This window comes from Vibrio sp. Y58_MX_L22 (assembly GCF_024181865.1).
Taxonomy (GTDB): Bacteria; Pseudomonadota; Gammaproteobacteria; order Enterobacterales; family Vibrionaceae; genus Vibrio; species Vibrio alginolyticus.
In genome coordinates this window covers 787,414-845,084 of record NZ_JAMZAN010000001.1, presented here as the reverse complement: position 1 = coordinate 845,084, position 57,671 = coordinate 787,414, and the positions used below count along the sequence as shown (strand labels likewise).

Here is a 57,671-nt window from a genome sequence, read left to right as displayed (position 1 = left end):
GTCATTGCATTAAAGAGGTGTGTAGCAAAAGTAATGCCTGCTTCAAAGCTTTTACGTGCTTCGGCGTAGGTTGCATTTGTGTGGCCAATTGAAACTACGATGCCAGCAGCCTTTAATCGCGCAATATGCTCTGGGTCGTTATGCTCAGGTGCTAGTGTTACTTTCGCTACGATATCGGCGTTTGTGCAGATAAGGTCGATCATGCTTTCGTCTGATGGGCGAATAAAATCTACGTTATGGATGCCTTTTTTCGCGACGTTAAGGTAAGGACCTTCGAGGTGTAAACCAAGCGATTGATTTTGATACTTGTTGTGGTACTCACGAGCTGCGGCAATTGCAGTTCGCATATCTTCATCAGATGACGTAATGAGTGTTGGCAGGAAGCTAGTACAGCCAGATTTGAGGTTTGCCTGGTGCATGATTTGCATGGTTTCAGGGGTAATTGCATCGTTTAGCATTACACCGCCACAACCGTTCAACTGCAGATCGATAAAGCCTGGACTTAGATTAGCGCCTGCAAGGTCTTTTACTTCGATGCTTTGAGGTAGCTCAGAAACCGGCACAATAGATTGAATAAGATCGTTTTCGATGATGACCGCATGATCGGTAAGAACATCACTACCGGTATAAATTTTACAGTTACTTAGCGCGTACATAGTCAGCTAGTCCTTATAGATGAGAATTCAATTTCTATATCGTTATCTAAGTAGAGACTGCTTCAGTCATATGGGTACTTAGTTTGTATCACTGAATTAGATAACGAGTCACATACAGCAAGTCGCGTTTTATCGATGTTATTGTCATAGTAACTAACTGAAAAGTAATAATTGTATGGTTTTTTATGATTCTTTTTCAGAGCAAAGTTACAGTGATTTACCCGCCTAGATACCAAAATAACACTGATTCTGCCTTGCATAAAGTGCGAGAATATTATCTTTAAAACGCCATTTTTTCGTATAATAAAATAAGTTTTATGATCTCGCTAGCAAAAACCTTCCGAAAGGGCAAATTGTGGTGATTATGATCACAAACGGTGAGCTTTTAATTTGCGGAGCAAAATTAATATCATAAACTTAGGATGACTAAATTGGACGGCTGAAATAAGTCATTCAACATAACATCTAATCCTATAGGGGGAACTTAAGGTGAACATTCTCGGATACTTCCAGAAGGTGGGTAAGGCGCTTATGGTGCCGGTTGCCACACTTCCTGCAGCAGCAATACTCATGGGTATTGGCTACTGGATCGACCCAAATGGCTGGGGCGCAAACAGTGCACTTGCTGCATTTCTTATTAAAGCTGGTGCAGCGATCATTGACAATATGTCAGTATTGTTCGCTGTTGGTGTTGCTTACGGAATGTCTAAAGACAAAGATGGCGCCGCTGCACTTTCAGGTTTCGTGGGCTTCTTAGTTGTCACAACGCTTTTGGCCCCTGGTGCAGTATCACAAATTCAAGGCATTGACCCAAGTGAAGTACCTGCTGCATTTGGTAAAATCAATAACCAGTTCGTCGGTATCTTGGTTGGTATTGTTTCTGCTGAGTTGTACAACCGTTTTTCTCACGTAGAGCTGCACAAAGCACTGGCGTTTTTCTCTGGCAAGCGTCTTGTACCGATCCTAACGTCTTTTGCTGGTATCGTTATTGCGTTCATCCTGATGTACGTTTGGCCATCAGTTTACGGCGGTCTGGTAAGTTTTGGTGAAAGCATTCAAGGTATGGGTGAAGCAGGTGCAGGTGTTTACGCATTCTTCAACCGTCTTCTAATTCCTGTTGGTCTGCACCATGCACTAAACTCAGTGTTCTGGTTTGATGTTGCTGGTATTAATGACATTCCAAACTTCCTTGGCGGTGCGAAATCATTAGCTGAAGGCACGGCAACGGTAGGTGTTACGGGGATGTACCAAGCGGGCTTCTTCCCAATCATGATGTTTGGTTTACCAGGCGCTGCTCTAGCGATGTACCATACTGCGAAATCAAAGAATAAAGAGAAAGTGGCATCTATCATGATTGCAGCTGCGTTTGCTTCATTCTTTACAGGTGTAACAGAACCACTTGAATTTGCATTCATGTTCCTTGCTCCAGGACTGTACGTTCTTCACGCAGCGCTGACTGGTCTATCAGTTTATATCGCGGCATCAATGCAGTGGATTGCAGGTTTCGGTTTCTCTGCTGGTTTAGTCGACTTAGTATTGTCGACTCGTAACCCGCTAGCGGTAAACTGGTACATGCTCATTGTACAAGGTCTTGGTTTCTTTGCGGTTTACTACTTCGTGTTCCGTACCGTGATTGTTAAGTTTGGCCTTAAAACACCGGGACGTGAAGATGATGAAGAAGCTTCATCTAACGTGGCTGGATCAAGCAATTCTTCAGAGCTTGCTCGTCAGTACTTGAAAGCACTTGGCGGTCATGACAACCTAAGTTCTATCGATGCCTGTATTACTCGTTTGCGCCTTTCTGTGAAAGATATGAGCGTTATCAATGAGAAAACTCTGAAAGATCTTGGAGCTATGGGAGTTGTGAAGCTAGGTACAAACAACCTACAAGTTATCCTTGGTCCACTAGCAGAGATTGTTGCTGGTGAGATGAAGAATGTATCTAAAGATGAAGACTTAAGTGGTGTTCAGCTACCAGCTTAACTGTTTAATAGTGGTGTGATTGTTTGTTATTGGTATTGCAAACAATTGATACTACAACATCGCAAAAGGCCTCCGCAGGAGGCCTTTTTTCGTTTAGGCCCTTTGAATCTGCTTTGCTTTCACGCTAACTCGATAAATATTGTCGTTTTAGAGCGAGTTCTTGTTGTCTAATTGCTTAGAATTGTGGATCATTAGGAACAATGTACTCTGTGAAACCATACTTGGATACAGGGTTCCGTTTTCTCTGACAATACTAATATTTTTGAGGTGCTATAGATGAGTGAAGCTGATGCTCGTCCATCAAACTTTATTCGCCAGATCATTGATAAAGATCTAGCGGATGGTAAACACACTAGCGTGCATACTCGATTCCCGCCGGAGCCAAATGGCTACCTGCATATCGGTCATGCTAAGTCTATCTGTTTGAACTTCGGTATTGCTCAGGACTACCAGGGTCAATGTAATCTGCGTTTCGACGATACAAACCCTGAAAAAGAAGACATCGAATACGTTGAGTCTATCAAGAAAGATGTAAACTGGTTGGGCTTTGAGTGGAGTGGTGAAGTATGTTACTCATCAAACTACTTCGATAAGCTTTACGAATATGCAATTGAATTGATTAACAAAGGCTTAGCGTACGTAGATGAGCTAAGTCCAGAGCAAATTCGTGAATACCGCGGCACACTAAAGGCGCCAGGTAAACCAAGTCCATACCGTGACCGTTCTGTTGAAGAGAACTTGGCGTTGTTTGAAAAAATGCGCGCTGGTGAATTTGAAGAAGGTAAAGCGTGTCTTCGTGCTAAAATCGACATGGGTTCTTCATTCATGGTCATGCGCGATCCAGTTTTATACCGAGTGCGTTTTGCTACGCACCACCAAACTGGTGATAAGTGGTGCATTTACCCAATGTACGACTTTACGCACTGTATTTCTGATGCATTAGAAGGCATTACGCACTCTATTTGTACGCTTGAATTCATGGATAACCGTCGTCTGTACGATTGGGTTCTAGACAACATCACGATCGAAAGCCGTCCACATCAATACGAGTTCAGTCGTTTAAACCTTGAATACACAGTGATGTCTAAGCGTAAGCTTAACCAGCTAGTTACTGAAAAACTGGTTAATGGTTGGGATGATCCACGTATGCCGACTGTCTCAGGTCTGCGTCGTCGTGGCTTCACACCTGCATCTATTCGTGAGTTTTGTAAGCGTATTGGTGTAACGAAGCAAGAAAATATGATCGAGTTTAGTTCATTAGAATCTTGTATTCGTGATGACCTAAACGAGAACGCTCCGCGTGCAATGGCTGTACTGGATCCTGTTAAAGTTGTTATCGAAAACTTTGAAGCAGGCGCAGTAGAAAACTTGACAGTTGCCAACCACCCAAATAAACCTGAAATGGGCGTGCGTGAAGTGCCATTCACGCGTGAATTGTGGATTGAGCGTGAAGACTTCCGTGAAGAAGCGAACAAAAAGTACAAGCGTTTAGTGCTAGGTAAAGAAGTTCGTTTACGTGGTGCTTACGTGATCAAAGCTGAGCGCGTTGAAAAAGATGCCGAAGGCAACATCACAACGATCTTCTGTTCTTACGATGCAGATACGCTAGGTAAAAACCCAGCAGATGGTCGTAAAGTGAAAGGCGTTATTCATTGGGTGTCAGCTGATAAAGCTCTTCCAGCGGAAATTCGTCTGTACGATCGTTTATTTACGGTGCCAAACCCAGGCGCAGCGGAAGATTTTGCTTCTACTATCAACCCTGAATCATTAGTTGTGATCAATGGCTTCGTCGAGCCTAGCCTAGCTTCCGCAGAAGCAGAAAAAGGTTACCAGTTTGAACGTATGGGTTACTTCTGTGCAGACTCGAAAGACTCTTCAGCAGATAATCTAGTATTCAACCGCACGGTTGGTCTACGTGATACCTGGGCAAAAATTGAGAATCAATAATCTCAATTAATGCTGAGAACGATGAAAAAATGCCAGCAAACGCTGGCATTTTTTATACCTAATCCCACAGAGTGCTATATAGATGTGCAAAACTGTGGAGAAAAAAGATGGGTGTTTAGTAGCTTTTGTTCTGTAACCAAAGTACTGACGTCTAAGGTTCTGACTTCTAGAAACAAAAAACGCCAGCATGTGCTGACGTTTACTTTTTAAATTAACAAACCCTTATTTTTTCGGTTTGTGTGCATCTGGATTGTCTTTACAACCACCATCGCTACACTTGCCGTACAAGTATAAGCTGTGGTTTGTTAGTGTGACATTGTACTTAGCTGCAATCTCTTTTTGACGTTCTTCAATAAGATCGTCAGAAAATTCAATTACCTCACCACAGTCTAGGCACACTAGGTGGTCGTGGTGATGTTGAGTCGATAATTCGAAGACTGACTTTCCACCTTCAAAGTGGTGACGAGTTACAATACCAGCATCGTCGAACTGGTTTAGAACTCGGTAAACAGTTGCTAGGCCAATTTCTTCACCTAGATCAATCAACTTTTTGTACAAATCTTCAGCACTGATGTGCTGGCAGTCTGGCTGCTGAAGTACTTCTAGAATTTTTAGCCTCGGAAGGGTTACTTTTAAACCCGCATCCTTCAGCGCCTGATTATTATCTGACATATACTTTCCCGTTGGATCATCTGCAGCGATTTAACAGAATTCAATCTTCCTACCATTATAGGATAAGCGTTCGGAACATTAAACCACGAACTTCAAAGGGTTAATAGAATCTTTTTGTAAATTAGAAATAGGTCTATTATATTACAGCTCTGACCAGTTACAATTATGTAACATTAAGCTTGGAGAGGGCAGAGATAGCGATGAATAGGCGACTAGCGAAGATATACAAACCAGGAATTGTAAAGTTCGCACTCAATATTTGGCCTCCTTTTTGGGGGGCGGGTATTAAAATCTTACATATTTCTCAAGACTTCCGTACTGTAAAGGTACGTTTAAAGCTTCGCTGGTGGAATAAAAATGCCAATCGCACCCAATATGGCGGCAGTATTTTCTCTTTAACTGATCCTATTTACTCGTTGATGCTGATGGGGATTCTACGAGAGGAATATTATGTGTGGGATAAAGAGGCAAGCATTAACTTTATTAAGCCGGGGCAAAGTGATTTGTTTGCAGAATTTGAGGTCACTGAAGGGATGCTGGAAAACATTTATCAAATGACACGGAATGGAGAAAAGTGTTTTCCTGAGTTTATTACTCATGTAAAAGATAAACAGGGGAATGTGGTTTCAGAGGTTCAACGCAAGCTTTATGTAAGAAAGAAACCTCAGTATCGCGAAGAGGAAGTACTTACCGATGCTGTGTGACAATACATACAAAAAGACCTCCAAGTGGAGGTCTTTGCATCATTCAATTTGATTAGCCTTCTAGCTCAGCTAAACACATCTCTTCATAGATCTGTTTAACCCAGCTTTCAACACGCTCGTCAGTCAATTCTGGTTGGCGGTCTTCATCAATACATAGACCTACGAATTGGCTTTCGTCACCTTCAACAAGTGCTTTAGACGCTTCAAATTCGTAGCCTTCTGTCGAGGTATGGCCAAGAATTGTGCCGCCTTTAGACTCAACGATATCACGGACTGTGCCCATCGCGTCACAGAAGTATTCTGCGTAGTCTTCTTGGTCGCCACAGCCAAAGATAGCCACTAGCTTAGTAGAGAAGTCGATTTGCTCAAGTTCAGGGAAGAAGTCATCCCAATCACATTGTGCTTCGCCGTAGTACCAAGTTGGGATACCTAGAAGAAGAAGATCGAAGTTATCAATGTCTTCTTTGCTGCTTTTCGCGATGTCTTGAACGTGAACTAGATGTTTACCTAGTTGCTTTTGAATCATCTTTGCAACGGCTTCAGTATTACCTGTGTCGCTACCGAAGAAGATACCTACACTTGCCATAGAGTCTATACCTTTACATTGTTTGTTATTGGCGATGCTACTAAGGGTTTAACCTAACCCTGAGCCTTCCCAAGTTAGCTGAATTACACCTTTTGCAATAAAGCCAGCACAGCCTAGGAAAAGGACTAACCACACAATACGACGACCAAAAACAGGTACATTGCCTTGCTTTAGCACATCTTTTATCGCCATCCCGATGAAAAAAAAGATAGCAGCAAAAAGAAGATCGAGTCCAATAGACTCGAGCATATCCATATAGTCGTAAAGCATTTTAGCCCTTCATGCCGAAAAATCTTGGGCGCACTATACCACTGTTAAACGGTAAAGTTAATGCACTACAAGAAGGGTTATTTCAATAATCTAGTGTTGCTTTTCGAATTTGTTAACTCGAAATGTATTTTCGAATGACTCTCATTACTTCTGTCGGTTTCTCGGCGTGTAACCAGTGACCAGTGCCAGCGATAATGTGTGCTTTAGCATGGTTAAATTGTCGCTTCACTGCCGGCTGATGTTCTGGCATTAAGTAGTCAGAGTCGCCGCCTTTGATAAATAAAGTTGGGATATCTGTTGGTGTGATTTCTTGCCAGCCAATAATTTGGTCATAATTCTCAAAAAGGCTCGGTACGTTAAACCGCCAATCCATCTTATCGCCATTTTTGTACAGTGATTTAGAGAGAAATTGTCTTACACCATCGAGTTCAATATGTTGAGCTAGGATATCCATGGCTTGCTGTCGATTTGCTGGTTTTTCATTAATAACAGCATGTAAGCCGTTAAAAACATTATCGTGACGGTTCGTAGTGTAGGCAACAGGCGCCATGTCGAGAACGACTAACTGCTTGACTACATTTGGAGCAATGTCCACAAGAGCCATCGCGACTTTTCCGCCCATGGAGTGACCAATAACAATAGATGGCTCAACGTTTAAGTGCTGAAGGAGCTGAGCCACATCTTTTGCCATATCGGTATAGTTATGGACTTCGGAGTGGAAAGAGAGGCCGTGATTTCTCAGATCAATACTGATCACCGTGTGATCTTTAATAAGATCGCGGGCGAGTAGACCCAGATTACTTAAACTACCAAACAATCCGTGAATCAAAACAACTGTTTGGCCTTGGCCTTCCTGCTTATAGTTGAGTAATGCTGACATTTTATCTTATTCGTGATGGGTTTAACGTGGAGTATCCGCGTGGATCTCGTTATAATCCCCCAGAGTTTAAACATTGAGAATGTGAAAAGCGAATGAAAACAATTGAGGTTGATGAGGATCTATACCGTTATATAGCTAGTCAAACTAAGCATATCGGTGAAAGCGCCTCGGAAATTTTGCGACGCCTTTTAAACCTTGATGGTCAGTTGCAGGAAGCTAAAGCCGCGCCTGTAGTAGAGAAGCCACAAGGGATTGTAGTAAGTAAAGATGCGGGTAAAACGGAATCTGTTGATGTAGTGAAAGAAATGCGTTCGCTGCTTATTTCTGATGAGTTTGCCGGTCTAAAAAAAGCGATTGATCGCTTTATGTTGGTATTATCGACCTTACATAAATTGAATCCAGAAGGTTTCGCCCAGGCTACGAATGTAAAAGGACGCAAACGCGTGTACTTTGCAGATAATGAAGAAACCTTGCTAGCAAACGGTAATACGACCAAGCCAAAAGCCATTCCTGGCACACCGTTTTGGGTTATCACGAATAACAATACAAGTCGTAAAAGACAGATGGTTGAACAAGTGATGGCACACATGGGGTTCCAACCTGACTTAATAGAAAAAGTAACAGGTTCAATCTAAGAAACCTGATAGAAGCCTCATAATGCGTCGCAGTGAGCGGATATTATGAGGCTTTTTTAATTTTATTTGTATTGAAAGAAAGGATGTCAAACATGGCTATGCACCCTCGTGCTGGGCAAAAAGCGCAGCAGGAAGATCTTCACAATATCCCAGCACTCGTTGCTAACTACTTCTTACTTCAACCAGACGCGGCAAACGCAGAACACAAAGTTCAATTTGGTACTTCTGGCCACCGCGGTACTGCAGACAAGCACACTTTTAACGAAAACCACATTTTAGCGATCGCTCAAGCGGTAGCAGAAGTTCGTGCTGAGCAAGGCACAACTGGCCCGTTGTTTGTGGGTAAAGACACGCATGCGCTATCTGAACCAGCTTTTTCAAGTGTGATTGAAGTATTGATCGCAAATGGTGTGAAAGTGATTGTCCAACAAGACAACGGTTACACGCCAACACCGGGTATTTCACACGCGATTCTGACTTACAACATCAAACACGATGAAAAAGCAGACGGTATCGTTATTACCCCATCACATAACCCACCACAAGACGGCGGTATCAAATACAATCCGACACATGGTGGTCCTGCAGAAGCAGAGTTGACTCAAGCTATCGAAGATCGTGCGAACGAACTGATTGCTGAAGGTTTACAAGGTGTGAAACGCCTACCACTAGCAGAAGCAAAAGCATCGGATCTGTTTGTAGAGATGGACTTGGTGAAGCCATACATCGATGACCTGGTGAACGTTATCGATATGGAAGCAATCCAAAAAGCAAACCTGAAGATTGGTGTAGATCCATTGGGTGGCAGCGGCATCGATTACTGGCGTCAAATAGGTCAGGCATACAACCTAGACCTAACGCTAGTAAGTGAATCGATCGATCCTTCTTTCCAATTCATGTCGCTAGATAAAGACGGCGTTGTGCGTATGGACTGTTCTTCTCCTTACGCAATGGCGGGTCTATTGGCACTGAAAGACGAATACGATTTAGCATTTGGTAACGATCCTGACTACGACCGTCACGGTATCGTTACGCCAAAAGGTTTGATGAACCCGAACCACTTCTTAGCCGTTTGTATCGACTACTTGTACCGTCATCGTGACGCGTGGGGTAAAGATGTAGCTGTTGGTAAAACACTAGTATCAAGTGCACTGATTGACCGTGTTGTTGCGGATCTAGGTCGTGAGCTATGTGAAGTACCAGTAGGCTTTAAATGGTTTGTTGATGGTCTGTACACTGGTAAATTCGGCTTCGGTGGCGAAGAAAGTGCCGGGGCATCTTTTCTTCGTAAAGATGGTACGCCTTGGTCAACAGACAAAGACGGCATCTTGTTATGTCTTCTAGCGGCAGAGATCACTGCGGTAACGGGTAAGAACCCACAAGACTACTATGAAGAGCTAGCGGCGAAACACGGTGAGTCGAAATACAACCGTATTCAAGCTGTAGCGAATGGCCCTCAAAAAGACGTACTGAAGAAGTTGTCACCAGAAATTGTCGCGGCTGAAACACTAGCGGGTGATCCAATTACGGCTCGTCTCACGCATGCACCAGGCAATGGTGCTGCGATTGGTGGCCTTAAAGTAACGACAGCTAACGGTTGGTTCGCTGCTCGTCCATCAGGCACAGAGGACATCTACAAGATTTACTGTGAAAGCTTCAAAGGTGAAGAACATCTGAAACAAATCGAAGCTGAAGCACAAGAAATAGTTAATCAAGTATTTGCAGCCGCTGGTTTGTAAAACATCCAATGGTCAATGTATCTAGCAAAGGGTTGATGTGAAAACATCAACCCTTTCATGTTTAAGTGCCCCGAACAGCTTTATCTCCGGGCCATGAATCTGGTACCACAAACCAGAATTGACCGTCTTCCGTTTGTGCGTGTATGAATCGATCTAAAGGCTTTTCAATAGGTTGAGAGAAATCGTCTGTTCCGATCGCCCAGCATGGTTTATGTAAATGATAAAGGGGTTTACCAATTAAATCCCATTGACTTTGATAGCACCAGTAACCACTAATCTGACTTGGATTTAATTCATAACCCAAGCACTCCTTAGGAGTTGGCTCTGGAGTAAACGGATTAATATAGAGTCGTCCTTGCATCATTAGGCGCTCTTCTGGAGAGTCGTTTAAAGGAATTATTTTTTGAAATTCCGGGCGATCGCTCATTTTCAGCTGATGCATGAGCATTCTATCCAATTTTGCATGTAACTGGTCGTGAGCATTCGGGCCATACCAAATGCCGTTGCAAAGAAGATAAAACTTAATCGCCACTTCCCAATGTTCTATCTGATTTGATTCTGTATTCCTCAACACCAAATCGACAGCACCAATGGTCTTACCTTTAGCGTCGTTTAACTGAATCTCTTCGGCAATAATCTGATATCGTCCTGAATTAGAAAGAGCCGCAGTGCATAGGTGCTGATATAAAAAACCCAGTCTCGGATTACCATTGTATTGTTCTGAGCTATTCAAAGGTTTGACCGAGACATCTTCTAAGGTTGCAAACGGAGGGCGTAACTTGAAAAGCGGAGGTGAAGTGGCGATCCATTGGTAAAAGCGTTGCAGTTGGTTCATCCGTATCCCTAAATTTATGGTGAGGCGACAAGCTTTGTTATTGTAACTAAATTTGCTTTTGAGGGTAGGGTGGCTAGCATCGATATTAGGGTTCGAGATACACTTTAAAGACCTAAATGATATCAAGGTGCCAGATGTCAAAAACGTTGTTGTATCAACTAGGTTGCACTCTTTCGTCTGATTCCATCGAGAGGTTATTTAGGTTTACATGCGCTAGAAATTGGAAGTAATAATGAATAACTTAAAGCTAGAACAGATTCTTAATGACAAACTGTCACCGCAGTTAATTAAAGATTACGCGCCAAATGGGTTACAGGTAGAAGGGAAATCAGCGGTAAAGCGTGTTATCACTGGCGTAACCGCCTCTCAAGCCTTAATCGATAAAGCGATTGAGCTTAATGCAGACGCATTGCTTGTTCATCATGGCTATTTTTGGAAAGGTGAGCCTGAGCCAATTCGTGGTATGAAAGGTAAACGAATTCGTAGCCTGATCAAAAATGGTATCAACTTATATGGTTATCACCTTCCTCTAGATATTCATCCAGAGCTAGGCAACAACGCTGAATTAGCTCGCTTACTTGAAATCGAAGTAGAAGGTGGGCTTGAAGGGCACCCTCAGTCAGTTGCTATGTTTGGGCGCTTGAAAAAGCCGATGTCTGGTGTTGAATTTGCGAGTAAGATCAACCAAGTTCTTGATAGAGAGCCTCTGCATATCGCCCCAGAGAATACCGATAAGATGATTGAGGCAGTCGGCTGGTGCACCGGTGGAGGACAGGACTTCATTGAACTTGCTGTACAGCACGGGCTGGATGCATTTATCTCTGGAGAAATTTCAGAGCGCACCACTTATACCGCTCGTGAAATGGACATTCATTACTTTGCTGCAGGTCATCATGCTACTGAGCGTTATGGTGTTCAGGCCTTAGGCAAATGGCTAGCGGATGAATATGGCCTACATGTGGAGTTTATCGATATAGATAATCCGGTTTGACGTTCGCTATTCGTAACGTTAAGTGCTGAAAAGAAAAAGGGTTGAGACGAAAATCTCAACCCTTTTGTTTGTCTATCTTCGTACTAAAAGATCATTCACGTTCGTGAAGTGGAGAAAACTCACGTTGTGTTTCGCCAGTGTATAGCTGACGAGGACGACCAATGCGGTTCAGTGGATCGCTATGCATTTCGTTCCAGTGAGCAATCCAGCCGATGGTACGAGAAATCGCGAAGATAACCGTAAACATAGAAACTGGAATACCAATCGCTTTAAGAATGATACCTGAGTAGAAGTCTACGTTCGGGTACAGCTTCTTAGACACGAAGTACTCATCAGAAAGCGCAATGCGCTCAAGTTCCATTGCAACGTCTAGCAGAGGGTCTTGAATGTTTAGCTCTTTGAGAACTTCATGACACGTTTCGCGCATTACTGTCGCACGTGGGTCGTAGTTCTTGTAAACGCGGTGACCAAAGCCCATTAAGCGGAATGGGTCATCTTTGTCTTTCGCGCGGTCTACATATTCAGGGATGTTATCGACGCTGCCAATCTCTTCTAGCATTCTCAAGCAGGCTTCGTTTGCACCACCGTGAGCAGGCCCCCAAAGGGATGCAATACCAGCGGCAATACATGCAAATGGGTTCGCACCAGAAGAGCCAGCTAGGCGTACAGTTGATGTCGACGCATTCTGTTCGTGATCCGCGTGTAGAGTGAAAATCTTATCCATCGCACGGGCAACCACAGGATTTACTTCATACTCTTCGCAAGGGTTTGCGAACATCATATGCAAGAAGTTCTCAGCGTAGCTAAGGTCGTTACGAGGGTAAATAAATGGCTGACCGATAGAGTATTTGTAACACATCGCCGCCAGCGTTGGCATTTTTGACAGCAGACGGTACGCTGCAATTTCGCGGTGTTCGTCGTTGTTAATGTCAAGAGAGTCGTGATAGAAGGCTGCAAGTGCTCCAACTACACCACACATTACCGCCATTGGATGAGCATCGCGTCGGAAGCCATGGAAAAAGCTTGCGATTTGCTCGTGTACCATTGTGTGACGAGTAACGGTCGTTTTGAATTGCTCGTATTGTTCTCGGGTAGGGGCTTCACCATAAAGAAGGATGTAACATACTTCTAAGTAATCTGCGTTATTGGCTAATTGATCAATCGGGAAACCGCGGTGCAAAAGAATACCTTTGCCGCCATCGATGTACGTGATTGATGATTCACAAGATGCAGTGGCAAGAAAACCTGGGTCAAAAGTAAAGTAACCATTGGCTCCCAGCTTACGAACGTCAATTACAGGTGTACCTAGCGTACCGTCCATAATTGGCAGTTCGATTGGCGCTTGACCTTCAACATGAAGGGTCGCTTTCTTATCCGCCATAACAATCTCCTTTGTTTATTATTTAATCCGTCCAGGATGTTTATGTGCCATTTTTGTACTGTTGTTAAAGCTTAAAGTCAATTTTTCTCCATCTTTGTGTGCACTTGTTATGATTTTTCTCATGAAAATCGTTAAAAATCTGTTCTATGTAGCATAATTTGTTACACCAATTGTATTAGAATGTTGCTCGCCGTATATTGGCAAAGAAAATTTTAGTTAAATCCTTATAAATTCGGGGGCTAGAAACAAAGAGTGAGGTTTGTTGCTGGATTCCGTTTGTTAACAAATTGTTTACAATTATCTGGGTGGTTACTCGCGATATTTGTTAAATAGATGTTAACTTTTGTACGTTTGGAAGCTGAAATTGGTTATAACAATAAATGCTCAATGGAGCTGAGTGAGCAAGCCCGTGAAAGAAAGAAAGTCAAGACCTGTTAATTTAGATTTACAGACCATCCACTTTCCTATCACAGCAATCGCATCCATCCTACACCGTGTGTCTGGGGTAATTACGTTTGTTGCGGTGGGTATATTACTGTGGTTACTATCCATTTCTCTGTCATCCCCAATGGGTTTTATGGAAGCCGCTGACATCGTCGATAGCTTCTTCGTAAAATTCATCCTGTGGGGAATTCTTACTGCACTTGCCTACCACATCGCAGGTGGTATCCGTCACTTATTGATGGATCTAGGTCACTTTGAAGAACTAGATTCAGGCACGATGAGCGCTAAAGTCGCGTTTGGTGCAACAGCAGTATTATCATTATTGGCGGGGATCTTGGTATGGTAAAACACGTATCTTCATTTGGTCGTAATGGTGTACACGATTTCCTACTAATTCGTGCAACTGCAATCATTATGACGTTATACACGATTTATCTGATTAGCTTCTGTGCATTTTCAGATATCTCTTACGCATCTTGGACCCAATTCTTTGGTGGTACCTTCACTAAAGTATTCACCATGTTGGCACTTGTCTCGATCCTGATTCACGCATGGGTTGGTTTGTGGCAGGTATTAACTGATTACATTAAGTGCGCGAAACTACGTGGCGCACTACAACTTGGTGTTATTGCCGTGCTATTCGGCTATGTCTTCTCTGGTCTATTTATTCTGTGGGGTGCGTAAGTGTCTATTCCAGTTCGTGAGTTTGATGCCGTAGTAATCGGCGCTGGTGGTGCAGGTATGCGCGCTGCACTACAAATTTCAGAACAAGGCCTATCATGTGCTTTGTTGTCAAAAGTATTTCCAACACGTTCTCATACTGTGTCTGCACAGGGTGGCATTACTGTTGCTCTGGGTAACTCGCACAAAGACGATTGGCAATGGCACATGTACGATACCGTTAAAGGTTCCGACTACATCGGTGACCAGAACGCGATTGAATACATGTGTAAAAATGGTCCTGAGTCAGTTATCGAGCTTGAAAAAATGGGTCTTCCATTCTCTCGTTTCGATAACGGTACCATCTACCAACGTCCATTCGGTGGTCAATCTAAAGAGTTTGGTGGTGAGCAGGCTGCTCGTACAGCCGCTGCTGCAGACCGTACTGGTCACGCACTTCTTCACACGCTTTACCAGCAAAACGTAAAACACAAAACAACCATCTTCTCGGAGTGGTACGCTTTGGATCTTGTGAAAAACCAAGACGGCGCAATCATGGGTTGTACTGCGATTTGTATGGAAACGGGTGAAATCTGTTACTTCAAATCGAAAGCGACCATTCTAGCTACAGGTGGTGCAGGTCGTATTTACGCATCGACCACTAACGCGCACATCAACACGGGTGATGGCGTTGGTATGGCGCTTCGCGCAGGCGTTCCAATGCAAGATATGGAAATGTGGCAGTTCCACCCAACAGGTATTGCTGGCGCGGGTGTTCTAGTGACGGAAGGTTGTCGTGGTGAAGGTGGTTACCTTCTAAATAAAGATGGTGAACGCTTCATGGAGCGCTACGCACCAAACGCGAAAGACCTTGCTGGTCGTGACGTGGTTGCTCGTTCAATGATGATTGAAATTCGTGAAGGCCGCGGCTGTGATGGTCCTTGGGGTCCACATATCAAGTTGAAACTTGATCACCTTGGTAAAGAAGTACTTGAATCACGTCTACCAGGTATCTGTGAACTGTCTCGTACATTTGCACACGTTGACCCAGTGAAAGAGCCAATTCCAGTAATTCCAACTTGTCACTACATGATGGGTGGTGTACCTACTCAAGTCTCTGGCCAAGCAATTAAGCAGAAGGCCGACGGTAGCGAGATGGAAGTACAAGGCCTTTACGCATGTGGTGAGATTGCTTCTGTATCGGTACACGGTGCTAACCGTCTGGGCGGCAACTCATTACTAGACTTGGTCGTCTTTGGTCGTGCTACTGGCTTGCACCTTGGCGAAACGCTAGCAGCGCAAGCGGAAGCTCGTCCTGCAACAGAATCTGATATTGAAGCGTCTCTAGCGCGTACTATGCGTTGGGAAAACAGCACTGGTGGTGAAGATCCAGTTCAGATTCGTAAAGACCTACAAGCATGCATGCAAAACAGCTTCTCGGTATTCCGTGAAGGCGATGCGATGGCAACCGGTCTAGAAGAGTTGAAAGTGATTCGCGAACGTTTGAAAGACGCGCATCTAGCGGACAAGTCTTCAGAGTTCAACACGCAGCGTATCGAGTGTCTAGAACTTGATAACCTGATGGAAACCGCGTTTTCAACTGCCGTTGCAGCGAACTACCGTACAGAGAGTCGTGGCGCACATGCTCGTTTCGATTTCCCTGAGCGTGATGATGAGAACTGGCTATGCCACTCTATCTACAATCCGGAAACAGAAGCGATGACTAAGCGTGATGTGAACATGACGCCAACGCATCGTGAAGCTTTCCCGCCGAAAGTACGTACATACTAAAGGGAGGATACGACTATGAAATTAAACTTCTCTTTATACCGTTACAATCCGGATGTGGATACTAAGCCTTACATGAAAGAGTATACCCTTGAGGTAGACGAAGGCTCAGACATGATGGTGCTTGATGCATTGATTCTGCTAAAAGAGCAAGATCCAAGCATCGCGTTCCGTCGCTCATGCCGTGAAGGGGTATGTGGTTCTGATGGTTTGAATATGAATGGTAAAAACGGCCTAGCGTGTATCACACCGTTATCTGCTCTACAAGGCGATAAGATAGTTATTCGTCCACTACCAGGGTTACCTGTCGTGCGCGATCTTATCGTTGACATGACGCAGTTCTATGATAACTATGCGAAAGTTAAACCATTCTTGATTGATGATGGTGCATTACCACCATCACGTGAGAATCTACAATCGCCTGATGACCGTGCGCATTTAGATGGATTGTACGAATGTATCATGTGTGCATGTTGTACAACGTCTTGCCCATCATTCTGGTGGAACCCTGATAAATTCATCGGCCCAGCTGGTCTTCTCGCAGCGTACCGTTGGCTAATTGATAGCCGCGATACGGCAACAGATGAACGTTTGTCTGATCTTGATGATGCATTTAGCGTTTTTCGTTGCCATGGCATCATGAATTGTGTAAGTGTTTGTCCTAAGGGATTAAATCCGACGAAAGCCATCGGTCACATTAAGTCGATGTTGGTTAATCGTTCGGTTTAATTTACTCGCTCTTAGGAATGTCGCAGTGTTGCGGATCACCCGATATGACCGCTTCACTGCTTCAGTAATATTCGAGTAAAGAATACAAAAATTGCCGACCGTATTTTTAGTCGGCTCTTATAGCTCGGCAAAGACCGAAGCAAACGTGAAAACTACTGGTTAAGGGAAAATATGCACAACGGCGTGATGAAGGCATGGCTCGAGTCTTCACACTTGGCTGGCGCCAATGCAACGTATGTAGAGGACCTCTACGAACTGTATCTAAGTGATCCCGATCTGGTAAGTGAGGAGTGGAAACGTGTTTTTGAAGGCTTGCCTAAGCCATCAGAAGAAGTGGCAGAACAACCACATTCACGTGTCCGTGACTACTTCCGACGACTCGCTAGAGAAACAAAGCATTACAATGTCCAAGTTAGTGACCCAGATGTCGATGCAAAACAAGTAAAAGTTCTACAGCTAATCAACGCATACCGTTTCCGCGGGCATGAAGCTGCAGAATTAGACCCACTAGGTCTATGGCAACGCCCAACCGTGGCGGAGTTAGACCCTGCTTTTCATAATCTTACCGAAGATGACTTCGAAGAAACTTTCAACGTAGGTTCTTTTGCTGTTGGGCAAGAAACCATGAAGTTGAAAGATATCTATGAAGCCCTCAACAAAACTTATTGCGGTTCCATCGGTGCTGAATACATGCACATGACTGACACAGAGCAAAAGCGTTGGATTCAGCAACGCCTTGAGTCTGTCGTAGGCCAGCCATCATTCAACAAAGATGAGAAGCGCACATTCCTAGAAGAGCTAACAGCCGCTGAAGGTTTGGAGCGTTACCTCGGAGCGAAATTCCCAGGTGCAAAACGTTTCTCTTTAGAAGGTGGTGATGCGTTGATTCCGATGACGAAAGAGTTGATCCGTCATGCGGGTACAAGTGGAATGCGTGAAGTGGTTATCGGTATGGCTCACCGCGGTCGTTTGAACATGCTGGTGAACGTACTTGGTAAGAAACCTCAAGACCTGTTTGATGAGTTCGCCGGTAAACACGACGAAACTTGGGGTACGGGTGATGTGAAATATCACCAAGGTTTCTCTGCTGATTTTGCGACTCCTGGCGGTGATGTTCACTTAGCACTTGCATTTAACCCGTCGCACCTAGAAATCGTAAACCCAGTAGTCATGGGCTCAGTTCGAGCACGTCAAGATCGCTTGGGTGATAATCAAGGTAGCAAAGTGCTTCCTATCACCATCCACGGTGATTCTGCAATCGCTGGTCAGGGTGTGGTTGCCGAAACGTTCAACATGTCTCTTGCTCGTGGGTTCCAAGTTGGTGGTACGGTACGTATCGTCATCAACAACCAAGTAGGCTTTACGACGTCTAATCCTCGTGACACGCGTTCTACGATGTACTGTACCGATATCGCGAAGATGGTGCAGGCGCCAATTTTCCATGTAAATGCCGATGACCCAGAAGCAGTTGCTTTTGTTACTCGCATTGCATTGGATTACCGTAACGAGTTCAAGCGCGATGTCGTAATCGATCTTGTGTGTTACCGTCGCCACGGTCACAATGAGGCAGATGAGCCAAATGCGACTCAGCCTTTGATGTACCAGAAAATCAAAAAGCATCCTACACCACGCAAATTGTATGCAGATGTTCTGATCGATAAAAATGAGTCAGATATCGAGACGGCGACTCAGTTAGTCAATGAGTATCGCGATGCATTAGATCGCGGTGAAGTGGTTGTTAAAGAATGGCGTCCAATGGCATTGCACTCTGTAGACTGGTCCCCTTACTTAGGGCATGAATGGGATATGGAGTGGGATTCAAAATACGACAAGACACGCCTTGTTGAGCTAGGCAATCGTCTGTGTCAGTACCCAGAAAGCCATAAACTGCAAAGCCGTGTTAATAAGCTATACAACGATCGTCTAGCAATGATGACCGGTGAAAAAGCCATTGACTGGGGTATGGCTGAAACATTGGCGTATGCTACATTGGTTGACGATGGCAAGCGTATTCGTCTTTCTGGTCAGGACTCGGGTCGTGGTACTTTCTTCCACCGTCACTCGGTTCTTCATAACCAAACCGATGCAAGCACTTACATTCCATTAGCGAATATTCATGACAACCAAGGGCCATTCCAAGTCTTTGACTCAGTATTGTCAGAAGAAGCTGTGTTGGCGTTTGAATACGGTTACGCAACAGCCGAACCAGGTGGTTTAACTATCTGGGAAGCACAGTTTGGTGATTTTGCCAACGGTGCACAAGTTGTTATCGACCAGTTTATCTCGTCAGGCGAGCAAAAGTGGGCGCGTTTGTGCGGTCTTACTATGCTTCTACCTCATGGTTATGAAGGTCAAGGTCCTGAGCACTCATCTGCACGTTTAGAGCGTTACCTTCAGCTTTGTGCTGAGCAAAATATGCAGGTTGTGGTTCCTTCAACACCGGCTCAGGTGTACCACATGATTCGTCGTCAGGTTGTACGCCCAATGCGTCGACCTCTCATTGTTATGTCGCCGAAATCTTTGCTGCGCCACCCTCTATGTACTTCAACGATTGAAGACTTGGCGGATGGTACATTCCAATCTGCAATTCCAGAAGTAGATGATTTAGAACCAAGCAAAGTGAAACGTGTCGTGTTCTGTGCTGGTAAGGTTTACTTTGACCTACTAGAGCAGCGCCGTAACAACGAGCAAGACGATGTTGCTATCGTGCGTATTGAACAGCTTTACCCATTCCCAATGGAAGAAGTACAAGCAGCAATTGCTCAATACACTAACGTTGAAGACTTCGTGTGGTGTCAGGAAGAACCTCAGAACCAAGGTGCTTGGTACTGTAGCCAACATAACTTCCGTGCCGCTATTCCTGCAGGTGCAAATCTTAAATACGCAGGTCGCCCAGCTTCTGCTTCGCCAGCAGTTGGCTACATGTCGGTGCACTTGAAACAACAAAAAGCGTTGGTTGAAGACGCTCTGAACGTGAACTCAAAAACTTCGAATTAAGAACTAGAAGTTAAAGGAAGAAACAGATATGACAATTGAAATTCTGGTTCCAGATTTACCTGAATCAGTTGCTGATGCAACCGTAGCGACATGGCACAAACAACCAGGCGACGCAGTAGAGCGTGACGAGGTTTTGGTTGACATCGAAACAGACAAAGTTGTGCTAGAAGTTCCAGCTCCGGAAGCTGGCGTTTTAGAAGCTATTGTTGAAGCAGAAGGTGCGACAGTACTTTCTAAACAAATCATTGCTAAATTGAAGCCAGGCGCAGTTGCAGGTGAACCAACTGCAGACAAAACAGAAGGTACTGAAGCATCTCCTGATAAGCGTCACAAAGCTGCGCTTAGCGAAGAAAGTAATGACGCATTAAGCCCAGCAGTGCGCCGTTTATTGGCTGAACATGGCTTAGAAGCAAGCCAAGTGAAAGGCACTGGTGTTGGTGGTCGTATTACGCGCGAAGATATTGAAGCGCATCTTGCGAACGCTAAATCTGCGTCAAAAGAAGACTCGCCAGCAGTGGTTGACGTGCCGGCAGCGGCTCGCAGTCAGAAACGTGTTCCAATGACTCGCCTTCGTAAGACAGTTGCTAACCGTTTGCTAGAAGCGAAGAACAACACGGCAATGCTAACGACGTTTAACGAAGTGAACATGAAACCAATCATGGACCTTCGTAAGCAGTACAAAGATCAGTTCGAAGAGCGTCACGGTATTCGTTTGGGCTTCATGTCTTTCTACGTGAAAGCAGTGACAGAAGCGCTTAAGCGTTACCCAGAAGTAAATGCTTCGATTGATGGCGATGACATTGTTTACCACAACTACTTCGACATTAGCATGGCGGTATCAACGCCACGTGGTCTAGTTACACCTGTCCTAAAAGACTGTGACAAGCTTGGTTTCGCTGATGTTGAAAAAGGCATCAAAGAGCTGGCTATCAAAGGTCGTGATGGCAAGCTAACGGTAGACGAGCTAATGGGCGGTAACTTCACTATCACAAACGGTGGTGTGTTTGGTTCACTAATGTCTACACCAATCATCAACCCACCTCAATCAGCGATTCTTGGTATGCATAAGATCCAAGAGCGTCCGATGGCAGTGGATGGCAAAGTTGAAATCTTGCCGATGATGTACCTAGCGTTATCTTACGATCACCGCCTAATTGACGGTCGTGAATCAGTTGGTTTCCTAGTAACGATTAAAGAGTTACTAGAGGACCCAGCACGTCTCCTATTAGACGTTTAATATCGCTAAAACGTCTAGTTATCGTAGGTAGCTAGACGTTAAAAATTTCAATGGCTAGACTAGCTCAACGTTTGGCCTTCATTTGAATCCTTCAGTATGAGAACTCATGATGAAGGATTGATTTGAGAAGACCCTACAGACGTACAAGCAGCCAAGACTGCAGCGTTATGGAAATAATAAATCCCTTAAGGGAAAAACAAACGGAATATCGAAATGAATTTGCATGAATACCAAGCCAAACAGCTGTTTGCAGAATTCGGTTTGCCTGTGCCAGAAGGCTACGCATGTGATACACCACAAGAAGCTTTTGAAGCCGCAGGCCGTATTAGTACAGCCAAGAAAGTAGTTAAATGTCAGGTTCACGCTGGTGGCCGTGGTAAAGCGGGTGGCGTAGAGCTACACGATACAAAAGAAGGCGTTAAAGAGTTTGCACAGAAGTGGTTAGGTAAAAACCTAGTGACTTACCAAACTGACGCTAACGGTCAGCCAGTAACAAAAATCCTTGTTGAAGAAGCTTCAAATATTGCGAACGAACTATACCTAGGTGCGGTAGTTGACCGTGCTAGCCGTAAGATCGTTTTCATGGCTTCTACCGAAGGTGGTGTGGAAATTGAAAAAGTTGCGGAAGAAACGCCGGAACTCATCCACAAAGCAGCAATTGACCCACTAGTAGGTCCACAAGCTTACCAAGGTCGTGAGCTAGCGTTCAAACTTGGTCTTGAAGGCGACCAAATCAAACAATTCGTTAAGATCTTTATGGGTCTTGGCACTATGTTCTCTCAGTACGACCTTGCTCTGCTAGAGATCAACCCACTTGTGATTACTGGCGAAGGCAACTTGCTATGTCTTGACGGTAAGATCAACATCGACTCAAACGCACTGTACCGTCAGCCTAAGCTTCGTGAAATGCACGATCCTTCACAAGAAGATGAGCGTGAAGCACACGCAGCTCAGTGGGAGCTGAACTACGTAGCACTAGACGGTAACGTTGGCTGTATGGTTAACGGTGCAGGCCTAGCAATGGGTACGATGGATATCGTAAACCTACACGGCGGCAAACCAGCTAACTTCTTAGATGTAGGTGGCGGCGCGACGAAAGAGCGTGTTGCTGAAGCATTCAAGATCATCCTATCTGATGACAATGTGAAAGCGGTACTTGTTAACATCTTCGGTGGTATTGTACGTTGTGACATGATCGCAGAAGGTATTATCGGTGCGGTTAAAGAGGTAGGCGTAAGCGTACCTGTTGTTGTTCGTCTTGAAGGTACTAACGCCGACCTAGGTCGCGAAGTTCTTGCTAATTCTGATGTTGATATCATTGCTGCTGAGTCGCTAACTGATGCTGCTCAGAAAGTTGTTGCTGCTGCGGAGGCTAAATAATGTCTGTATTAATTAACAAAGACACTAAAGTAATCTGTCAGGGGTTCACTGGTGGTCAAGGTACTTTCCACTCAGAGCAAGCTATCGCATACGGTACGCAAATGGTTGGCGGTGTGTCTCCAGGTAAAGGTGGCCAAACTCACCTAGGTCTTCCTGTATTCAACACAGTTCGTGAAGCAGTAGAAGCGACTGGTGCAACAGCGACAGTCATCTACGTACCAGCACCTTTCTGTAAAGATGCAATCCTAGAAGCGATTGACGCGGGTATCGAGCTAATCGTAACGATTACTGAAGGTATCCCTACAACAGATATGATCGACGTGAAAGTGAAGCTAGAAGAAACTGGCGTTCGCATGATCGGTCCTAACTGTCCGGGTGTTATCACTCCTGATGAGTGTAAGATCGGTATCATGCCTGGTCACATTCACAAGAAAGGCAAAGTAGGTATCGTATCTCGTAGCGGTACTCTAACTTACGAAGCAGTTAAACAAACCACTGACGAAGGTTTCGGCCAGTCTACTTGTGTTGGTATCGGTGGTGACCCAATCCCGGGTTCAAACTTCATTGATATCCTAAAACTGTTCCAAGAAGACCCTGAGACAGAAGCGATCGTTATGATCGGTGAGATCGGTGGTACTGCAGAAGAAGAAGCAGCAGCATACATTAAAGAAAATGTAACGAAGCCAGTGGTTTCTTACATTGCTGGTGTAACTGCACCTCCTGGTAAGCGTATGGGCCATGCTGGTGCGATTATCTCTGGTGGTAAAGGTACTGCTGAAGACAAATTTGCTGCACTAGAAGCGGCTGGCGTTAAAACTGTGAAATCTCTAGCAGAGATTGGCCAAGGTCTACGTGAAGTGACGGGTTGGTAATCGACCACACTACTTAATAAGTATTAAAAAGCCTGCGATTTCGCAGGCTTTTCTTTTTCCGTTTCCGTGGGTTTATGTTTGTTGTTAGCAAGGTCTTTCGCGTTTAATACTCAATGCGATTATGCTTTGCTTTTAATCAGCTGGCTCAGCATAAATAAGGATGTTGCGCTGATCACTACGGAAGGGCCGGCCGGTGTATCGAAGTGCCATGATAGGCTAAGCCCCATCAGTACTGCCACTGAGCCAATAATGGATGCGAACAATGCCATTTGCTCTGGTGATGAAGAGACTTTACGTGCTGTTGCTGCTGGGATAATTAGGAGCGAAGTCATGATCAACGCGCCAACGAACTTCATACCTACTGCGATTACTACACCCACCATTAGCATTAACACCAATCTAACTAAGTCTGTATTCACGCCCTCAACAGCGGCAAGTTCTTCACTAACAGTGCTAGAAAGCAGTGGGCGCCAGAAGACGTACAAACACGCACTTACCGCAACAACACCTGCGTAAATAAACATCAGATCTTGTGGAGAGACGGCAAGTAAGTCCCCAAATAGGTAGCTCATTAAATCGACGCGCACGTTTTCCAAAAAGCTAACCGATACTAAACCGATAGAGAGTGCACTGTGTGCCAAGATACCTAACAACGTGTCTGTAGCCACAAGTTGTTGCTTTTGCAGAGTGACAAGCAAAACGGCCAGAGCTAAACAGCAGACGAGTAGCGCAAGGTAGAGATTTACGTTGAGCAAGAAGCCCAGCGCTAGGCCCATTAACGATGCATGAGCTAGGGTATCTCCGAAGTAAGCCATTTTACGCCAAACGACAAATGACCCAAGTGGACCGGCAATGATCGCGATACCAATACCAGCAAGAATAGAAGGTAGGAGAAACTCAATCATGATGGTGATGTCCGTGTTTATGGTGGGAGCATGATGTCGCATCACCGCTTACTGGCGTTCCGGATAAATCGTGATGATGGTGCTCATGGTCGTGATGATAAAACGCGAGAGACTCTCTTGCTGCATTGCCAAATAGTGCGATGTAAGAAGGGTGCTGAGTAATAGTGGCAGGTGAACCTGAGCAGCAAACATGGTGATGCAGACAAATAACATCGTCCGTTTTCGCCATCACTAAATGTAAGTCATGCGATACCATAAATACGCCACAATCAAAGCGGTGACGAATGCTCTCAATTAAGTCATAGAGATCGATTTGACCTTGGATATCCACTCCCTGAGCTGGTTCATCTAATACCAACAGCTGAGGACGTTGAAGCAGAGCGCGAGCCAGTAACACTCGTTGGTTTTCACCACCGGATAAGCGATGCATATTACTATTAAGTAAATGTTCAGCGCCAACAAGCCTTAATGCATCAATGCACTCCTGCTTACTGTATTTTCCTGCTAAATTTAGAAAGCGGGTTACATTCAATGGAAGGGAGTCATTGAGCTTCAACTTTTGAGGAACGTAACCAATTTTCAGTTTTCTTTGTCGGTTCAACTTGCCGCTAGTCGGCTTTTGAAGACCTAAGATAACTTTGACTAACGTTGATTTTCCCGCTCCATTGGGACCAATTAGGGTAGTTATTTTGCCCTTTTCTAATTCCATACTAATGTTATCGAGAACTCTGCGGCCATCGAACTCGACGCATAGCTGCTCAAGATGGACTAAGGAAGACATGAATGAAACTCATTTGCAAATCAATAATGTTATAATGTAACATTATCTCACTTTCCACGCCATATCCCAAGTAAAACTATGAAAAGAGCATTAATTCTTGCTGCCTCAGCAATGTTAACACTGCCAGCACAGGCGGTAACGGTACTGACGAGTATCAAACCTATTCAGTTGTTAGTAACAGAGCTTACTCAAGGAGTAACTTCACCAGACGTGCTATTGCAGTCTAACACATCACCCCATGACTATGCTTTGCGTCCATCGGATGTTAAAAAGGTCGCTTCGGCTGATTTGGTTATCTGGTACGGACATGATCTTGAACCGTTTCTAGAGAAAGTTGTTTCGGATAGATCGAATACTTTGACTATTAGTCAAATTCCAAATCTAGAATTGCGTGAATTTGATAGTGAGCACAACCATGACCATGATGGGCACGATCATGGCTCACATGATCCGCACTTTTGGCTAGGTGTAAGCCAAGCACAACAAGTGGCCAAGGCTGTTGTGAATCAACTTGTATCACTTAATCCGGAAAATGCAGCTCAATATCAAGCGAACCTCAAAAAGTTTGAACTCGAGCTAAAAGACACTGACCAACAGATAAAGCAGAAGCTGGCACCAGTAAAAAACAAAGGTTACTTTGTATTCCATGATGCTTACGGTTATTTCGAAGATCGTTATGAACTAAATCAAATGGGGCATTTTACTGTGAGCCCAGAACGCAAGCCAGGAGCGAAGACCTTAATTCAAATTCGTCAAAAGCTAAGTGGTGGAGATGTGGCTTGTGTATTTTCTGAACCTCAGTTTACCCCGGCTGTCGTTCAGAGCGTAATGAGAGGCAGTGACGTCGCTAAAGGCGAGCTTGACCCGTTAGGGAGTACAATTGAAGCAAAACCTGGCAGTTACTTTACTTTTCTCAACAATATGGCGAATAGTTTTGAGCAATGCTTGAACAAAAAGTCAGATTAAGTGCTGTCGTAATGTAGGAGTAGTCTTTTTAACGTGATCCAGTAGTAAGAATTACAACCTTTGGTAAGGCGAGCCTTTTCTCAGAAAGTAATTGAGATATCATTACCAATAATTATCAGCTCAAAATAACCGTATCAATCCATGCTTTACAAACGATGAACGGTCACTTTCTGAGCACAAATTGATATAAAAGGTTTTCGTCTTGCTACGCCAATTAGCCCTTGTTCTACTGGGCTTTGTCTTATCCTACCAAGCATTTGCACTTCATAATGCAAATGCAATCTTTTACCCTTTGCCAACTCAGGCAAAGGGTACTTTTATCGCGGCTAAAAAGTTGTTCTTGGGTGAAAAGGGCGGTTTGTGGATTCATGACGTTCACGGACGAGTCCTGTTTTACGATGGTCAAACTATATTGCCTAAATCAGGTAGCTTCCTACAAACGTCGGCTAAGCAGTTGGCTTATCATAAAGGTGCTTTTTGGACCTTTATTGAAAATGAGGTCTATCGAACTTATCCAAATCAGGAGCGACGTTTAGTCTTTAGTTTAAATCCAGGCTCACAAATAAGAAAAATAGGGTCTTCAAAGAACTATATTTGGGTGAGTGATGGCGCGCATTTCTATACCTACAATATCGACACTAGCGAATTAAACTCTTTCTCTCTATTGCAGCTCTATCAACATAGTAATAATAGCTACGTTTACATTAATGATGCGGTGCTAGTTGAAACGAAGTGGGCACTAGCAACGACTTCCGGCTTCTATCTTTCTGAAGGTGATAAGTTTGACCATGTCGCTGCCTCAGGTCAAAACTACATTGAGAAAGTCTATTATTCACACACGCGAAGAGAAATTTTGATAGGTACATTGCGTGGCGCTTTAATTTTCAACATTTACCAGCCTGATAAAGAAGTGACTAGAATTGGCGGCTCACATGTTTTGACATTCGCAGAGACAAATCAAGAGTATTGGGTGGGGACAGAGCATGGCCTTTATTTGTACTCATTTTTTTCAGGTGAGGTCACCGAAGTCGCGCCTGCAAGTTTTCTTGAGTTAGAGTTAGACAACACGAAGATTTATTCGTTGTTGAGCGACAATATAGGAGGGATGTGGATTGCGACTAACCAAGGTATTCGTTATTACTCGCTATTTAGTAAAAAAATTGAACGAGTGACCTTTAGTAGTTATGACTCACACACCCTATCAGGACGAATTCGGCAAACTATTGAAGGTCCTGATGGTGCGCTTTGGTTTGCTGATGACCGAAAGATTTATCGTTCAGGAAAGAGTGGGATTAACCAAGTCTTAGAGTTGGAGTCGCAGATCAATGAATTTGCGTTTCAAAACGGTATGCTTTGGCTTGCGACCTCAAAAGGACTGGAAATATTTGAGCTAAATGGTCTCAACAAGATTACATTTCCTTATTTACAGGTTATGGCCGGACATGCCGTAGAGCATGTGACCGTTGATGGTGATGACCGTCTTTGGGTATCAAGCGGATACCATCTTTACAATGTTGATACTGCTGCACAAAGCGTACGAAACTTTGGAAGTGAGTGGCTAGTAAGTCAGTATTTGCCTGCTAAGGTTACGCGCCTATATGATACTGAAGATGCCCTATTAATAGGCACTGATCATGGCGTATACCAATACAGTAATGACAACATCCAGTTTATCCGCTTTTCAGAAAAGTTTGGTGAATCATTAGACATGACCACGGCGGTTGATGGCAGCCAGTGGTTTGCTTCATCTTATGGTGTGTTTAAAACTGATACACGAAGCGATGAAAAACGTGTTGTTGAAATGAGTGAGCCCAACGCCAGACCTGCTTGCTTGATCAGAGACAGGCAAGGTGTATGGTTAGCTTCCTCTGTCGGTTTAAGCTATTACCACCTTTCGGGTGAGTTAGTGAAACATTACTCATCGTCATCAGGCTTAATGAACAATGAGTTCCTCCCTGGTATTTGTAGCGTTATACAGCAGACAGAAATTGGTGAGCGAGAGCTTGTTCTGGGGTCGAAGTACGGACTCGTAAAAGCAGAAGCATCCAAGCTGCTTGTATCTAATCCCCCTGAGTCTAAGTTTATTGTTAGCCAAGTTGTGCTTGAAAATGAAGTTCTGCAAGTTGGTAGTGCCGATCTGAATGGGCTCACACTGCCATATGGATCTTCGCTGAGTTTTTTATTCGGTGTGATGCCAAAACCAGACAGTCAAAACTTGTACTATCGATTGAACAACGAAGACCCATGGCAAACGTTAGAGGGGGGCCAACTGACACTCGAGCACCTTAGTTCCGGTGAATATCACTTGCAGGTCAGTAATGAGTCTCAAGTTGCCACTGGAGTCGTTGGTTTAGAATCTCACTTTATCGTCCTTCACCCTTGGTATTTATCGCGATTTGCTATTTTAGGCTTTGTCGTAGCTAGTATTGCGGTCGTCGTATTACTTGTTTTCTGGCGCTCTCGCTACGTTGTACAGGCTAACCGTGATCTAGCAGCTCAAGTGACTCTCAAAACGAATCAGTTAAGACATCAAAGTAGAGTGTTGCTTACGAGCAACCAGCAATTACGTAAACAGATTCAAGTTAGAAACCTACTCGTAGACCATGTAGCTCTATCCATAAAATCAAGCGTCGACTTTATTGTGGCGAAACTACCTATGCCTCTGGATACTGTGACGGAGGATCATTTGGCTAAAACGAATTGGCAGTTAAATGAACTCAAAAGCGTTCCAAGTGATGTAAGTGGTGGGAGTCAGAACTACAACTTGAGTCAGATAACTCAGTCAGTGGTTGATGTATGGCAAGATGACTTTGCAAAAGCGGGTATTTTTGTAGAGCTAGAAGATGAGAGCAAGCAGAGCCGGGTTGCTCTGGAAAGTTTTAATCTTGATGTTATTTTCAATAGCATTTTTGCCAATATCATCAAGCGCTCTTTCCGAGGTCAAACAGTCAGAATTATGCTAGAAGAGGGGCATGATATTGTGTCATTGAGCTTTCTTGATTACGGGACGCAATTACCTAATAAAGTCGCGACTGGGCTTCCATCTAACTTAAATCACTCTGAGTTGAGTATTGACCACCTTGCCCAACTAGTGACAACGAGTGGTGGTTACTTGGCTGTCTTCTCTTCTGATGCTCAAAACAAAGTCGAGATTACATGGCCATCTGCGAAGGAAAGGAGTTATCTGGATGAACCGCAGCAAGAACTCAATCCTGTAACTATTGCAGAAGATCAAGTCACACCCGAGAAAGAGTGGTTGCAAAAAGTCTATCAATTAGTGGCAGAGCATTACCATGATCCTGAATTTGGCACTGCGTCAGCCGCTAAAATGCTGTATATGTCTGAACGCTCTTTGCAGAGACGTTTTAAATCTGCCTCGTCAAGAACGTTAAAAGACTATGTCACAGAGGTTCGTTTGGAAACGGCGTGTGAAAAGTTATTGGCGGGTGAGAAAATCAGTGAAGTCGCCTTTAACTGTGGCTTTAATGATCCATCTTACTTTAGCCAAAAGTTTAAGCTGCATTTTGGTTTGCCCCCTTCCAAGTTTGCTTTGACTCAAGAAAGCCAAGAAATTAACTAGAAAACCTTCATTATACGCTCCCTAGTTAATAGTTAAGATGCTGGGGAGCTGCATACAGTGCTCTATTATTGCTGCAGTTGCTAACGCAGTAAGTTTCATTGTTTCTTCATCACATCTAGCCTACAAATCCATTCTCAACACGTAAGCACGATCACGTTCTATCTGTTAGTCGCGATGTTCATAACAATAAGCATAAATGGCTTCAAGAGAATGATTTACTGATAGTTGCAACAAATAAATGACAGTTGTATTGCTGTATCAAAAGAGCGTTGTTCATTTGGGTGAATGATGGCATGCGACATTCGTGAAAACGAAAACTGTGTTGAAAAGATGGATAAGGTAAAGAAGTTTTGAAAGAGGTGAAAAAAATATCGTGGTATAGCCGGGGGGACTATACCACGGGTGCCAAGGACACCTTCGCTTGCTGCCGGAGTGACATGTTGCCATGCCACCTCTGGAATTTATTAGAGAGGTTGCCCTCTCGATGGAGTAACTATACGAGAGGTTACTTATTTTTCTTATAAAAATAACGCCATGTTTATATGAGAAAAGCGACAATGTTTGGTTTTTTACTTAAGCAATTGTTTTAATTTGTATTTTTTGTTTTCTATCTTGGTTTGTGACATTTTTGTTTCGTTAGGTGTCATTTTTAATTGTTAATTTTGACGTAAATAACGAGAGGAAATTTACGAAGTTAACGTTTGAAAGCGTGAAAACATTTACGGAATCTTTGATTTCACACAAGGATTGAAGGGGTATAGGGGAGTAATATTGGCAACCTAAACTTATTAAATAATAATATTTCTCATTAGCAATACTCTTAAGGGCCACTATGAAGTTATCAGAGATTAATCCTGGCGATACGGTGACGATTCGGTTGTTAGATGGTCTTTCATCAGATATCAGAAAGAAACTCATGGTAATGGGGCTGCTTCCCAATACAGAAGTCAAAGTGATTCGACGTGCGCCAATGGGCGATCCTTTACAAGTCGAAGTCCGTGGTGTGTCTGTCGCATTGCGAGAAACAATTGCTCAGAAAATTGAAGTGGAGCGAGTGTAATGCAATATCAAGTGCTAACCGTAGGTAACCCTAATAGTGGTAAAACGACGCTATTTAATGGTTTAACTGGCGCAAAACAGCAAGTTGGTAACTGGGCAGGTGTCACGGTTGAAAAGAAAACGGGACAATTCAAGCATGCTGGGGATGAGTTTTTGTTCACTGACCTTCCGGGTATTTACTCATTAGACAGTGGTAATGATAGTAATAGTATTGATGAATCCATCGCATCGCGTGCGGTTCTAACTCATCCTGCTGATCTCATTATTAACGTGGTGGATGCTACAAGTTTAGAGCGCAGCTTATATATGACGCTGCAACTTCGCGAACTTGGTCGCCCTATGATTGTTGTCCTCAACAAGATGGATGCGCTAAAGCGTGAACGTCAGATGATTAACGTTGCAGAGCTTGAGAAAACGTTAGGTTGTCCGGTTGTCTGTTTATCTGCAACCAATAAAACTCAAGTGGCAGAGTTTAAAGAAAAGCTCCATAAATCCATCGTTCAAGGAGTGCCACTTAAAGAATTGTCTTTGCATTATGGTGAGAAGATGGAGTCGGCAATTCAAACGGTTTCCGCACTTTTTAACGACCAAAACGTCGCTCATCGTGCACTAGCGATTCGTGCGCTTGAAAAAGACACAATGGTGCTCAATAGTCTTTCTGATATTGATAGAAGTAAAGTCTTGGAAGTCATTACGACGTTAGATTTGGATATCGATTTGCATGTCGCGGATACTAAGTACACGCATCTGCATGAACAGTGTAAAAAAGTTCGCCGAAGCGAAGGCAAGTTAAGTCGTAGTGTGACTGAAAGACTCGACCAGTTTATTTTGAACAAGTGGATTGGAATTCCTTTCTTCTTTGTTGTTATGTACCTGATGTTTATGTTCTCGATTAACATCGGTAGTGCATTTATCGACTTTTTTGACATTGGTGTGGGCGCATTGTTGGTTGATGGTGGGCATCACTTGTTAGACGGTCATTTGCCTGTGTGGTTAGTGACGGTTCTTGCTGATGGTATCGGTGGTGGTATCCAGACGGTTGCAACCTTCATTCCGGTTATCGCGTGTTTGTACCTCTTCCTAGCGGTACTTGAGAGCTCAGGTTACATGGCTCGTGCAGCATTCGTACTAGATAAAGTGATGCAGAAGATCGGCCTACCGGGCAAAGCATTTGTACCGTTGGTTCTTGGTTTTGGCTGTAACGTACCGTCAATCATGGCAACTCGTACTCTAGACCAAGAACGTGAGCGTAAACTGGCTGCATCTATGGCGCCATTTATGTCATGCGGTGCTCGTCTGCCTGTATACGCGCTATTTGCTGCGGCATTCTTCCCAGGTTCTGGTCAGAACATTGTATTCGCACTTTACCTACTTGGTATTGTGGCAGCGATCTTCACAGGTCTTTTCCTTAAGCACACGCTTTACCCAGGTAGCAGTGATAGCCTAGTAATGGAAATGCCAGACTATGAGCTTCCGACGCTACAAAACGTGGTGATCAAAACTTGGCAAAAGCTAAAGCGCTTTGTACTTGGTGCAGGTAAAACCATCGTTATCGTTGTTGCTATTTTGAGTTTCTTCAACTCATTGGGTACTGATGGCAGTTTTGGTAATGAAGACAGCGAAAACTCGGTGCTTTCTAAAGCTGCGCAAGTTGTAACTCCAGTATTCGCGCCAATCGGTGTTCAAGAAGATAACTGGCCAGCGACGGTTGGTATCATTACCGGTATCTTCGCAAAAGAGGCGGTAGTTGGTACGCTTAACAGTCTATACACCACGCCAAGTGACGGTGAAGACGCAGAATTTGATCTAATGGGCAGCCTAGAAGAGGCAGTAATGAGTATCCCTGAAAACTTAGCCGGTTTGAGCTACTCAGATCCACTAGGCATTGAAGTGGGTGACTTAACTGACTCAAATGCCGTTGCCGAAGAACAAGAAGTCGATGCTTCTATCTTCGGTAACATTAAATCTCAGTTTGCTTCTGGCAATGCCGCATTTGCTTACCTAATCTTTATCCTACTGTACACTCCTTGTGTGGCGGCGATGGGTGCTTACGTACGTGAGTTTGGTCATAAGTTCGCACGCTTTATCGCGGTTTGGACAATGGGCTTGGCTTACCTATGTGCGACGTTCTACAACCAATTGACGCATTTCCCAGATAGCCCAGTAACAAGTGGTATTTGGATGGCTGTGATCGTAGCTATCTTCTTTGGCACATACCGTGTGTTCAAACAAGTTGGTAAGAAACAAAACGGTGCATTAGAGGCGCAAATAGCATGATTTTAAAAGAGCTTTATCAATACATTGCAGACAAAGGAACCGTCTCCCAGTCAGATCTGGCTAAACAGTTTGGGATGAGTGAAGATGGCGCCGACGCGATGTTAAGCGTGTGGATTAAGAAGGGTAAAGTTAGCCGCTTAGTTGACACTAATAAAGCTCATGACGTGACTCGAGTTCGCTACTCAGTGACTAAACAAGATGGTTTGTCTCTGACAGTCACCATGTAGCGACTATCAAAATTAGTCACCTAAAAATTATCACGTAAAAACGACAAAGCCGCATCAGCAATGATGCGGCTTTTATTTTGCTGGTTATTGTTTGTGAATACAGCGAAATTAATGCTCTTCAGAGTGTTTAGTCGCGCCTAACCCTAGGAACTTCAAACCAAGACTTAAAACTAAAATCGAAATAGGTAATGTTAAGATCGTCCAATCTAAGCTGTCGAAGTTAATCAGCACGAGCTCTAAGAATTTCACAAACAAGATCACGATGATGACTTCAGCCAAAATGTTTTTTAGATGGCCGATGTTTGGGGTTCTGATCCAATGCAAAACCGACTGCTCTTGTGTTTTCGCTTTAGCTTTGTTGGAAATAAATAGTGTGTAGATGCCGTGAGCAAAGATGAACAAAACTAGTGCGACAAGAAATGTATCCAGTGACTTGATCAAATAAGCGATCGCGATGTCTGCTTTATCTAAATGTGCGAGTGCTTCTGGAGGTGTTTGATTGAGAATGAAGACCGCAAATGCCGAATAGGTTTTTGCTGCACCCATAAGAAAAAGCAAGAATGAAGCAGCCATAGAACAGATAATGGCGATCCAGCTGACGTATCGGAATGTGTTGAAGACTTGTTTCATGATGACCCTCTCTAACTGAGCTGGTAGTCTAAACAAGTTTTATTTTAGTGATAATCCCGGAAAAATGAGAAAGATTGTTACAAATACGTATTAATCTTTCTCTGTCTATTTCAGCCGTATTCAAAGGCGAATTATTTTCGCTAGCAGTGCTTATGCTTTTTGGAAAATAGAGCTCAGTGACAGCACATTTTTAATGCGACCAAGCAATTCGTTTTGCTCTTCTTCTGTACGGAATTCACCTTTGGTGTTCCCCCAAACCGGTCCCGGCCATGCTACGTCATCTTTGAAGCGAGCAATATGGTGAATGTGCAGCTGTGGCACCATATTACCTAGTGCGCCAAGGTTTAGCTTGTCTGGACGGAATGTTGCTTCCAGTGCTTGGCTTACCGCTTGAGACTCTAGCAAAAACTGTTGCTGTTCTTGCATTGGCAAGTGGTGAAGCTCTTTTAGGTTTGCACGTTTAGGTACTAAAATAACCCATGGCACGGCATTGTCTTTATGCAGAAGTGCCACACACAGTGGGAAGTGACCGATAACGGTAGTGTCTTTTGCCAATTGAGGGTGCAGTTCAAAACTCATTATATTATCCGATTTGAATTGAATGACATCAGTATACGCCAGATAAAACAAAAGGTTGACGCTTTCACGCCAACCTTTCTAAATCGTCTCGATTCTAGAATCGCTTACATACGCTCTAGAGTATCGATACCTAGTAGAGACAGACCTTGCTTGATGGTCTTCGCTGTTAGCGCTGCTAGTTTCAGACGGCTTTGTTTCACAGCTTCGTCTTCAGCAACTAGGATAGGGCACGCTTCGTAGAAACTAGAGAACTGACCTGCTAGTTCGAATAGGTAGCTACACATGATGTGCGGTTGGCCTTCGCGAGCGACAGATTGAACCGCTTCTTCGAACTGCATAAGTTTAGCAATAAGTGCTTTCTCTTTCTCATCAGTGATTTTGATGTCGCCTTGGAGAGCGTCCATAGCAACACCAGCTTTAGCGAAAATAGAAGCTACGCGAGTGTATGCATATTGCATGTATGGTGCTGTGTTACCTTCAAACGCTAACATGTTGTCCCAATCGAACACGTAGTCAGTCGTACGGTGTTTAGATAAGTCAGAGTATTTAACCGCTGCCATTGCAACTGTTTTAGAGATCTTCTCTTTTTCTTCCGCATCTAGTTCAGGGTTTTTAGATTCGATCAGTTGTGCTGCACGAACTTCTGCTTCATCTAGAAGGTCGGCAAGACGAACGGTACCACCCGCGCGAGTTTTGAATGGCTTACCATCTTTACCAAGCATCATGCCGAACGCGTGGTGCTCAAGAGATACTGACTCAGGTACGTAGCCTGCCTTACGAACAATTGTCCAAGCTTGCATTAGGTGTTGGTGTTGACGAGAGTCGATGAAGTAAAGTACGCGGTCCGCACCTAGTTCTTCGTAACGGTATTTCGCACATGCGATATCCGTTGTTGTGTATAGGAAGCCGCCGTCACGTTTCTGAACGATAACGCCCATCGCTTCGCCGTCTTTGTTCTTGAATTCTTCAAGGAACACAACTTGTGCGCCATCATCTTCAACCGCAAGGCCTTGTGCTTTAAGGTCTGCTACGATCTTAGGTAGCATGTCGTTGTACATGCTTTCGCCCATTACGTCATCACGAGTTAGAGATACGTTTAGACGATCGTAGTTGCGTTGGTTTTGAATCATGGTTACGTCAACCAGCTTCTTCCACATTTCTGCGCAGAACTCGTCGCCGCTTTGCAGTTTCACAACGTAGTTACGTGCTTTAACTGCGAATTCTTCGTCTTCGTCGTACAGTTTCTTAGACTCACGGTAGAAGCCTTCAAGGTCAGCCAGTTCCATAGAAACTTCGCCAGACTCTTGTTGTACACGCTCAAGGTTTGCGATAAGCATACCGAACTGAGTACCCCAGTCACCGATGTGGTTCGCACGGATCACTTTGTGACCTAGGAACTCAAGAGTACGTACTACTGCATCACCGATGATGGTTGAACGTAGGTGACCAACGTGCATTTCTTTCGCAACGTTTGGTGCAGAGTAGTCAGCAACGATAGTTTGAGCTTCGTCTGCTGCAACGCCAAGACGTGAATCAGCCAATGCTGCTTCCGCTTGTTTTGCTAGGAACTCTTCGCTTAGGAAAATGTTGATGAAACCAGGACCTGCGATTTCTGTCTTGCTCGCAATACCATCTAGGTCTAGAACATCCAGTACTTTCTGTGCAAATTCTCGTGGGTTAGTACCCAGTTTTTTAGCAACGCCCATTACGCCGTTTGCTTGGTAGTCACCAAATTGTGGCTTTGCTGATTGGCGTACTGCCGCAGGACTACCTGCAGGTGCGCCAGCGGCTTCTAGAGCCTGAGATACTTTGTCATTAATAAGTGCTTGGATATTCACACGCGTTTCCTTCAATTCAAGGACGAAGAACTCGGCGAAGTAAGTGCCGAGTTCTGTTGGAGTTCACAAAAATGGGGCTAATGATAACAACTTTATTGCTTTTCATACAGAGAGGAATTGGGGAAATTTATACTTTTTCGATTGAATGGAAATGTGGCTTGGTTTGCGTTTACTATTGCGCTCAGAGTAATGAGATAAATCGCCCCATAAGAGAGCCACAATGACGACTCAACTAGTTGAAAAACGCCTAGCGCCTGAATTGATGATCCAAGATCTGGATGCATTTATGGCGAAGATTGAAGAGCTTGCATCCCTGTTAAAACTGGATCTGAGCTTTGCTCAAGCTGACCATATTGCGCTGCGTATTAATGATACTGAAACAGCGAAAGCCGCGCATGAAGCATGGAATCAATACGGTAAGGTGATTTCACAAGCGAAAATCAACGGTCGCCCAATTATTGTTATTGAATTCGACAAGGCGTTAGAAAGCCGTGGCTGGAAGATAGAGTGTCTGGAGCTGCCATACCCTGCGGAAGGCAAAATCTACCCAAGCGAAAGTTGGGAGCATGTGGAGTTCGTGATTCCATCTCACGCCGATACCTCAGATGAGTTTCTTGCTGATTTGAAACACACTTACCCAGCGTTTGGCGCGCGTTTTAACGAGTTGGAAGAGCTGGGTGTGAAGATCAAACTATCGAGCCCGAAAGGGGATGGCGAACGCTTGAAAAACCCAACCGTGGCGTTTAAATACCAAGGCATTTGTATCAAACTGCACCCGCATTCACTTAAGCGTATTGTGGAGTCTGAGCAGGCTGAATAAGCAAGTTTTGAACGACTAGAAAGAAGAAAGGTTTGCAAATGAGCAACCCTTTCTTTCATTCAAAAGCGATGAACTTAAAGGATCACTGTCTTATTCCCATAAACAAAGACGTGGTCATTGATCACTTTATTCAAAGCCTTACTCAATACGTTCTTCTCTACATCGCGTCCAGCTTGCGCCATATCTTGGGCATTGAATGTATGGTCGACAGGAATTACGTCTTGCTTGATGATCGGCCCTTCATCTAAATCATTAGTCACGAAGTGTGCTGTTGCACCGATGATTTTCACACCGCGATCGTAAGCTTGTTGATATGGCTTCGCGCCAATAAAAGCAGGTAAGAAGCTGTGATGAATATTAATGATTTTGTGGTGATATTTCTCAACAAACGTCGGCGTTAATACGCGCATGTATTTAGCTAGCACCAAAAAGTCAGCATCGTATTGATCGATCACTTCTAGCATCTTCTGCTCGTGTTCTTCACGGCTAAGGTTTTCATGGGTCACATGGTGGTAAGGAATGTCGAAGCGTTCAGTGAGAGTTTGCAGTTTGTCGTAATTCCCCACCACAGCGGCGATCTCAACATCTAGGCTTCCATCGTAGGTTTTCATCAGAATATCGCCTAAACAATGCGCTTCTTTTGTGACGAGAATGACGATGCGCTTACGGCGAGAGCCAACCAATTTACGCTTAGCACCTTGCGGGAGAGCTTGGTCCAAGTCGGCAAGAAACGTTTGATCGTTGAAGTATCCCTCCAGCTCCGTTCTCATGAAAAAGTGGCCACTGGTATTATCAACAAATTCGTTATTGTGAACGATGTTGAGTTGGTGCTTGTAACAGATATTAGTAATTTTCGAGATGAGACCCGGGGCGTCAGAACAGTGGGTCAACAGTGTTTTCTTTTCCATAAATCAGGTACTTCCATGCATTAATATTTTAGCGTACTAATTTGTTATTATTCCCTGGCGGGTGTAACTGTACTGCCATGTTTCACCATAAATAATCTATTCTTACGTTGGTTTCAACAAAATATCCTTGTGTCGCCGCAAGCTGGTCAGATTGTGGGCTGATGTCACTCCTATTCCTCTGATATACTCTCGATAATTTTTCAAACTCAATACCAAGCATGATCGCAAAAACTTTTTCCTCTGATGGCGCGTTAGGTAAGGCCATTCCTGGCTTTCAAGCTCGTCAGCCACAAATCGATATGGCGGAAGCCGTCAGCAGTGCGATCAAAGATCAAACCCAGTTGGTGGTGGAGGCAGGAACCGGAACCGGTAAGACCTTCGCCTACTTAGTCCCTGCGCTGTTAAGCGGTAAAAAAGTGATCATCAGTACAGGCTCGAAAAACTTGCAAGAGCAGTTGTACCATCGTGACTTACCGCTCATGGTCAATGCGCTTGGTTTTTATGGCCAAGTGGCGTTATTAAAAGGGCGTTCTAATTATCTGTGTTTGGATCGTTTGAGCCGCCAAATGGTCGAAAGCCATACTAATGAATCTGACCCGACATTATTAACTCAACTTGTTAAAGTGCGTGCTTGGTCATCAGAAACCAAAACAGGTGACCTTGGGGATTGTGATGATCTACCAGAAGACAGCATGATCATTCCGACTATCACCTCAACCAATGATAACTGTTTAGGTAAAGAATGTCCGAGCTACACTGATTGCTTTGTATTGAAAGCGCGTAAGCGAGCCATGGATTCCGACATTGTTGTAGTGAACCATCACTTGTTTCTTGCTGATTTAGCGATCAAAGAAACAGGATTCGGTGAACTGATTCCAGAAGCCGATGTGTTTATTTTTGATGAAGCTCATCAGTTGCCAGATATTGCGAGCGAATATTTCGGCCAGTCAGTTTCAAGCCGCCAAATTCACGATCTTGCCAAAGACATTGAAATAGCCTATCACACCGAAGCCAAAGATATGCGTCAATTGCAAAAAGTGGGCGACAAACTCATGCAAAGCGCAATGGACATGCGGATTGTATTGGGTGAGCCAGGCTTTCGTGGCAACTGGCGTGAGGCGTTGCAATCAGGTTCTATTAAGCGAGAATTATTGCGCTTAACTGACAGCCTCGAATTGGCGATTGATGTACTCAAAATAGCCTTAGGGCGCAGTCAATTACTGGATACCGCCTTTGAACGAGCAAATTTGATCAAAGGCCGTATCGACCGGGTATGTGATGTCGATATTACCGGTTACTCATACTGGTACGATACCTCGCCTCGTCATTTCGCTCTGCACATTACGCCTCTTTCTGTCGCGGACAAGTTCCATGAGCAAATAGAGATTAAACAAGGCGCTTGGATTTTCACGTCAGCAACCCTAGCCGTATCGGGCGATTTCAAGCACTTTACTGAGCGCCTTGGCCTCAAGCCTACAAAGCAATTTTCTCTGCCGTCCCCCTTTGATTATCAAAAGCAAGCGCGCCTTTGTGTGCCAAGGTATTTGCCAGAGCCAAACAGTAACGGCTTAGCGGATAAGTTAGTCCGAATGCTTGCTCCGGTGATTGAAGAAAATGATGGTCGCTGCTTCTTTTTATGTACCTCGCACAGCATGATGCGTGAACTAGGTGAGAAGTTCCGAGAAGTACTTGAGCTGCCTGTGTTAATGCAAGGGGAGATGAGTAAGCAGAAAACCTTGGCGGAGTTTATGGAACTGGGTAACGCTTTACTCGTGGCGACGGGCGCTTTCTGGGAAGGGATTGATGTTAGAGGTGATGCGCTGAGCTGTGTTATTATCGACAAATTACCGTTTACCGCCCCTGACGATCCGTTACTCAAAGCCCGTATCGAGGATTGTCGATTACGTGGCGGTGAACCATTTGCTGAAGTACAAATCCCGGATGCAGTGATTACGTTAAAGCAGGGAGTCGGGCGATTAATTCGAGATCAGAAGGATCACGGTGCGTTGATCATTTGTGATAATCGCCTCGTCACGCGAGACTATGGTGGTATTTTCCTCGGAAGTCTACCACCTATCCCAAGGACGCGAGACTTAGATGGAATCAAAGCATTCCTGAAAGCAGAACAATCTGTCACAGACGCAAGTGCTGAGGCATAACCCAATAAATGAGAGTTGTAGAGAGTTAAATGAGCGCAAAAATTCTTGCTATCGATACAGCGACTGAAAACTGTTCAGTTGCGTTGTTGGCTAATGATCAAGTGATTTCACGTAGCGCGGTTGCACCACGCGATCACACCAAAAAAGTACTGCCAATGGTTGATGAAGTACTCAAAGAAGCTGGCCTGACTCTACAAGAGCTGGATGCGTTAGCGTTTGGACGTGGTCCAGGTAGCTTTACTGGCGTTCGTATCGGTATTGGTATCGCACAAGGTTTGGCGTTCGGTGCTGACTTACCTATGATCGGCGTTTCAACGCTGGCTGCAATGGCTCAAGGTAGCTATCGCTTACATGGTGTGACCGATGTCGCTGTGGCTATTGACGCACGTATGGGTGAAGTTTACTGGGCACGTTACACTCGCCAAGCAAACGGTGAGTGGGCAGAGATGGATGCAGAGTGCGTAATTCCACCAGCACGTCTCGTTGAAGAAGCACAAGCAGACGACAAAACGTGGACGACAGCAGGTACTGGTTGGGATGCTTACCAAGAAGTATTAGCAGACCTACCGTTTAATTTGACGCATAGTGACGTTCTGTACCCTGATTCACAAGACATCGTGATTCTTGCTGAACAAGAATTTAAAAAGGGTAATACCGTGCCGGTCGAAGATTCGAGCCCTGTTTATTTACGTGATAATGTGACATGGAAAAAACTTCCTGGTCGCGAATAGTCCGTTTTTCATTAACCTGACAAAAAGCAGGGCGTTTGCCCTGTATTTTTATGGAGTGCTATGGCGTCGATTAATGGCTTGCCTCCTTCTTTGATTCCCGGTGCAAATCGCACTCATAAAGCCAGTCAAAAGAAGCAGGTAAATAAATCACAAACAAAGCAGCCTGTAGGTCAGCCTTCAAAGGTTGCTAACGCCGTGGCGCACTCCATAAAACACGTGGATGAGTCCCAAATTCACCGAGCTCAAGTGCAATATGACCTTCCTGAAGGGGGCGCACGTAAAGCAATGGAGCAGTACATGGATGTCATGAATCGAGCTAAAAAAGAGGAACTGGCTCAATTACTTGGTGTCGATATTTACGTGTGAGATCTCCCCAGCTTGGGGTTACTAATATTGAAAGGTGGTTTATGAAGGTTTTTGGACGGTTTTTTCTCGCATTATTTGCTACGGTTGGTTTGTCTGCGTGTAGCTCTTTGCCAGAGGAGCTAAATGCAAGCACAGAATTGGTCGTTACAGACTATAAAGCGTTTGCTGAGTCTCAGGGGCAAGTGAGTGAAGATGTTCGCCTTGGTGGAATCATCGCTAAAGTGGATAACTTTAAAGATAAAACGCGTCTAGAGATTGTAAACCTTCCTATCAGTAAGTCTGGTAAACCTGATATTGATGAAGAGCCTACGGGGCGTTTTGTCGCCTATTTTGATGGCTATTTAGAGCCTGTCGCCTTTAGTGAAGGCCGTTTGGTGACGGTTGTAGGCAAAGGAGCAGGGGAAGAAGAAGGAAAGATCGGTGAGCACGGTTACATCTTCCCAGTAATTAAGGGGGAAGGGTACCGTTTATGGAAAATTGAAGAACGTGTACGCATGTATGACTCGCCAACCTACTTTTACCCATGTTACTCGATTAACTGCCGCATGTGGCGTAATGATTTCCCGCAAGACGGTAAAGTGATAAAACAGGTCAAATAATCTGCGATGCATGAGCGTCAATTCGAGCTTCCTGCCGGCAAAATGGCAGCCCTTGAGATAGGGAACGAGAAAACGGCTGACTTGTCAGTCGTTTTTCTTCATGGGTGGTTAGATAATGCGGGCAGCTTTAAAGCGCTCATGGAGCAGTTGAATCAACTTAATCCTCACTTACACCTCCTCGCCATCGATCATTTTGGTCACGGTTTATCGAGTCATAAATCTCACGATAATTATTACCCCTTTCACGACTATATTGCCGATTTGTATCAGTTTTTGGACGAATTATCACCAAACAGACTGATATTAGTAGGGCATTCACTTGGTGCTTTAATCGCAAGTTGCTATAGTGCAGCGTTTCCAGAGCAGGTCGAAGCTCTTGTGCAAATTGAGGGAGCAGGACCTCTTCATGAGGATCCTACTAACAGTTTGCCTCGTCTTCGCGATGGCGTTTTAAGTCGAATAAGACAGCAAAACAAGCCAGAGCGAGCCATTGCCTCCTTCGATCTGGCGTTAAAATTACGCATGCAAGCCAACCAATTAACCGCTGAGCAACTTCTACCGATAGTCGAGCGTGGAACAGAGCAGCGAGGAGATAAATGGTATTGGCGGCATGACGCCAAGTTAAAATGTGCGTCGCTTTACCGAATGGCGCAAGCGCATGCTAACTCGATTACCAGCCAAATACGTTGTCCTCATTTGATTGTATTAGGCGATCAAGGATTTCAGAATTTACCATCTAACCAAGCTGATTGGGGAGAGAACCCACCGCAAGTGGTTTCTGTCAAGGGTGGTCATCACTGTCATTTAGAGCAAATACTCGAGGTCGCAACGCGAATTCTTGGTGTAGTTAACAAAATTTAAACAAGTGTTTGAGAGTTGCGTGCTCAAGCACGTTCGCTGTGCTGTAATAGCTTTCAAAATAAAAAGGACGCTATTTTTTAGCCAGTTATAAACGAGGAGTAACATCGTGGATAAACCATGGCTTTCACGTTATCCAAGTGACGTACCTGAAACCATTAATCCAGAGCAATATGAGTCTTTGGTAGAAATGTTTGAACAGTCTGTACAAAAATATGCAGACCAACCAGCATTCATGAACATGGGCTCGGTTATGACCTTCCGTAAATTGGAAGAGCGTAGTCGCGCATTCGCAGCGTATCTGCAAAACGAGTTAAAACTGCAAAAGGGTGACCGTGTTGCTCTGATGATGCCAAACCTACTGCAATACCCAGTGGCGTTGTTTGGTATTTTGCGTGCAGGTTGTATCGCCGTAAACGTTAACCCACTTTACACTCCTCGTGAACTTGAACACCAATTGAATGACTCAGGTGCGACGACGATTGTGATTGTGTCTAACTTTGCGAATACGTTAGAACAAATTGTCGATAAAACACCAGTCAAACACGTAGTGTTAACCAGTCTTGGTCAAATGCTGCCACGAGCGAAAGGTACGATTGTCGATTTTGTCGTGAAGTACGTTAAGGGCATGGTGCCTAAGTACGATTTACCTGGTGCAATCTCAATGCGTCAGGCTCTACGTAAAGGTCGTCGTCTACAATACGTTAAACCGTTTATGTCTGGGGATGACATTGCATTCCTGCAATATACGGGGGGGACGACAGGTGTCGCGAAAGGCGCGATTCTGACTCACCGCAACATGATTGCGAACGTTCTACAGGCAAAAGGCGCGTACGGACCGGTTTTATCTCCGGGGCGTGAATTAGTCGTAACAGCATTACCGCTGTATCACGTATTTGCTCTTACCGTAAACTGTCTGCTGTTTGTCGAAATGGGTGGTCGTAACTTACTTATTACCAACCCTAGAGATATTCCAGGGTTCGTGAAAGAGCTACAAAAGCATCCGTTTACTGCGATTACGGGCGTGAATACCTTATTTAATGCATTGGTCAACAATGAAGATTTCCACGAGTTGGATTTCAGTAATCTACGTTTAGCCGTTGGCGGCGGCATGGCAGTGCAGCGCTCAGTGGCAGAAAGATGGCAAAAGACCACGGGTTGCTATTTGCTCGAAGGTTACGGTCTAACAGAGTGTTCTCCGTTGGTGGCGGCATATCCGCATGATCTTGTTGAATACAATGGCTCTATTGGTCTGCCGGTACCATCAACAGAAGTTCGTATCGTGGACGAAGAAGGCAACGCTCTTGCGAATACTGAAACTGGTGAACTTCAAGTTCGTGGTCCTCAGGTTATGCAAGGTTACTGGCAACGACCTGAAGCAACGAAAGATACGATTAACGAAGACGGCTGGCTATCAACTGGCGACATCGTTAAGTTCGATGACGAAGGCTTCCTGCATATCGTTGACCGTAAGAAAGACATGATCTTAGTATCAGGCTTTAATGTTTACCCGAACGAAATTGAAGACGTTGTAGCACTACACGGCAAAGTACTTGAAGTTGCTGCTATTGGTCAGCCGCATGAAGTGTCTGGTGAATTAGTGAAGATTTATGTCGTGAAACGTGATCCGAGCTTGACCAAAGACGAAGTGATCGCGCATTGTCGAGAACACTTAACTGGCTACAAAGTTCCGAAGTTGGTTGAGTTCCGCGAAGACTTACCTAAAACCAATGTCGGTAAGATCTTGCGTCGTGTTTTACGCGAAGAGAATGACGCTGAACTTGCGAAGAAAAGCGCATAAGCCGATTTCGTCGAGTCGAGAGATTTAAAAAATGATAGAATGCCAGCGTTTTGCTGGCATTTTTATAGCGAGAAGTATGTGAACTATCAAATTATTACTAAAAACAAAGACCTAGAAGAGGTTTGCACTCATGCCCGAGAGGCAGACGTAGTGATGCTGGATACCGAATTCGTTCGTATTCGCACTTTCTACCCGCAGTTAGGTCTGATTCAGCTTTTCGATGGTAATCGCCTCTCGCTGATTGATCCGACTGAATTAACGGATATGACGCCGTTTGTAGCGCTATTAAAAGATACTTCTGTGCTAAAAGTGCTGCACGCATGTGGTGAAGATTTAGAAGTTTTCCAAAACGCTTTTGGTTGTACACCATTCCCTATGGTGGATACGCAGCTGATGGCCGCTTTTCTCGGTCACGGCCTATCGACAGGCTTCGCATCGCTGGTGGAAGAATATTTAGGCGTAGAGCTCGACAAAAGTGAATCACGTACCGACTGGATGGCTCGTCCACTGACACAAAAGCAATTAGATTATGCTGCCGCAGATGTTCATTACTTGTTACCGTTATACGAAAAGCTGTTCGATAAGGTGACGCAAGCAGGTTGGTGGGAAGCTGTACAGCAAGAAAGTGATTTACTCGTTTCGAAACGTATTCGCGTAACCAATGAAGAGAATGCCTACCTTGATATTAAGGGCGCTTGGCAATTAAAACCTTCTGAGCTGGCGATTTTAAAGCCATTGGCGACGTGGCGTTATCGTGAAGCAATCAAACGAGATTTAGCGCTGAACTTTATCTTCAAAGAAGGTGATCTATTAACGGTCGCTCGTCTTGGTTTAACGAACTTTAAGAAGATGGAAGCAGAAGATATTGATATCCGAGCGATTAACCGCCATGGCGCGAAGATTGCCGCGATTGTTAAACAAGCGAAGCAAACACCTTCTGAAGAGTATCCTGCGAAAATTGAGCGTTTAATGGACTATCCGGGTTACAAGCAGGTCTTCAAAAATATGAAAGACTTGGTGAAATCGGCTTCGCAGAAGTCTGGTTTAGCCACGGAGTTCCTTGCCTCTAAAAAGCAGATCAATCAGTTGATCAGTTGGGTTTGGAAAAAAGATCGTGACCCAGAAGTGTTGCCTGATTTGATGCAAGGGTGGCGTTTGGATTTACTCGGCGACAAGATGAACAAAGCATTAAAGTAATGAAAGATGAAAAAGGTTGGCCTCGATGCCAACCTTTTTCGTTCTAATTAGAGCATTCGTCTGGCGAGAGAAACTGATTACTTTTCTTCGTCTGGTAGCTTCACATTTAGCTCAAGAACTGAGATATCGTCGTCTTTGTGCTCAAATGTTAAGTCAACCATATTTGGATCAATTGCCACGTACTTGCTGATCACCTTCAAGATGTCTTCTTTTAATTGAGGCAAGTAAGACGGCGCAGGATCATTTTGGCTGCGGCGCTCTGCGACAATGATTTGCAAACGCTCTTTAGCTAGATTCGCAGAAGTTTTCTTCTGTGGACGGAAAAATTCTAATAATGACATGTCTAGCCTCCAAAGAGTCGTTTAAAGAGTCCTTTCTTCTCCTCAGTAAGGAAACGAAATTCAACCTGATTGCCTAATAAGCGATCAACGGTGTCAGAATAAGCCATACCCGCATCGGTGTTATCGTCAAAAGTGACTGGCACACCTTTGTTTGACGCGTTAAGCACGGCTTGGCTTTCTGGAATCACGCCCAGTAGTGGAATATGTAAGATCTCCTCAACGTCTTCAACGCTTAGCATTTCGCCTTGAGTGACGCGAGATGGGTTGTAGCGAGTCAGTAACAGATGCTGTTTTACTGGCTCTAGCCCTTGTTCTGCACGCAGTGACTTAGAATCTAAAATACCGAGAATGCGGTCAGAGTCACGCACAGAAGAGACTTCTGGGTTCGTTGTGACAATGGCTTCATCGGCATAGTACAAGGCCATTAACGCGCCTTGCTCTATACCTGCTGGTGAATCACAAATAATGAAATCAAAGCCCATTTCATCAAGTTCGCCGAATACGCGCTGAACACCATCTTTTGTCAGTGCGTCTTTATCACGAGTTTGAGAAGCAGGAAGAATAAATAGGTTGTCCGTGCGCTTATCTTTGATCAGCGCTTGGTTTAATGTCGCTTCGCCGTTAATGACGTTTACAAAGTCATACACGACGCGGCGCTCACAGCCCATGATTAGATCGAGGTTACGCAAACCGATGTCAAAATCGATCACCGCGGTCTTTTTTCCCTTAAGAGCTAGACCAGAGGCGATGGCTGCGCTTGAAGTGGTTTTACCAACGCCACCTTTACCAGACGTTACTACAATAATGCGTGCCATTTTTTTTCCTTTTTAGATTAAATCGCGAGAACTTCTAAATGTAATGATTCATCGGCTTTACTGATCATTACTTTCTTTTGCCAGTACTCGCTTTCAATTTGATCGCTTAACCAGTAGTCACCCGCAATGGATACCAGTTCTGCTTGTAAATCGTGGCAAATAATACGCGCTTCCTGCTGACCACTTGCTCCTGCAATCGCACGACCTCGAAGTGTGCCATGGATATGAATAGAGCCGTCAGCAATGACTTCAGCACCTGCACTTACGTGCGCTAGCACCACCAAATCACCATCTTTTGCGTAGATCTGTTGTCCTGAGCGGACAGGCGTACGAACTACTTTCGTTGGTGCCATTTTGGCAGGTGCTTGGCTTGGCGATTTGCTCGCCGACATAATGGCGAAGCCAGCTTCGGAAGCAAGGTTTTGTACACGCTTGTCTTTACAGCCCGTTACACCGACCGGAATAAAACCGGCATCTGAGATGCCTTGTTTAAGCTTAGGGAAATCAATGTCGCCTTGTACTTTTGCTATATTGATTACCAAAGGCGCGGATGCAAAAAAAGAAGGTGCTTGAGAAACTTTTTCTTGCAAAAATTCGACAGTCTTTGCGATCTCATTGTCAGAAAGGTGTAAAACTGACAATGTAAAACTGCTACCTTTAAGGTCTGGTGAATGGGTCATCGTGGACTTCTTGCCTTTATTGAAAGAGCGTTGCCTTAAACTAGGTATGTCATGTTATATTTCATCCTTTGACGCAGCAAGTTCTCTCGTGGGCAAATAGGTGAATTAATCTCAAATTTGCTATTAAGTTTGCGAGAATTTGACGTTTTCAACCTAATCCGCACTCAACGCGGCTAAATCAGCATAAAAGGCGTGTCATGCTTTGTTCTATTTATAAAAGCTCGAAAAAAGAAGGTACTTATCTCTATATTCCGAAAAAGGATGATTTTTCACAGGTTCCTGACACCTTAATGCAGATGTTCGGTAAGCCTATCGCTGTCATGACGATTAAACTTGATGGCCGTAAATTGGCACAAGTTGATATCGAAAAAGTGAAGGCTTCATTACAAAATGATGGCTTCTTTCTTCAGGTTCCACCGCCGCCGGAGAACCTATTAGAAAAGTACAAAGAACAAAAAGCCCAGCAGAAAGGCGAATAACGTCATCGTTTTTCATCTGGGATTTCTGCCTTGCTCAAGGAGGGCAATATGAAAAAGATACTGGCTACCATGCTTAGCGTTGGTATGTGTACCTCGGCTTTTGCAAGTAGCGAGGGTTTTGATGAATACTTGAATAAGCTGCGTGCTGAAGCTCGTGATAAAGGTATCTCAGAGCAGGTCATTAGTGCTGCTTTTGCTAATGTTGAGTACAAGCCCCGAGCAGTAAAAGCGGACCGAAACCAACCAGAAAAGAAACTGACATTGGATGAGTACATTCCTCGCGCGGTGCCTGAATGGAAGGTGAAGCAAGCCAGACAACTCTACAAAGAGCATTACACCGAGCTAAAGCGTATAGGCGATGAGTACGGTGTCCACCCGCGCTTTATTGTGGCACTTTGGGGAGTTGAAAGTAACTTTGGTAAGTTTACCGGCAACTTTAAAGTGATTGATGCACTATCCACAATGGCATTTGAAGGCCGTCGTGAAGAGTTTTTCCGTAAAGAGACTATGTCGGCACTGCAGATCCTCGATCAAGGCCATATTGAGCTAGAGAACTTTAAAGGCTCATGGGCTGGTGCGATGGGTCAATGCCAGTTTATGCCAAGCTCTTTCCTTCGTTTTGCTGCTGACGGCAACGGGGATGGTAAAAAAGACATATGGCAATCTGAAGCGGACGTGTTTGCATCAACCGCTAACTATTTGAGCAAGTCTGGTTGGGATGATAAATATACTTGGGGTCGCCAAGTTAAGGTTCCTAAAAATATTGATCGCAGTCTAGAAGGGCGCACGGCTGAAAAAGGCAAATACCTTCAAGAGTGGAGCCAATTAGGTATCACAAAATATGACGGTAGCCCGTTGCCAAAACTGGATGAAGACATCAAAGCATGGTTGATCATGCCGGACGACGAGAATGGTCGTACGTATCTGGTTTACAATAACTACAACGTATTGATGAAGTGGAACCGCTCTTACTACTTCGCACTTGCTGTGAGTCACTTGGCTGACCGCATTAAATACTGATCTGCCATCAAACAATTTGGCATCCAGTCTTCAATACAAGGGCTCTTCGGAGCCCTTTGTTTTTTCTATAACCAAATCGAGGTAAAGCGTGTTATCTGAACGTGCCGCACAAATGGTGATTTTCTCCGCTCTTCTTAAACACAAAAGCTTCACAGCTGCTGCAAAGAGCTTAGGCGTGTCGGTGTCTCATGTGAGTAAACAGTTAAGTCAGTTAGAAGCGTCTCTTGGTATCAAGCTTGTTCAACGCACTACGCGAAGCTTTACGCCGACTGAGGCAGGGAAAACCTTTTTTCATCACTGTGAGCAAGTGGTACAAGCGGTGAGCAGCGCCACATTAGAGATGGAAACCCAGCGGGATGAAGTAGCAGGTTTGGTACGTCTTGGGTTGTCGCAATCATTTGGTACCTTACACATTATTCCAGCGATTCAAGAGTTACGCGAACTGTATCCTCAACTTCAAGTGGAAGTACATCTGTTTGACTATAAGGTCGATATGTTAGCCGAAGGGCTCGATTTATGGGTAACCAACAACGAGCATTTGCCTGAAGGTTACATTGCGCAGCGTTTGACGGATTGCCAGTTTGTTGTTGCGGCATCGCCAGATTACTTATTGAAACATGACACGCCAGCAGAACCGGATGACCTATCTGCTCACAACTGCCTCATATACAGAAGCTGGGAGCGTGACTATACGGGGTGGGCGTTTACCAAAGATCAGCAAGAATTGAACGTAAAAGTCTCGGGTAACTATTCAGTGGATCTGGCAGAAGCCGTTCGGGATGCGGCTATTGCAGGTTGGGGTATTGCCTACCTTGCCACTTACTTGCTGGGGGATGAGTTTAGAACGGGTAAGTTAATACAGCTGTTACCTGACTGGAAAGCCAGCCAGTCGATGCCGTTTTATGCGGTATACCCAAGCCGCCAGCATATGCCAAAAAAAATATCCGCAGTGATTAACTTTATCAAACAGAAGATCGGCAACCCTTGTCATTGGGACCAACGTTTGGCGCCTTACATCTCTATTCCTGAATAACAGGATCAATGACGTTGTAGAACGACACATAAGGTGATTCACTTCACAAAATTTTTTCCCGAACCAGAAACATATTTTCCATATGGAAATAATTAAAATAAGCAAACGTTTATCTTCAATAAATTCAATTGGTTATTTTGTTGGTCAGTTATTGGTCGCTTAAACTTTTCACATTGTTAACATCCTCAACTTGCAGCATTTTGAGTCCACTATACAATCCGGTGCCTTCCATATCCCCCTTCTGTCGGATTCATTTTATGAACTCAATTATTGGTATCGTAGCCATACTATTCCTAGCATGGCTACTTTCTACAAATAGAAAAAATATAAAGCTGAGAACGGTGTCGTTTGCGTTTGCTTTGCAGGTACTGTTTGCGTTGTTGGTTTTATATGTGCCAGCAGGACGAGATGCGCTGAATTCAGTGAGCAGCGTTGTGTCGAATTTGATCAACTATGGTCAAGAGGGCATTGCGTTTTTATTCGGTAATTTGGCGACAGGGGGCTTCACCTTTGCGATCAATGTTCTGGGTATCATCGTTTTCTTCTCCTCTCTTATCTCAGGTCTTTATCACATTGGTGTGATGCCAAAAATCATTAACTTTATCGGTGGTGGTATTCAAAAGCTGCTGGGTATCGGTCGTGCTGAGTCTTTGTCTGCTACGGCGAATATCTTTGTTGGCACCATTGAAGCACCATTAATGGTAAAGCCTTACCTAAAACACATGACTGACTCGCAGTTCTTTGCAGTTATGACAGGTGGTTTAGCGTCAGTTGCTGGCGGAACGTTGGTTGGTTACGCATCACTGGGTGTCGACCTCAACTATCTTATTGCTGCTGCATTTATGTCAGCACCTGCCGGCTTGTTGATGGCAAAAATTTTAATGCCAGAAGATACGGATAAAGCAGCAGATATCGACATTAGCCAAGTTGAAATTCCACGTGCAACCAACGTAGTAGAAGCATTAGCCGATGGTGCCATGGCGGGTGTACGCATTGCTGTATCGGTCGGTGGTACGTTACTGGCGTTTATTAGTGTCATTGCAATGCTAAACGGCATGTTAGGCTGGATAGGTGATCTTATTGGGACACCATTAAGTTTTGAGCTCATCCTAGGTTTTGTGTTTGCGCCAGTCGCTTGGTTGTTGGGTATACCATGGCAAGAAGCAACCACAGCAGGCTCGCTGATTGGTAACAAGATTGTGGTGAATGAGTTCGTCGCTTTCATCCAGCTTGCAGAAGTGAAGTCTCAACTTAGTGGACACTCACAAGCAATCGTGACGTTTGCTTTGTGTGGCTTTGCAAACATCTCAAGCATGGCGATGCTGATTGGTGGGTTGGGCTCATTGGTACCAGAAAAGCGTGCATTTGTTTCTAAGCATGGTTTCCGTGCGATTATCGCTGGTGTCATGGCGAACTTAATGAGCGCTTCGATTGCGGGCGTGATTTTAAGTCTGTAATTGAAATAGATATCAACAATTAGCAAAAAGGCTCCTTGCGGAGCCTTTTTCGTATCTGAAGTTTTACGTTATTTGTCTGTGTGGAACTGTTCGCAAGCGAGCATCGTGTTCTCAATTAAACTTGCGACGGTCATTGGGCCAACGCCACCAGGAACAGGAGTAATAAAGCTCGCACTTTCACGTGCTTTGTCGTATTCCACGTCGCCAACTAGTTTGCCTGAATCAAGACGGTTAATACCGACATCGACCACCACTGCGCCTTTTTTAATCCACTCACCAGGGATGAAGTTAGGCTTACCAACCGCAACCACGACAACGTCAGCTTGACGCACATGACTCTCTAGGTCTTTGGTAAAACGGTGACATGTTGTTGTTGTGCAGCCCGCAAGCAGCAGCTCAAGTGTCATTGGACGACCAACAATGTTTGACGCGCCAACCACAACCGCATGTTTACCACGTAGCTCAATGTTGTAACGGTCGAGTAGGGTAATGATGCCCTTTGGCGTGCAAGAGCGAAGCTTTGGAATACGTTGCGCAAGACGACCAACGTTGTAAGGGTGGAAGCCATCCACGTCCTTCTCTGGGTGAATGCGCTCTAAAACATGTGTTGTGTCTATGCCTGCAGGAAGGGGTAATTGCACTAGAATGCCGTCAATTTCATCATCGTTGTTTAATTCATCAATCAGCGCTAGTAACTCTTCTTCTGAGCTAGACGCAGGAAGGTCAAAAGACTTAGAAACAAACCCAACTTCTTCACATGCGCGGCGTTTGCTACCGACATAAACCTGAGAAGCAGGATCTTCACCAACTAGAACCACTGCTAAACCAGGAGCACGTAGCCCAGCTTCAACACGTGCTTTAACACGTGCAGCCACTTCAGATCGAACAGTTTGGGAAATGAGAGTTCCGTCTATATTTTGAGCAGTCATGACTTTCCTTATAAATTAAGAAGGCAGATTATCTGCGGCGCATTGTCGCAGAATTTCTTATCAACATCCATACGCAAACGTTTGCTTTGTGGTGTTTTTGAACATTAAGCGTTTTAATGGACTTTTTTTAGGCATTCAGATCAGAATGTTATGAAAACCCGTTGATTTACCCGTTTGAACTCGTATAATCCTGTCCCTGTAGCGCGCCCTTAGCTCAGCTGGATAGAGCACGTCCCTTCTAAGGATGTGGTCATTGGTTCGAATCCAATAGGGCGTGCCATTTATTCAAAAGCCTCGATAACTCTTTGAGTTGTCGGGGCTTTGTCGTTTTTAGGTTTTTGGCTGTAATTGCCACTCTATCTACAACTTTTGAATGGCATTCTAGCCATTGCAATTTCTAGCAATCTGGATAGCAACCAATAAAAAAGCGCTGGTTAACCAGCGCTTTTGCATTTATTAAGGGCATTACATCTTTTTAAAGATGATGGAGGTGTTGATGCCGCCAAAGGCGAAGTTGTTACTCATCAAATATTTCACGTCCAGCTCTCGGCCTTGTCCGGCAATGTAGTCTAAATCGCCACATTGCTCGTCGAGGTTTTCTAGGTTGAGCGTTGGGTTAAACCAACCTGTGTGCATCATTTCTAAACCTAGCCACGCTTCAATCGCGCCACAGGCGCCTAGTGTGTGGCCAAAGTAGCTCTTGAGTGAACTGATTGGCACTTTGCCCAGAGCATTCGCTGTTGCGTTGCTTTCCGCAATATCGCCGCGGTCGGTGGCAGTGCCGTGAGCAGATACATAGTCGATCTTCTCAGCAGGAATGCCCGCGTTTTGCAAAGCCATTTCCATACAGATTTGCATGGTTTCCATCTGTGGTTGAGTGACGTGTGCGGCATCACAGTTGCTGGCAAAACCGATGATTTCTGCATAGATTTTCGCGCCACGAGCGACGGCGTGTTCGTACTCTTCCAGAACTAGCGTTCCCGCACCTTCACCAATCACCAAACCATCGCGATCGGAGTCATAAGGTCTTGGTGTGCTTTTCGGGTCTTCATTCTTTAGACTGGTGGCAAAAAGGGTATCGAAGACAGCGGATTCCGTTGGGCACAATTCTTCAGCGCCACCAGCAACCATTACCGTTTGGTAGCCATGTTTGATCGCTTCGTAGGCGTAGCCGATTGCTTGGCTGCCAGAGGTACATGCACTGCTGGTTGGGATCACTCGGCCTTTCAAACCGAAAAATAGACCAACGTTCACTGCCGTAGTATGCGGCATCATCTGCACGTAAGTCGTTGCGGTGATCGCTTTAGTGGTTTTCTCATTCAGCATGACACCAAATGCGCCGATTGCGTCAGTACTGCCTGTTGATGAGCCGTATGCGATACCCGTTTGACCATTGGTGAGTACGCCGTTACCAATCAAACCTGCTTGGCTCAGTGCGTTTTCTGTTGCGACGGTCGCTAATTTGGAAACACGGCCCATGCCGCGTACTTGCTTACGCTTGTAGTGCTTTGGCAGTTCAAAATCTAAAATGGGTGCCGCGAGCTTGGTGTTCAAACCTTCATACTGTTCGTAAGAAGGCATGTATTGCGTCGCGTTCTGGCAGTCACGCAGTTTTGGTTCGACAGATTGCCAATCGTTACCAAACGCAGTCACGCCTGACATTCCGGTTACAACAACTCGACGGCTCATACTAGGCCTCCGTTTACCGAAATGACTTGGCGAGTTACATAGCCTGCGATGTCAGACATAAGGTAACTGACTAAACCAGCAACTTCTTCTGGCTCTCCCATGCGGCGCAAAGGAATTTGCGGCATCGCATGTTCTTTCACGTGTTCGTCTACCATGCCTGTGTCGATAAGCCCTGGAGCAACGCAGTTGACGGTGATTTTGCGTTTTGCCAGTTCAAGCGCGAGTGATTTTGTTGCACCAATTACGCCCGCTTTCGCTGCGCTGTAGTTAGTTTGACCACGATTCCCCATTAGGCCCGAGACTGATGCAAGGGTAACAATTCGGCCGCCTTTGCGCTTTTGCACCATTGGCATAACACAAGGGTGAAGAACGTTGTAGAAGCTATCTAAGTTGGTATGAATCACTCCATCCCATTCTTCTTCGGTCATCGCAGGGAAAGCGGTATCTTTTGTGATGCCAGCGTTGTTTACGACGCCATAGTAAGCGCCGTGTTCGGCGATATCGGCTTCTAGCTTCTCACGACAATCTGCACGGTCACTGATGTCGAATTGGATAAGACGACCGCTACCACCATGCTGTTCGATGGTGTTTAGGGTGTCTTGCGCGCCTTGTTGATCGCCCATGTAATGGACAATGACTTGGAAACCATCTTTGGCTAATTGAACGGCAATGGCTTTACCGATGCCTTTGCTGGCACCTGTAACGAGGACTTGTCGGGTCATTGTTGACTCCTGATTTTCATTTCTTGTAATTTTTCTTCTGATGGAACGTAAACGTTCAATTGGCAAGTCGCTACAACAGTTCCTTGTAGCTCAATACGGGCTGAAAAAACCGCCATACCGTTATCTTCCATAACTTTTTCAGCATACACATCGAGCACCTGTCCGCGAGAAAACGTATCGCATTCAGACGTGTATCGACGGCTACCAAGCAAAAAGCCAATCGGTGGCGCTTGTTCCTTCATTAATGCGTGGTAACCAGACCACGCCGCGACAGATTGCGCCATAAACTCAATGCCAACGTAAGCTGGCACGGTTTGAGAGGTCGAGTCGAAGAACGGGTTGTGTTCTGCGATATCAACCTGGCAGTGAATCGTATCTTGTTGAACATCCAAAGCACGATCAACCAAGATCATTGGTTTGTCGTGTGGCAAAAGTTGTTCGATGGGAGGAAGTTTAGTCATGAGCGTAACCAAAAATAAGACTAATATTATTGCCACCAAAAGCAAAAGAGTTGCTGAGAATCGCTTTGTTACCCAGTTTGGTTGGCGTCTCAACTAACGATATATGGATATCGTCTGCTTTGGTTTCGCAGTGTTGTATTGGCAAATCAAGGTTGTACTTGAGAATATGCCAAGCGATCGCGGCTTCCGTAGCACTTGCTGCGCCTAATGTGTGTCCGGTAAGTGGCTTTGTCGAGCTTACGGGAACGGAGTCTCCAAAGCAGCGATGAATGGCTTTGCTTTCCATCGCATCGTTTAACGGCGTTGCTGTGCCATGCGCGTTGATGTAACCAATGTCTTGCGCTGTAAGTCCTGCATTGGCCAACGCTTTTTTCATCGCTTCTTCTGCGCCTAACCCTTCTGGATGTGGTGCGGAAATATGGTGTGCGTCTGAGCTGTCGCCAGCTCCGAGAAGAGCAACGGGCGCAGGTGTTTTGCTTAGCAACATTAATGCTGCGGCTTCGCCGATATTGATGCCGTTACGATGTTGGTCAAACGGTTTGCAAAAAGTATCGGATAGAGCTTCTAAACCGTTAAAGCCGTTTAGTGTGAGGCGACAAATGCTATCCACACCACCCACAATGACCGCATCAACAATGCCAGAGCGAATCAGGCGTTGCGCGGTTAAAAAGACACGACCACTAGAAGAACAGGCGGTTGAAACTGAGTAATGTGGGCCGCTCAAATCAAAGTAGGCGGCAATAAAATCGCTGCAGTTTCCAAGCTCTTGTTTGGTGTAATGGTAGTCGACAGGAAAATTACCGTTTGCCAGCTTTTCACCAAATGCGATTTCGCCATCTGAAATGCCAGATGTGCTGGTGCCGATCACGACCGCGATACGGTCACGACCATATTTAGCAATGGCGTCACGCACGTCGCCTTCGATTTGCTGCAAAGCCGAAAGTGCGAGGCGGTTGTTTCTCGTATCAAACTGGCTGAGTGCGGGTGGTAATTGCGGTAACGTCTGTGCGATTCGACCGATTACTGTTTGGCGGCCTGAATTTAAAATATCTCGGTCAACCACCATGTTGGATGGCTTCGCTCCCGATAAACACTGGTGGATGAGCGCATCATCTTGTCCCATGGCAGAGTGAAAGCCACAGGCCTGAATATACAAAGGTTGAGAAGAGCGAATAGGCATATTGTTATTCTAAATTTTTCTTAATTAATCTGATGTTGCAGTGTTTGAATAGAAATTGAAAACTGATGTTTGAGGTGATGAAAATCAATCTTACCCTCTAACTTGTTAGAAGAGCTGTATTGAATCTCAATGATCTTTTCACCGTCGCTATCAAAGATGGCGCGAGAATTATTTTTATCAATAATTCGCCACCTTACCTCATTTAACGATCCTTCCCAAGCGGAACTCGGCCAGAGCGTGATCATCAGGTTAAATAATACCTGTTCTGGCTGCGGTAGCGAACCTTGTAAACCGTTGAGCACTTCGGTTTGAATTTGTTCTCCATCGTAAGACAGTGAGAGTACTCTTGTCCCCCAGGATGAGAAGCCTGCCAGCACCACTTCGTTGTTGGTCACTTGCAGTTGTACCGGAAGTTGCTCAGATGTGGTTTTACCATCTATTGCCCAAGAAGCCGTAATTAACTGACTGGCAGACAACTGATAGCCCAAGCTTGCGGGAGTGGGCAAGCTAACTTGGGTGTGCTCGGCAATGTCGACCTGAGGCGTCGATTGGTGAGGGACCAAGCTGCATGCACTTAAAAACAGGCTCAGTGCGAATAACGTCGCGCAGCGAAAGGCGCGATTGAAAATCATGACGTCGTTTCCTCTGTTTTAATTGCAATCGGAGAGAGCAGCCAAGCGACAAAAATACCACTTAACACCGTAATGCCAAAACTGTGAATCGCGTGAGTTTGGCTGAGTGACAGCAATCCAAATGACAACACAGTGGTCATTGCCGAAAGGGTGATCGCCAATAGTGTGCTCACACTGCGGGCTTTCTCGGCAAAGAACAGAGTGTAATCGATCCCTATACCAAGAATGAGCACCAAGCCAAGCAAGTTGAACAGGTTTAATGTTGTTCCCATCGCGACAGCAGTTGCCAGACCGCAGGCGCAAGCAATCAATGATGGCAGTAAAACTCGCCAACTGTGTTGCAGACCGTACCGCTTGATTAATACCAGAAAGATCACAGCACTGGCGGCTGCCAATAGCTCCATGATTTTGATTCGGTATCCACCAAATAGGGCGGATATTTCTTCAGCTTTGTTTAGGTAGACAACATCAGACTGTGATTTGGCAAATGCCTTAACAACAGCGGAGTCTTGCAATTGGTTTAACACCACTACCGTTGCCGATTTTCCTTTGATCTTACCCAAATG

The 57,671-nt window shown here is 44.7% G+C and carries 54 protein-coding genes and 1 tRNA gene (2 of these 55 only partly in view); 32 read left to right on the top strand and 23 right to left on the bottom strand.

Translation table 11 applies throughout. From position 1 onward, the window contains the following. On the bottom strand, positions 1-656 hold the 5' portion of the coding sequence (gene nagA, locus NL626_RS03645) for an N-acetylglucosamine-6-phosphate deacetylase (RefSeq protein WP_253656997.1). Its footprint begins 481 nt before the window's first position; 656 of the gene's 1,137 nt are visible here — the first part of the coding sequence; the start codon lies at positions 654-656; the stop codon falls past the left edge of the window. 489 nt (positions 657-1,145) lie between these two features. Between nagA and nagE the strand changes: the two genes are divergently transcribed. Next, the gene (nagE, locus tag NL626_RS03640; protein WP_005384985.1) at positions 1,146-2,639 is read left to right on the top strand and encodes an N-acetylglucosamine-specific PTS transporter subunit IIBC; all 1,494 of its coding nucleotides are present in this window, start codon (positions 1,146-1,148) and stop codon (positions 2,637-2,639) included. Positions 2,640-2,915: 276 nt separating this feature from the next. Further along, positions 2,916-4,586: a glutamine--tRNA ligase gene (gene glnS / locus NL626_RS03635; protein ID WP_005382124.1), complete on the top strand. Its 1,671-nt coding sequence runs from the start codon at positions 2,916-2,918 to the stop codon at positions 4,584-4,586. 222 nt (positions 4,587-4,808) lie between these two features. Here the strand turns inward: glnS and fcrX are convergent, their stop codons facing one another. Next, entirely contained in the window at positions 4,809-5,258 is a 450-nt protein-coding gene (gene fcrX / locus NL626_RS03630) for a ferric iron uptake transcriptional regulator FcrX (protein ID WP_005382141.1), read from the bottom strand. Positions 5,259-5,458: 200 nt separating this feature from the next. Between fcrX and NL626_RS03625 the strand changes: the two genes are divergently transcribed. Then, complete coding sequence (locus NL626_RS03625) at positions 5,459-5,962, top strand: DUF4442 domain-containing protein (protein WP_005382144.1); 504 nt, start codon at positions 5,459-5,461, stop codon at positions 5,960-5,962. Between the two features lie 52 nt (positions 5,963-6,014). Here NL626_RS03625 and fldA read toward each other — a convergent pair whose 3' ends face one another. The 3 genes from fldA to NL626_RS03610 all read right to left on the bottom strand — a co-directional run bounded on the left by fldA (position 6,015) and on the right by NL626_RS03610 (position 7,698). Next, positions 6,015-6,548 carry a flavodoxin FldA gene (gene fldA / locus NL626_RS03620; protein ID WP_005382146.1) on the bottom strand — a complete coding sequence of 178 codons (534 nt, stop codon included), beginning with the start codon at positions 6,546-6,548 and terminating at the stop codon, positions 6,015-6,017. Between the two features lie 48 nt (positions 6,549-6,596). Next, positions 6,597-6,818, bottom strand: coding sequence for a DUF2788 domain-containing protein (locus tag NL626_RS03615; protein ID WP_005393038.1), 222 nt, complete (start codon positions 6,816-6,818; stop codon positions 6,597-6,599). A 112-nt stretch (positions 6,819-6,930) separates the two neighbouring features. Continuing rightward, positions 6,931-7,698, bottom strand: a complete 768-nt coding sequence (locus NL626_RS03610; protein ID WP_017819953.1) for an alpha/beta fold hydrolase — start codon at positions 7,696-7,698, stop codon at positions 6,931-6,933. A 92-nt stretch (positions 7,699-7,790) separates the two neighbouring features. Between NL626_RS03610 and seqA the strand changes: the two genes are divergently transcribed. Together seqA and pgm are read left to right on the top strand one after the other, a co-directional pair. After that, positions 7,791-8,333, top strand: coding sequence for a replication initiation negative regulator SeqA (gene seqA, locus NL626_RS03605; protein WP_138939155.1), 543 nt, complete (start codon positions 7,791-7,793; stop codon positions 8,331-8,333). A 92-nt stretch (positions 8,334-8,425) separates the two neighbouring features. Beyond that, positions 8,426-10,072 carry a phosphoglucomutase (alpha-D-glucose-1,6-bisphosphate-dependent) gene (pgm, locus tag NL626_RS03600; protein WP_253656996.1) on the top strand — a complete coding sequence of 549 codons (1,647 nt, stop codon included), beginning with the start codon at positions 8,426-8,428 and terminating at the stop codon, positions 10,070-10,072. A 61-nt stretch (positions 10,073-10,133) separates the two neighbouring features. Here the strand turns inward: pgm and NL626_RS03595 are convergent, their stop codons facing one another. Beyond that, complete coding sequence (locus NL626_RS03595; protein WP_253656995.1) at positions 10,134-10,907, bottom strand: DUF1853 family protein; 774 nt, start codon at positions 10,905-10,907, stop codon at positions 10,134-10,136. A 232-nt stretch (positions 10,908-11,139) separates the two neighbouring features. On the opposite strand from NL626_RS03595, the gene NL626_RS03590 reads away from it, so the two are divergent. Next, entirely contained in the window at positions 11,140-11,898 is a 759-nt protein-coding gene (locus NL626_RS03590; protein ID WP_253656994.1) for a Nif3-like dinuclear metal center hexameric protein, read from the top strand. 91 nt (positions 11,899-11,989) lie between these two features. On the opposite strand, the gene NL626_RS03585 is transcribed toward NL626_RS03590, so the two are convergent. After that, positions 11,990-13,279, bottom strand: a complete 1,290-nt coding sequence (locus tag NL626_RS03585) for a citrate synthase (RefSeq protein WP_005382163.1) — start codon at positions 13,277-13,279, stop codon at positions 11,990-11,992. Positions 13,280-13,676: 397 nt separating this feature from the next. Between NL626_RS03585 and sdhC the strand changes: the two genes are divergently transcribed. The 8 genes from sdhC (at position 13,677) to sucD (ending at position 23,386) form a co-directional block, all read left to right on the top strand. Then, the gene (gene sdhC / locus NL626_RS03580; protein ID WP_017634811.1) at positions 13,677-14,069 is read left to right on the top strand and encodes a succinate dehydrogenase cytochrome b556 subunit; all 393 of its coding nucleotides are present in this window, start codon (positions 13,677-13,679) and stop codon (positions 14,067-14,069) included. After that, complete coding sequence (gene sdhD / locus NL626_RS03575; protein WP_005382169.1) at positions 14,063-14,407, top strand: succinate dehydrogenase, hydrophobic membrane anchor protein; 345 nt, start codon at positions 14,063-14,065, stop codon at positions 14,405-14,407. The genes sdhC and sdhD overlap by 7 nt, the downstream gene beginning before the upstream one ends. After that, complete coding sequence (gene sdhA, locus NL626_RS03570; RefSeq protein ID WP_005382172.1) at positions 14,408-16,174, top strand: succinate dehydrogenase flavoprotein subunit; 1,767 nt, start codon at positions 14,408-14,410, stop codon at positions 16,172-16,174. It abuts the gene before it with no gap. Positions 16,175-16,189: 15 nt separating this feature from the next. Then, the gene (locus tag NL626_RS03565; protein ID WP_005382174.1) at positions 16,190-16,900 is read left to right on the top strand and encodes a succinate dehydrogenase iron-sulfur subunit; all 711 of its coding nucleotides are present in this window, start codon (positions 16,190-16,192) and stop codon (positions 16,898-16,900) included. 171 nt (positions 16,901-17,071) lie between these two features. Continuing rightward, a complete protein-coding gene (gene sucA, locus NL626_RS03560; protein ID WP_250654266.1) occupies positions 17,072-19,897 on the top strand; it encodes a 2-oxoglutarate dehydrogenase E1 component in 2,826 nt (941 codons plus the stop codon). A gap of 28 nt (positions 19,898-19,925) precedes the next feature. Next, positions 19,926-21,134 carry a 2-oxoglutarate dehydrogenase complex dihydrolipoyllysine-residue succinyltransferase gene (gene odhB, locus NL626_RS03555; protein ID WP_005382177.1) on the top strand — a complete coding sequence of 403 codons (1,209 nt, stop codon included), beginning with the start codon at positions 19,926-19,928 and terminating at the stop codon, positions 21,132-21,134. 213 nt (positions 21,135-21,347) lie between these two features. Then, the gene (sucC, locus tag NL626_RS03550; RefSeq protein WP_005382179.1) at positions 21,348-22,514 is read left to right on the top strand and encodes an ADP-forming succinate--CoA ligase subunit beta; all 1,167 of its coding nucleotides are present in this window, start codon (positions 21,348-21,350) and stop codon (positions 22,512-22,514) included. After that, positions 22,514-23,386 (top strand): succinate--CoA ligase subunit alpha, encoded by an 873-nt coding sequence (gene sucD, locus NL626_RS03545; protein ID WP_005382181.1) that lies wholly within the window; start codon positions 22,514-22,516, stop codon positions 23,384-23,386. Before sucC ends, sucD begins: the two co-directional genes overlap by 1 nt. A gap of 119 nt (positions 23,387-23,505) precedes the next feature. Here sucD and znuB read toward each other — a convergent pair whose 3' ends face one another. Both znuB and znuC read right to left on the bottom strand, forming a co-directional pair. Beyond that, positions 23,506-24,291, bottom strand: coding sequence for a zinc ABC transporter permease subunit ZnuB (gene znuB / locus NL626_RS03540; protein ID WP_005382183.1), 786 nt, complete (start codon positions 24,289-24,291; stop codon positions 23,506-23,508). Next, positions 24,284-25,072 (bottom strand): zinc ABC transporter ATP-binding protein ZnuC, encoded by a 789-nt coding sequence (gene znuC, locus NL626_RS03535; RefSeq protein ID WP_005382185.1) that lies wholly within the window; start codon positions 25,070-25,072, stop codon positions 24,284-24,286. Before znuC ends, znuB begins: the two co-directional genes overlap by 8 nt. 78 nt (positions 25,073-25,150) lie before the next feature. Here znuC and znuA point away from each other — a divergent pair, with 78 nt between their 5' ends. From znuA to NL626_RS03510, 5 genes are all read left to right on the top strand, one after another. Next, a complete protein-coding gene (znuA, locus tag NL626_RS03530; protein WP_213915112.1) occupies positions 25,151-26,038 on the top strand; it encodes a zinc ABC transporter substrate-binding protein ZnuA in 888 nt (295 codons plus the stop codon). Positions 26,039-26,240: 202 nt separating this feature from the next. Then, positions 26,241-29,618, top strand: coding sequence for an AraC family transcriptional regulator (locus tag NL626_RS03525; RefSeq protein WP_253656993.1), 3,378 nt, complete (start codon positions 26,241-26,243; stop codon positions 29,616-29,618). Positions 29,619-30,450: 832 nt separating this feature from the next. After that, complete coding sequence (locus NL626_RS03520; RefSeq protein WP_005382190.1) at positions 30,451-30,678, top strand: FeoA family protein; 228 nt, start codon at positions 30,451-30,453, stop codon at positions 30,676-30,678. Beyond that, the gene (gene feoB, locus NL626_RS03515; protein WP_253656992.1) at positions 30,678-32,954 is read left to right on the top strand and encodes a Fe(2+) transporter permease subunit FeoB; all 2,277 of its coding nucleotides are present in this window, start codon (positions 30,678-30,680) and stop codon (positions 32,952-32,954) included. Before NL626_RS03520 ends, feoB begins: the two co-directional genes overlap by 1 nt. Beyond that, entirely contained in the window at positions 32,951-33,181 is a 231-nt protein-coding gene (locus NL626_RS03510; RefSeq protein WP_053303289.1) for a FeoC-like transcriptional regulator, read from the top strand. Before feoB ends, NL626_RS03510 begins: the two co-directional genes overlap by 4 nt. Positions 33,182-33,289: 108 nt before the next feature. Here NL626_RS03510 and NL626_RS03505 read toward each other — a convergent pair whose 3' ends face one another. The 3 genes from NL626_RS03505 to argS form a co-directional block, all read right to left on the bottom strand. Further along, positions 33,290-33,811, bottom strand: coding sequence for a YqhA family protein (locus NL626_RS03505; protein WP_042523163.1), 522 nt, complete (start codon positions 33,809-33,811; stop codon positions 33,290-33,292). A gap of 150 nt (positions 33,812-33,961) precedes the next feature. Then, complete coding sequence (locus NL626_RS03500) at positions 33,962-34,390, bottom strand: HIT domain-containing protein (RefSeq protein ID WP_005382194.1); 429 nt, start codon at positions 34,388-34,390, stop codon at positions 33,962-33,964. 104 nt (positions 34,391-34,494) lie between these two features. Beyond that, positions 34,495-36,228 carry an arginine--tRNA ligase gene (argS, locus tag NL626_RS03495; protein WP_253656991.1) on the bottom strand — a complete coding sequence of 578 codons (1,734 nt, stop codon included), beginning with the start codon at positions 36,226-36,228 and terminating at the stop codon, positions 34,495-34,497. 220 nt (positions 36,229-36,448) lie between these two features. Between argS and NL626_RS03490 the strand changes: the two genes are divergently transcribed. After that, the gene (locus NL626_RS03490; RefSeq protein ID WP_253656990.1) at positions 36,449-37,048 is read left to right on the top strand and encodes a VOC family protein; all 600 of its coding nucleotides are present in this window, start codon (positions 36,449-36,451) and stop codon (positions 37,046-37,048) included. Positions 37,049-37,122: 74 nt separating this feature from the next. Here NL626_RS03490 and purU read toward each other — a convergent pair whose 3' ends face one another. Next, positions 37,123-37,956 carry a formyltetrahydrofolate deformylase gene (gene purU / locus NL626_RS03485; RefSeq protein WP_005382206.1) on the bottom strand — a complete coding sequence of 278 codons (834 nt, stop codon included), beginning with the start codon at positions 37,954-37,956 and terminating at the stop codon, positions 37,123-37,125. Between the two features lie 218 nt (positions 37,957-38,174). On the opposite strand from purU, the gene NL626_RS03480 reads away from it, so the two are divergent. The 7 genes from NL626_RS03480 (at position 38,175) to rnd (ending at position 45,667) form a co-directional block, all read left to right on the top strand. Next, a complete protein-coding gene (locus NL626_RS03480; RefSeq protein ID WP_253656989.1) occupies positions 38,175-40,115 on the top strand; it encodes an ATP-dependent DNA helicase in 1,941 nt (646 codons plus the stop codon). Between the two features lie 29 nt (positions 40,116-40,144). After that, the gene (tsaB, locus tag NL626_RS03475; RefSeq protein WP_017819943.1) at positions 40,145-40,846 is read left to right on the top strand and encodes a tRNA (adenosine(37)-N6)-threonylcarbamoyltransferase complex dimerization subunit type 1 TsaB; all 702 of its coding nucleotides are present in this window, start codon (positions 40,145-40,147) and stop codon (positions 40,844-40,846) included. Between the two features lie 60 nt (positions 40,847-40,906). Further along, on the top strand, positions 40,907-41,212 hold the full coding sequence (locus NL626_RS03470) for a hypothetical protein (protein ID WP_017819942.1): 306 nt from the start codon (positions 40,907-40,909) through the stop codon (positions 41,210-41,212). 41 nt (positions 41,213-41,253) lie between these two features. Continuing rightward, positions 41,254-41,811: a Slp family lipoprotein gene (locus tag NL626_RS03465; RefSeq protein ID WP_005382214.1), complete on the top strand. Its 558-nt coding sequence runs from the start codon at positions 41,254-41,256 to the stop codon at positions 41,809-41,811. A gap of 6 nt (positions 41,812-41,817) precedes the next feature. Then, entirely contained in the window at positions 41,818-42,672 is an 855-nt protein-coding gene (locus tag NL626_RS03460; RefSeq protein ID WP_005382215.1) for an alpha/beta fold hydrolase, read from the top strand. Positions 42,673-42,778: 106 nt separating this feature from the next. Next, complete coding sequence (gene fadD / locus NL626_RS03455; RefSeq protein WP_005382216.1) at positions 42,779-44,470, top strand: long-chain-fatty-acid--CoA ligase FadD; 1,692 nt, start codon at positions 42,779-42,781, stop codon at positions 44,468-44,470. A gap of 78 nt (positions 44,471-44,548) precedes the next feature. Then, complete coding sequence (gene rnd, locus NL626_RS03450; protein WP_031777213.1) at positions 44,549-45,667, top strand: ribonuclease D; 1,119 nt, start codon at positions 44,549-44,551, stop codon at positions 45,665-45,667. A 77-nt stretch (positions 45,668-45,744) separates the two neighbouring features. Here rnd and minE read toward each other — a convergent pair whose 3' ends face one another. The 3 genes from minE to minC are packed head-to-tail and all read right to left on the bottom strand — an operon-like array spanning position 45,745 to position 47,503. Continuing rightward, entirely contained in the window at positions 45,745-46,008 is a 264-nt protein-coding gene (gene minE / locus NL626_RS03445; protein ID WP_005388332.1) for a cell division topological specificity factor MinE, read from the bottom strand. Between the two features lie 2 nt (positions 46,009-46,010). Continuing rightward, positions 46,011-46,823 (bottom strand): septum site-determining protein MinD, encoded by an 813-nt coding sequence (minD, locus tag NL626_RS03440; RefSeq protein ID WP_005388331.1) that lies wholly within the window; start codon positions 46,821-46,823, stop codon positions 46,011-46,013. A gap of 17 nt (positions 46,824-46,840) precedes the next feature. Then, a complete protein-coding gene (minC, locus tag NL626_RS03435; protein WP_005382304.1) occupies positions 46,841-47,503 on the bottom strand; it encodes a septum site-determining protein MinC in 663 nt (220 codons plus the stop codon). Between the two features lie 197 nt (positions 47,504-47,700). On the opposite strand from minC, the gene NL626_RS03430 reads away from it, so the two are divergent. From NL626_RS03430 to NL626_RS03415, 4 genes are all read left to right on the top strand, one after another. Beyond that, positions 47,701-47,982 (top strand): YcgL domain-containing protein, encoded by a 282-nt coding sequence (locus tag NL626_RS03430; RefSeq protein ID WP_005382303.1) that lies wholly within the window; start codon positions 47,701-47,703, stop codon positions 47,980-47,982. A 48-nt stretch (positions 47,983-48,030) separates the two neighbouring features. Further along, positions 48,031-49,002 (top strand): lytic transglycosylase domain-containing protein, encoded by a 972-nt coding sequence (locus tag NL626_RS03425; RefSeq protein WP_005388330.1) that lies wholly within the window; start codon positions 48,031-48,033, stop codon positions 49,000-49,002. 88 nt (positions 49,003-49,090) lie between these two features. Next, entirely contained in the window at positions 49,091-50,035 is a 945-nt protein-coding gene (locus NL626_RS03420; protein WP_253656988.1) for a LysR family transcriptional regulator, read from the top strand. A gap of 257 nt (positions 50,036-50,292) precedes the next feature. Then, positions 50,293-51,492, top strand: a complete 1,200-nt coding sequence (locus NL626_RS03415; RefSeq protein WP_253656987.1) for a NupC/NupG family nucleoside CNT transporter — start codon at positions 50,293-50,295, stop codon at positions 51,490-51,492. A 68-nt stretch (positions 51,493-51,560) separates the two neighbouring features. Here the strand turns inward: NL626_RS03415 and folD are convergent, their stop codons facing one another. After that, positions 51,561-52,421, bottom strand: coding sequence for a bifunctional methylenetetrahydrofolate dehydrogenase/methenyltetrahydrofolate cyclohydrolase FolD (folD, locus tag NL626_RS03410; protein WP_005382297.1), 861 nt, complete (start codon positions 52,419-52,421; stop codon positions 51,561-51,563). A gap of 203 nt (positions 52,422-52,624) precedes the next feature. Between folD and NL626_RS03405 the strand changes: the two genes are divergently transcribed. Further along, positions 52,625-52,701, top strand: a tRNA-Arg gene (locus tag NL626_RS03405). A gap of 185 nt (positions 52,702-52,886) precedes the next feature. On the opposite strand, the gene NL626_RS03400 is transcribed toward NL626_RS03405, so the two are convergent. The 6 genes in view from NL626_RS03400 to NL626_RS03375 are tightly spaced (at most 20 nt apart) and all read right to left on the bottom strand, a layout consistent with a single transcriptional unit that may run on beyond the window. Further along, the gene (locus NL626_RS03400; RefSeq protein ID WP_205460859.1) at positions 52,887-54,110 is read right to left on the bottom strand and encodes a beta-ketoacyl-ACP synthase; all 1,224 of its coding nucleotides are present in this window, start codon (positions 54,108-54,110) and stop codon (positions 52,887-52,889) included. Next, the gene (gene fabG, locus NL626_RS03395; RefSeq protein ID WP_005388326.1) at positions 54,107-54,832 is read right to left on the bottom strand and encodes a 3-oxoacyl-ACP reductase FabG; all 726 of its coding nucleotides are present in this window, start codon (positions 54,830-54,832) and stop codon (positions 54,107-54,109) included. The genes NL626_RS03400 and fabG overlap by 4 nt, the downstream gene beginning before the upstream one ends. Continuing rightward, positions 54,829-55,293: a hotdog family protein gene (locus NL626_RS03390; RefSeq protein WP_005388322.1), complete on the bottom strand. Its 465-nt coding sequence runs from the start codon at positions 55,291-55,293 to the stop codon at positions 54,829-54,831. Before NL626_RS03390 ends, fabG begins: the two co-directional genes overlap by 4 nt. Continuing rightward, the gene (locus tag NL626_RS03385) at positions 55,286-56,473 is read right to left on the bottom strand and encodes a beta-ketoacyl-[acyl-carrier-protein] synthase family protein (RefSeq protein ID WP_253656986.1); all 1,188 of its coding nucleotides are present in this window, start codon (positions 56,471-56,473) and stop codon (positions 55,286-55,288) included. Before NL626_RS03385 ends, NL626_RS03390 begins: the two co-directional genes overlap by 8 nt. Before the next feature lie 20 nt (positions 56,474-56,493). Continuing rightward, positions 56,494-57,105 carry a DUF3261 domain-containing protein gene (locus NL626_RS03380; RefSeq protein ID WP_005388318.1) on the bottom strand — a complete coding sequence of 204 codons (612 nt, stop codon included), beginning with the start codon at positions 57,103-57,105 and terminating at the stop codon, positions 56,494-56,496. Beyond that, positions 57,102-57,671, bottom strand: the final stretch of a protein-coding gene (locus NL626_RS03375) for an MMPL family transporter (protein ID WP_253656985.1). It continues 1,773 nt past the right edge of the window; only the last 570 of its 2,343 coding nucleotides appear in the window; its start codon lies beyond the right edge, outside the window — the gene reads right to left on this strand; it ends in the stop codon at positions 57,102-57,104. The genes NL626_RS03380 and NL626_RS03375 overlap by 4 nt, the downstream gene beginning before the upstream one ends.

Excerpts from the sequence above, each read along its gene's own strand:
- NL626_RS03565 (WP_005382174.1), top strand. The coding sequence starts at position 16,190 with ATGAAATTAAACTTCTCTTTATACCGTTACAATCCGGATGTGGATACT.
- sucC (WP_005382179.1), top strand. The coding sequence starts at position 21,348 with ATGAATTTGCATGAATACCAAGCCAAACAGCTGTTTGCAGAATTCGGT.
- NL626_RS03610 (WP_017819953.1), bottom strand. The coding sequence starts at position 7,698 with ATGTCAGCATTACTCAACTATAAGCAGGAAGGCCAAGGCCAAACAGTT.
- seqA (WP_138939155.1), top strand. The coding sequence starts at position 7,791 with ATGAAAACAATTGAGGTTGATGAGGATCTATACCGTTATATAGCTAGT.
- minD (WP_005388331.1), bottom strand. The coding sequence starts at position 46,823 with ATGGCACGCATTATTGTAGTAACGTCTGGTAAAGGTGGCGTTGGTAAA.
- NL626_RS03470 (WP_017819942.1), top strand. The coding sequence starts at position 40,907 with ATGGCGTCGATTAATGGCTTGCCTCCTTCTTTGATTCCCGGTGCAAAT.
- NL626_RS03510 (WP_053303289.1), top strand. The coding sequence starts at position 32,951 with ATGATTTTAAAAGAGCTTTATCAATACATTGCAGACAAAGGAACCGTC.
- NL626_RS03380 (WP_005388318.1), bottom strand. The coding sequence starts at position 57,105 with ATGATTTTCAATCGCGCCTTTCGCTGCGCGACGTTATTCGCACTGAGC.
- fcrX (WP_005382141.1), bottom strand. The coding sequence starts at position 5,258 with ATGTCAGATAATAATCAGGCGCTGAAGGATGCGGGTTTAAAAGTAACC.
- feoB (WP_253656992.1), top strand. The coding sequence starts at position 30,678 with ATGCAATATCAAGTGCTAACCGTAGGTAACCCTAATAGTGGTAAAACG.
- sucA (WP_250654266.1), top strand. The coding sequence starts at position 17,072 with ATGCACAACGGCGTGATGAAGGCATGGCTCGAGTCTTCACACTTGGCT.
- folD (WP_005382297.1), bottom strand. The coding sequence starts at position 52,421 with ATGACTGCTCAAAATATAGACGGAACTCTCATTTCCCAAACTGTTCGA.
- minC (WP_005382304.1), bottom strand. The coding sequence starts at position 47,503 with ATGACCCATTCACCAGACCTTAAAGGTAGCAGTTTTACATTGTCAGTT.
- sdhD (WP_005382169.1), top strand. The coding sequence starts at position 14,063 with ATGGTAAAACACGTATCTTCATTTGGTCGTAATGGTGTACACGATTTC.
- NL626_RS03430 (WP_005382303.1), top strand. The coding sequence starts at position 47,701 with ATGCTTTGTTCTATTTATAAAAGCTCGAAAAAAGAAGGTACTTATCTC.
- znuB (WP_005382183.1), bottom strand. The coding sequence starts at position 24,291 with ATGATTGAGTTTCTCCTACCTTCTATTCTTGCTGGTATTGGTATCGCG.
- NL626_RS03625 (WP_005382144.1), top strand. The coding sequence starts at position 5,459 with ATGAATAGGCGACTAGCGAAGATATACAAACCAGGAATTGTAAAGTTC.
- tsaB (WP_017819943.1), top strand. The coding sequence starts at position 40,145 with ATGAGCGCAAAAATTCTTGCTATCGATACAGCGACTGAAAACTGTTCA.
- pgm (WP_253656996.1), top strand. The coding sequence starts at position 8,426 with ATGGCTATGCACCCTCGTGCTGGGCAAAAAGCGCAGCAGGAAGATCTT.
- NL626_RS03460 (WP_005382215.1), top strand. The coding sequence starts at position 41,818 with ATGCATGAGCGTCAATTCGAGCTTCCTGCCGGCAAAATGGCAGCCCTT.
- NL626_RS03480 (WP_253656989.1), top strand. The coding sequence starts at position 38,175 with ATGATCGCAAAAACTTTTTCCTCTGATGGCGCGTTAGGTAAGGCCATT.
- NL626_RS03415 (WP_253656987.1), top strand. The coding sequence starts at position 50,293 with ATGAACTCAATTATTGGTATCGTAGCCATACTATTCCTAGCATGGCTA.
- NL626_RS03585 (WP_005382163.1), bottom strand. The coding sequence starts at position 13,279 with ATGGCGGATAAGAAAGCGACCCTTCATGTTGAAGGTCAAGCGCCAATC.
- NL626_RS03590 (WP_253656994.1), top strand. The coding sequence starts at position 11,140 with ATGAATAACTTAAAGCTAGAACAGATTCTTAATGACAAACTGTCACCG.
- sucD (WP_005382181.1), top strand. The coding sequence starts at position 22,514 with ATGTCTGTATTAATTAACAAAGACACTAAAGTAATCTGTCAGGGGTTC.
- fldA (WP_005382146.1), bottom strand. The coding sequence starts at position 6,548 with ATGGCAAGTGTAGGTATCTTCTTCGGTAGCGACACAGGTAATACTGAA.
- NL626_RS03520 (WP_005382190.1), top strand. The coding sequence starts at position 30,451 with ATGAAGTTATCAGAGATTAATCCTGGCGATACGGTGACGATTCGGTTG.
- znuC (WP_005382185.1), bottom strand. The coding sequence starts at position 25,072 with ATGTCTTCCTTAGTCCATCTTGAGCAGCTATGCGTCGAGTTCGATGGC.
- NL626_RS03595 (WP_253656995.1), bottom strand. The coding sequence starts at position 10,907 with ATGAACCAACTGCAACGCTTTTACCAATGGATCGCCACTTCACCTCCG.
- fabG (WP_005388326.1), bottom strand. The coding sequence starts at position 54,832 with ATGACCCGACAAGTCCTCGTTACAGGTGCCAGCAAAGGCATCGGTAAA.
- NL626_RS03425 (WP_005388330.1), top strand. The coding sequence starts at position 48,031 with ATGAAAAAGATACTGGCTACCATGCTTAGCGTTGGTATGTGTACCTCG.
- purU (WP_005382206.1), bottom strand. The coding sequence starts at position 37,956 with ATGGAAAAGAAAACACTGTTGACCCACTGTTCTGACGCCCCGGGTCTC.
- minE (WP_005388332.1), bottom strand. The coding sequence starts at position 46,008 with ATGTCATTATTAGAATTTTTCCGTCCACAGAAGAAAACTTCTGCGAAT.
- odhB (WP_005382177.1), top strand. The coding sequence starts at position 19,926 with ATGACAATTGAAATTCTGGTTCCAGATTTACCTGAATCAGTTGCTGAT.
- NL626_RS03615 (WP_005393038.1), bottom strand. The coding sequence starts at position 6,818 with ATGCTTTACGACTATATGGATATGCTCGAGTCTATTGGACTCGATCTT.
- NL626_RS03385 (WP_253656986.1), bottom strand. The coding sequence starts at position 56,473 with ATGCCTATTCGCTCTTCTCAACCTTTGTATATTCAGGCCTGTGGCTTT.
- NL626_RS03465 (WP_005382214.1), top strand. The coding sequence starts at position 41,254 with ATGAAGGTTTTTGGACGGTTTTTTCTCGCATTATTTGCTACGGTTGGT.
- glnS (WP_005382124.1), top strand. The coding sequence starts at position 2,916 with ATGAGTGAAGCTGATGCTCGTCCATCAAACTTTATTCGCCAGATCATT.
- NL626_RS03390 (WP_005388322.1), bottom strand. The coding sequence starts at position 55,293 with ATGACTAAACTTCCTCCCATCGAACAACTTTTGCCACACGACAAACCA.
- znuA (WP_213915112.1), top strand. The coding sequence starts at position 25,151 with ATGAAAAGAGCATTAATTCTTGCTGCCTCAGCAATGTTAACACTGCCA.
- NL626_RS03490 (WP_253656990.1), top strand. The coding sequence starts at position 36,449 with ATGACGACTCAACTAGTTGAAAAACGCCTAGCGCCTGAATTGATGATC.
- NL626_RS03500 (WP_005382194.1), bottom strand. The coding sequence starts at position 34,390 with ATGAGTTTTGAACTGCACCCTCAATTGGCAAAAGACACTACCGTTATC.
- NL626_RS03505 (WP_042523163.1), bottom strand. The coding sequence starts at position 33,811 with ATGAAACAAGTCTTCAACACATTCCGATACGTCAGCTGGATCGCCATT.
- NL626_RS03400 (WP_205460859.1), bottom strand. The coding sequence starts at position 54,110 with ATGAGCCGTCGAGTTGTTGTAACCGGAATGTCAGGCGTGACTGCGTTT.